42 protein-coding genes and 3 tRNA genes are annotated in these 46,830 nt (G+C 67.5%); 32 read left to right on the top strand and 13 right to left on the bottom strand.

Annotated features, from left to right (window positions below):
- Positions 1-23: 23 nt before the first annotated feature.
- A tRNA-Arg gene (locus J3476_RS18755) sits at positions 24-96 on the bottom strand.
- A gap of 98 nt (positions 97-194) precedes the next feature.
- Here J3476_RS18755 and J3476_RS18750 point away from each other — a divergent pair.
- Genes J3476_RS18750 through J3476_RS18735 form a run of 4 tightly spaced genes read left to right on the top strand, consistent with a single transcriptional unit; the run spans position 195 to position 7,719 of the window.
- A complete protein-coding gene (locus J3476_RS18750) occupies positions 195-1,670 on the top strand; it encodes a wax ester/triacylglycerol synthase family O-acyltransferase (RefSeq protein WP_207067897.1) in 1,476 nt (491 codons plus the stop codon).
- A gap of 29 nt (positions 1,671-1,699) precedes the next feature.
- On the top strand, positions 1,700-3,325 hold the full coding sequence (locus J3476_RS18745) for an HAD-IB family hydrolase (RefSeq protein ID WP_207067901.1): 1,626 nt from the start codon (positions 1,700-1,702) through the stop codon (positions 3,323-3,325).
- Entirely contained in the window at positions 3,322-5,670 is a 2,349-nt protein-coding gene (locus tag J3476_RS18740) for a glycerol-3-phosphate 1-O-acyltransferase (protein ID WP_207067896.1), read from the top strand. The genes J3476_RS18745 and J3476_RS18740 overlap by 4 nt, the downstream gene beginning before the upstream one ends.
- Before the next feature lie 30 nt (positions 5,671-5,700).
- Positions 5,701-7,719 carry a cytochrome c oxidase assembly protein gene (locus J3476_RS18735; RefSeq protein WP_207067895.1) on the top strand — a complete coding sequence of 673 codons (2,019 nt, stop codon included), beginning with the start codon at positions 5,701-5,703 and terminating at the stop codon, positions 7,717-7,719.
- Positions 7,720-7,811: 92 nt separating this feature from the next.
- Here the strand turns inward: J3476_RS18735 and J3476_RS28200 are convergent, their stop codons facing one another.
- The gene (locus J3476_RS28200) at positions 7,812-8,891 is read right to left on the bottom strand and encodes a hypothetical protein (RefSeq protein WP_207067894.1); all 1,080 of its coding nucleotides are present in this window, start codon (positions 8,889-8,891) and stop codon (positions 7,812-7,814) included.
- Between the two features lie 171 nt (positions 8,892-9,062).
- On the opposite strand from J3476_RS28200, the gene J3476_RS18725 reads away from it, so the two are divergent.
- The 5 genes from J3476_RS18725 to J3476_RS18705 all read left to right on the top strand — a co-directional run bounded on the left by J3476_RS18725 (position 9,063) and on the right by J3476_RS18705 (position 17,424).
- Complete coding sequence (locus J3476_RS18725; RefSeq protein ID WP_207067893.1) at positions 9,063-9,575, top strand: single-stranded DNA-binding protein; 513 nt, start codon at positions 9,063-9,065, stop codon at positions 9,573-9,575.
- A 111-nt stretch (positions 9,576-9,686) separates the two neighbouring features.
- Complete coding sequence (ettA, locus tag J3476_RS18720; RefSeq protein WP_152517886.1) at positions 9,687-11,360, top strand: energy-dependent translational throttle protein EttA; 1,674 nt, start codon at positions 9,687-9,689, stop codon at positions 11,358-11,360.
- A 93-nt stretch (positions 11,361-11,453) separates the two neighbouring features.
- A complete protein-coding gene (locus J3476_RS18715; protein ID WP_207067892.1) occupies positions 11,454-16,331 on the top strand; it encodes an NAD-glutamate dehydrogenase in 4,878 nt (1,625 codons plus the stop codon).
- A complete protein-coding gene (locus J3476_RS18710) occupies positions 16,328-16,747 on the top strand; it encodes a thioesterase family protein (protein ID WP_207067891.1) in 420 nt (139 codons plus the stop codon). Before J3476_RS18715 ends, J3476_RS18710 begins: the two co-directional genes overlap by 4 nt.
- Positions 16,744-17,424, top strand: a complete 681-nt coding sequence (locus J3476_RS18705; protein WP_207067900.1) for a hypothetical protein — start codon at positions 16,744-16,746, stop codon at positions 17,422-17,424. The genes J3476_RS18710 and J3476_RS18705 overlap by 4 nt, the downstream gene beginning before the upstream one ends.
- A gap of 10 nt (positions 17,425-17,434) precedes the next feature.
- Here J3476_RS18705 and J3476_RS18700 read toward each other — a convergent pair whose 3' ends face one another.
- Positions 17,435-17,857, bottom strand: coding sequence for a globin (locus tag J3476_RS18700; protein WP_221360138.1), 423 nt, complete (start codon positions 17,855-17,857; stop codon positions 17,435-17,437).
- Between the two features lie 132 nt (positions 17,858-17,989).
- Between J3476_RS18700 and J3476_RS18695 the strand changes: the two genes are divergently transcribed.
- The 6 genes from J3476_RS18695 (at position 17,990) to J3476_RS18670 (ending at position 21,043) form a co-directional block, all read left to right on the top strand.
- Positions 17,990-18,643, top strand: a complete 654-nt coding sequence (locus J3476_RS18695; RefSeq protein ID WP_207067889.1) for an HNH endonuclease — start codon at positions 17,990-17,992, stop codon at positions 18,641-18,643.
- Between the two features lie 40 nt (positions 18,644-18,683).
- Entirely contained in the window at positions 18,684-18,902 is a 219-nt protein-coding gene (locus J3476_RS18690; RefSeq protein WP_152519799.1) for a hypothetical protein, read from the top strand.
- Positions 18,889-19,365 carry a DUF5130 domain-containing protein gene (locus J3476_RS18685; protein ID WP_207067888.1) on the top strand — a complete coding sequence of 159 codons (477 nt, stop codon included), beginning with the start codon at positions 18,889-18,891 and terminating at the stop codon, positions 19,363-19,365. The genes J3476_RS18690 and J3476_RS18685 overlap by 14 nt, the downstream gene beginning before the upstream one ends.
- An 87-nt stretch (positions 19,366-19,452) precedes the next feature.
- A complete protein-coding gene (locus J3476_RS18680) occupies positions 19,453-20,034 on the top strand; it encodes an EspA/EspE family type VII secretion system effector (protein WP_207067887.1) in 582 nt (193 codons plus the stop codon).
- Positions 20,035-20,100: 66 nt separating this feature from the next.
- Positions 20,101-20,466 carry a hypothetical protein gene (locus J3476_RS18675; RefSeq protein ID WP_207067886.1) on the top strand — a complete coding sequence of 122 codons (366 nt, stop codon included), beginning with the start codon at positions 20,101-20,103 and terminating at the stop codon, positions 20,464-20,466.
- A complete protein-coding gene (locus tag J3476_RS18670) occupies positions 20,453-21,043 on the top strand; it encodes a hypothetical protein (RefSeq protein ID WP_207067885.1) in 591 nt (196 codons plus the stop codon). Before J3476_RS18675 ends, J3476_RS18670 begins: the two co-directional genes overlap by 14 nt.
- Positions 21,044-21,160: 117 nt before the next feature.
- Here the strand turns inward: J3476_RS18670 and J3476_RS18665 are convergent, their stop codons facing one another.
- Both J3476_RS18665 and pepN read right to left on the bottom strand, forming a co-directional pair.
- The gene (locus J3476_RS18665; RefSeq protein WP_207067884.1) at positions 21,161-21,517 is read right to left on the bottom strand and encodes an HNH endonuclease; all 357 of its coding nucleotides are present in this window, start codon (positions 21,515-21,517) and stop codon (positions 21,161-21,163) included.
- A gap of 128 nt (positions 21,518-21,645) precedes the next feature.
- Complete coding sequence (gene pepN, locus J3476_RS18660) at positions 21,646-24,231, bottom strand: aminopeptidase N (protein ID WP_207067883.1); 2,586 nt, start codon at positions 24,229-24,231, stop codon at positions 21,646-21,648.
- A 111-nt stretch (positions 24,232-24,342) separates the two neighbouring features.
- On the opposite strand from pepN, the gene J3476_RS18655 reads away from it, so the two are divergent.
- The 6 genes from J3476_RS18655 (at position 24,343) to J3476_RS18630 (ending at position 29,258) form a co-directional block, all read left to right on the top strand.
- Positions 24,343-24,960 (top strand): DsbA family protein, encoded by a 618-nt coding sequence (locus J3476_RS18655; protein WP_207067899.1) that lies wholly within the window; start codon positions 24,343-24,345, stop codon positions 24,958-24,960.
- Between the two features lie 90 nt (positions 24,961-25,050).
- Positions 25,051-26,442 carry a cytosine permease gene (locus J3476_RS18650; protein WP_207067882.1) on the top strand — a complete coding sequence of 464 codons (1,392 nt, stop codon included), beginning with the start codon at positions 25,051-25,053 and terminating at the stop codon, positions 26,440-26,442.
- The gene (locus J3476_RS18645) at positions 26,439-26,882 is read left to right on the top strand and encodes a nucleoside deaminase (protein WP_207067881.1); all 444 of its coding nucleotides are present in this window, start codon (positions 26,439-26,441) and stop codon (positions 26,880-26,882) included. Before J3476_RS18650 ends, J3476_RS18645 begins: the two co-directional genes overlap by 4 nt.
- Positions 26,875-27,834, top strand: coding sequence for an isopenicillin N synthase family oxygenase (locus tag J3476_RS18640; protein ID WP_207067880.1), 960 nt, complete (start codon positions 26,875-26,877; stop codon positions 27,832-27,834). Before J3476_RS18645 ends, J3476_RS18640 begins: the two co-directional genes overlap by 8 nt.
- A gap of 114 nt (positions 27,835-27,948) precedes the next feature.
- Entirely contained in the window at positions 27,949-28,422 is a 474-nt protein-coding gene (locus J3476_RS18635; RefSeq protein ID WP_207067879.1) for a ribose-5-phosphate isomerase, read from the top strand.
- Positions 28,423-28,445: 23 nt separating this feature from the next.
- A complete protein-coding gene (locus J3476_RS18630; RefSeq protein WP_207067878.1) occupies positions 28,446-29,258 on the top strand; it encodes an Fpg/Nei family DNA glycosylase in 813 nt (270 codons plus the stop codon).
- A gap of 10 nt (positions 29,259-29,268) precedes the next feature.
- Here J3476_RS18630 and J3476_RS18625 read toward each other — a convergent pair whose 3' ends face one another.
- Together J3476_RS18625 and J3476_RS18620 are read right to left on the bottom strand one after the other, a co-directional pair.
- Positions 29,269-30,054: a DUF1542 domain-containing protein gene (locus J3476_RS18625; protein ID WP_207067877.1), complete on the bottom strand. Its 786-nt coding sequence runs from the start codon at positions 30,052-30,054 to the stop codon at positions 29,269-29,271.
- Positions 30,055-30,617: 563 nt separating this feature from the next.
- Positions 30,618-31,382: an acyl-[acyl-carrier-protein] thioesterase gene (locus J3476_RS18620; RefSeq protein WP_207067876.1), complete on the bottom strand. Its 765-nt coding sequence runs from the start codon at positions 31,380-31,382 to the stop codon at positions 30,618-30,620.
- A gap of 185 nt (positions 31,383-31,567) precedes the next feature.
- Here J3476_RS18620 and J3476_RS18615 point away from each other — a divergent pair, with 185 nt between their 5' ends.
- Positions 31,568-32,053 carry a DUF4383 domain-containing protein gene (locus J3476_RS18615; protein ID WP_207067875.1) on the top strand — a complete coding sequence of 162 codons (486 nt, stop codon included), beginning with the start codon at positions 31,568-31,570 and terminating at the stop codon, positions 32,051-32,053.
- A gap of 218 nt (positions 32,054-32,271) precedes the next feature.
- Positions 32,272-33,777 (top strand): FAD-dependent oxidoreductase, encoded by a 1,506-nt coding sequence (locus J3476_RS18610; RefSeq protein ID WP_207067874.1) that lies wholly within the window; start codon positions 32,272-32,274, stop codon positions 33,775-33,777.
- Positions 33,778-33,780: 3 nt separating this feature from the next.
- Here the strand turns inward: J3476_RS18610 and ctaD are convergent, their stop codons facing one another.
- Positions 33,781-35,526 (bottom strand): cytochrome c oxidase subunit I, encoded by a 1,746-nt coding sequence (gene ctaD, locus J3476_RS18605; RefSeq protein WP_207067873.1) that lies wholly within the window; start codon positions 35,524-35,526, stop codon positions 33,781-33,783.
- A gap of 199 nt (positions 35,527-35,725) precedes the next feature.
- Positions 35,726-37,054, bottom strand: a complete 1,329-nt coding sequence (locus tag J3476_RS18600) for a hypothetical protein (protein ID WP_207067872.1) — start codon at positions 37,052-37,054, stop codon at positions 35,726-35,728.
- A gap of 528 nt (positions 37,055-37,582) precedes the next feature.
- Here J3476_RS18600 and J3476_RS18595 point away from each other — a divergent pair.
- The 3 genes from J3476_RS18595 (at position 37,583) to J3476_RS18585 (ending at position 38,720) form a co-directional block, all read left to right on the top strand.
- The gene (locus J3476_RS18595) at positions 37,583-37,942 is read left to right on the top strand and encodes a hypothetical protein (protein WP_207067871.1); all 360 of its coding nucleotides are present in this window, start codon (positions 37,583-37,585) and stop codon (positions 37,940-37,942) included.
- Positions 37,939-38,157, top strand: a complete 219-nt coding sequence (locus J3476_RS18590; protein ID WP_207067870.1) for a hypothetical protein — start codon at positions 37,939-37,941, stop codon at positions 38,155-38,157. Before J3476_RS18595 ends, J3476_RS18590 begins: the two co-directional genes overlap by 4 nt.
- A 212-nt stretch (positions 38,158-38,369) precedes the next feature.
- On the top strand, positions 38,370-38,720 hold the full coding sequence (locus J3476_RS18585; protein WP_207067898.1) for a hypothetical protein: 351 nt from the start codon (positions 38,370-38,372) through the stop codon (positions 38,718-38,720).
- Between the two features lie 195 nt (positions 38,721-38,915).
- Here J3476_RS18585 and J3476_RS18580 read toward each other — a convergent pair.
- Positions 38,916-38,989 (bottom strand) — tRNA-Gly (locus tag J3476_RS18580).
- A gap of 160 nt (positions 38,990-39,149) precedes the next feature.
- Between J3476_RS18580 and J3476_RS18575 the strand changes: the two genes are divergently transcribed.
- From J3476_RS18575 to clpP2, 4 genes are all read left to right on the top strand, one after another.
- A tRNA-Pro gene (locus tag J3476_RS18575) sits at positions 39,150-39,226 on the top strand.
- 53 nt (positions 39,227-39,279) lie between these two features.
- On the top strand, positions 39,280-40,731 hold the full coding sequence (tig, locus tag J3476_RS18570) for a trigger factor (RefSeq protein ID WP_207067869.1): 1,452 nt from the start codon (positions 39,280-39,282) through the stop codon (positions 40,729-40,731).
- Between the two features lie 123 nt (positions 40,732-40,854).
- The gene (locus J3476_RS18565; RefSeq protein ID WP_173012233.1) at positions 40,855-41,439 is read left to right on the top strand and encodes an ATP-dependent Clp protease proteolytic subunit; all 585 of its coding nucleotides are present in this window, start codon (positions 40,855-40,857) and stop codon (positions 41,437-41,439) included.
- On the top strand, positions 41,436-42,101 hold the full coding sequence (gene clpP2 / locus J3476_RS18560) for an ATP-dependent CLP protease proteolytic subunit ClpP2 (RefSeq protein ID WP_152517863.1): 666 nt from the start codon (positions 41,436-41,438) through the stop codon (positions 42,099-42,101). Before J3476_RS18565 ends, clpP2 begins: the two co-directional genes overlap by 4 nt.
- Before the next feature lie 5 nt (positions 42,102-42,106).
- Here clpP2 and J3476_RS18555 read toward each other — a convergent pair whose 3' ends face one another.
- Entirely contained in the window at positions 42,107-42,550 is a 444-nt protein-coding gene (locus J3476_RS18555; protein WP_207067868.1) for a TIGR03618 family F420-dependent PPOX class oxidoreductase, read from the bottom strand.
- Between the two features lie 104 nt (positions 42,551-42,654).
- On the opposite strand from J3476_RS18555, the gene J3476_RS18550 reads away from it, so the two are divergent.
- Together J3476_RS18550 and clpX are read left to right on the top strand one after the other, a co-directional pair.
- On the top strand, positions 42,655-42,951 hold the full coding sequence (locus J3476_RS18550; protein ID WP_207067867.1) for a hypothetical protein: 297 nt from the start codon (positions 42,655-42,657) through the stop codon (positions 42,949-42,951).
- A gap of 272 nt (positions 42,952-43,223) precedes the next feature.
- Positions 43,224-44,504, top strand: a complete 1,281-nt coding sequence (gene clpX, locus J3476_RS18545; RefSeq protein ID WP_207067866.1) for an ATP-dependent Clp protease ATP-binding subunit ClpX — start codon at positions 43,224-43,226, stop codon at positions 44,502-44,504.
- A 109-nt stretch (positions 44,505-44,613) separates the two neighbouring features.
- Here the strand turns inward: clpX and fdhD are convergent, their stop codons facing one another.
- Positions 44,614-45,438 carry a formate dehydrogenase accessory sulfurtransferase FdhD gene (fdhD, locus tag J3476_RS18540; protein ID WP_207067865.1) on the bottom strand — a complete coding sequence of 275 codons (825 nt, stop codon included), beginning with the start codon at positions 45,436-45,438 and terminating at the stop codon, positions 44,614-44,616.
- Positions 45,426-46,830: FdhF/YdeP family oxidoreductase (locus J3476_RS18535; protein ID WP_286183326.1), on the bottom strand; the 1,405-nt coding region annotated here is incomplete at its 5' end. The genes J3476_RS18535 and fdhD, both read right to left, overlap by 13 nt.

The raw sequence follows: 46,830 nt of genomic DNA, 5'->3' as shown, positions 1-46,830 counted from the left end.
CGATGTCTTGCGACATCACACGGCGCCCCCGGCAGGGATCGAACCTGCGACCGACCGCTTAGAAGGCGGTTGCTCTGTCCGCTGAGCTACGGGGGCAGCGCGGAAGAGTCTATCCCGTCGTTCCGCCGGCTCCGCCACGCTGACACGGACAAAACGCGCCTCGCGGTCCGAACCGGCCGACTAGCGTGGTCGCCATGAGCAACGCGCCGGAACTGGATGCGGCCGGACTGCCGGAGGAACTCAGCCCGCTCGACCAGATCCTGCACCGCGGCGAAGCCAACCCGCGCACCCGCTCGGGCATCCTGACCGTGGAACTGCTCGACACCACCCCGGACTGGGAGCTGTTCCGCACCCGGTTCGAAAACGCCTCCCGCAAGGTGTTGCGGCTGCGCCAGAAGGTGGTGACGCCGACGCTGCCGACCGCGGCGCCGCGCTGGGTCGTCGACCCGGACTTCAACCTGGATTTCCACCTGCGCCGGGTGCGGGTGCCCGAGCCGGGCACCTTCCGCCAGGTGATGGACCTCGCCGAGGTCGCCGCTCAGTCGCCGCTGGACATCTCCCGACCACTGTGGACGGCCACCCTGATCGAGGGCGTGCAGAACGGTCAGGCCGCGCTGATGGTCCACCTCAGCCACGCGGTCACCGACGGGGTCGGGGGCGTCGAGATGTTCGCCCACCTCTACGACCTCGAGCGCGATCCGCCGCCGCAGGACACCCCGCCGCTGCCCATCCCGACCGACCTGTCGCCCAACGAACTGATGCGTCGCGGCCTCAACCGTCTGCCGGGCACCGTCGTCGGCGGGATGCGCGACGCGGTGTTCGGCGCCGCGCAGGCCGTCGGTCACGTGGTGCGCGACCCGGTCAGCCGACTGGGCAGCGTCATCGACTACGCCATGTCCGGGGCGCGGGTGATCGGCCCGGTGGCCGACCCGTCACCGCTGCTGCGACGACGCAGTCTGTCCTCGCGCAGCGACGCCATCGACATCGAGTTCGGGGACCTGCACCGCGCCGCCAAGGCGGCGGGCGGCTCCATCAACGACGCCTACCTCGCCGGCGTCTGCGGCGCTCTGCGGCTCTACCACCTGGCCAAAGGAGTGCCGATCGACACGCTGCCGATGGCGGTACCGGTCAACCTGCGCTCCGAAGCCGACCCCGCCGGCGGTAACCGCTTCGTCGGTGTCAACCTCGCCGCCCCGATCGGTCTGACCGATCCCGAGGCCCGCATCAAGAACATCCGGATGCAGATGACGCGCAAGCGCGACGAGCGTGCGCTCGACATGGTGGGTGCCGTCGCGCCGCTGATCAGTCTGCTGCCCGACAGTGTCCTGGAATCGATGGCCGGGTCCATCGTCAACTCCGACGTCCAGGCCAGCAATGTGCCGGTCTACGCCGGCGACACGTTCATCGCCGGGGCGCAGGTGCTGCGCCAGTACGGTCTGGGGCCGCTGCCCGGGGTGGCGATGATGGTGGTGCTGGTGTCGCGGTCGGGGTACTGCACGATCACCGCCCGCTACGACCGGGCCTCGATCGCCGACCCGGACCTGTTCGCGCAGTGTCTGCTCGGCGGTTTCGACGAAGTACTTTCACTCGGCGGCGCCGGCCAGGCGGTGCCGGCGACCTTCACCGAGAACACGCAGGTGTTCTCCTACAACGGAAGTGGCCAGCAGTGACATCTGAGCTGACACCCGGCAACCGGCAGATGCGTCTGCCCGGATCCGTCGCCGAGGTCCAGGCATCTCCACAGGGCCCGCAGGTGGGTGCCTTCTTCGACCTAGACGGCACTCTCGTGGCCGGGTTCACCGGTGTGGTGATGACCCAGGATCGCTTCCGGCGCCGGCAGATGTCGGTCGGAGAGTTCATCGGTATGGTGCAGGCGGGGCTCAATCACCAACTGGGCCGGTCGGAGTTCGAGGATCTCATCGGCAAGGGTGCGCGGATGTTGCGCGGCAACTCCGTCGCCGACGTCGACGAGCTCGCCGAACGCCTGTTCGTGCAGAAGATCGTCAGCCGGATCTATCCGGAGATGCGCGAGATCGTGCGGGCCCACATGGCCCGCGGGCACACCGTCGTCCTCAGTTCCTCGGCGCTGACCGTGCAGGTCGAGCCCGTCGCGCGGTTCCTGGGTATCAACAACGTCCTCAGCAACAAATTCGAGACCGACGAGAACGGCCTGATCACCGGCGAGGTCGCCGAGCCCATCATCTGGGGGCCTGGAAAGGCCAGGGCGGTACAGCGATTCGCCAAGGACAACGGAATCGACCTGTCCAAGAGCTACTTCTACGCCGACGGCGACGAAGACGTGGCCCTGATGTATCTGGTCGGCAATCCGCGCCCCACCAACCCGGCCGGCAAGATGGCCGCGGTCGCCGAGAAGCGGGGATGGCCGGTGCTGCGGTTCAGCAGCCGCAGCGGCGCCAGCCCGGTCTCCCAGGTGCGCACCGTCGCCGGCATCGCGAGCATGGTGCCCGTCGCCGCGGGGGCACTGGGCGTGGGCCTGCTGACCCGCAACAAGCGCACCGGGGTGAACTTCTTCACGTCCGTCTTCGGCCGCACCCTGCTCACCACCATCGGGATCAACCTGAACGTGCTGGGCAAGGAGAACCTCACCGCGAAACGCCCTGCGGTGTTCATCTTCAACCACCGCAATCAGGCCGACCCGCTCATCGCAGGCAGCCTGGTCAACGACAACTTCACCTCGGTGGGCAAGAAAGAACTCGAAGGTGATCCGATCGTCGGCACCATCGGCAAGATCCTCGACGCGGCCTTCATCGACCGCGACGATCCCCAGAAGGCGGTCGAGGGGCTCAGGAAAGTCGAAGATCTCGCCCGCAAGGGGTTGTCCATCCTCATCGCGCCGGAGGGGACCCGTCTCGACACGACCGAGGTCGGTCCGTTCAAGAAGGGGCCCTTCCGCATCGCGATGTCGGCGGGAATCCCGATCGTGCCGATCGTGATCCGCAACGCCGAAGTGATCGCCGCGCGCGACTCCAGCACATTCAACCCTGGCACCGTCGATGTGATTGTCTACCCGCCCATTCCGGTGGATGACTGGACCCACGACAACCTCAACGAGCGCATCGCCGAGGTACGTCAGCTCTACCTCGACACGCTCAAGGACTGGCCGCACGAGGAGTTGCCGGTGCCGGAGGTGTACCGGCGCTCCGCTGAGAAGAAACCCGCCGGGAAGACTGCGAAGAAAACGCCGGCCAAGAAGACGGCGGCGAAGAAGCCGGCGGCGAAGAAGACGGCTGACAACGCGAGCGCCAGCAAGGTGCCCGCCAAGAAGGCACCCGCCAAGCGGACCGGGACCAGGGGACGGCCATGAAGATCCGTGCCGACGACATCACCGCTTTCTCCGCAGTCGACGACACCCTGGTGTTGGCATCGGTGTCGTCACCGGCCGAGGAGGGACTGCTCGCCGACTGGCTACGTCACCAACGCCAGCAGCATCCCGACTCGAAGATCGAGGTGCTGAAACTGCCCGCCGACGACGACCCGCCCCCCGCGGTGCTGGCTCAGCTCGTGCAACTGCTCGAGGCCGACGACGACCGTTCGGTCGTGCCGGTGCGGGTCTTCTGGGTGCCCGGCGGTCTGCCCACCCGTTCGAAAGTGGTGGCAGTGCTGTCGGGCCGTGACACCTACTGCCCACCGAAACTGCTGCAGCACAGCATTCTCAAGCGTGACCCGTCCCGCGCGCGGGTGGTGGCAGGTGAGCCCGCCAAAGTCTCCGAACTGCGCCAGCAGTGGAGCGACACGACCGTCGCCGAGAACGAGCGCGAGTTCGCCCGGTTCGTGATCCGGCGCGCCATCCTGGCGATCGAACGGGTGGAGCTGCGACTGCTGGGCCCGGAGTACAAGTCGCCGCGGCTGATCAAGCCCGAGGTGCTCGCGTCCACGCGGTTCCGCGAAGGGCTCGACAAGATTCCCGACGCCACCGTCGAGAAGGCCGGCGAGATGCTCGACGAGCTGGGCACCGGATGGAGCAGGTTCTCCGTCGACCTCATCCCCGCGCTGGGCCGGGCCATCTTCAGCCGCGGGTTCGACCCCAACATCGACTACGACCGCTCCGAGGTCGAGTCGATGCGCGACGCCCTGGAGTCCCATCCGGCGGTACTGCTGTTCTCTCACCGCTCCTATCTCGACGGCGCCATCGTCCCGGTGGCCATGCAGGAGAACCGGTTACCGCCGGTGCACACCTTTGCGGGCATCAACCTGTCGTTCGGTTTCATGGGCCCGCTGATGCGGCGCTCCGGCGTGATCTTCCTGCGCCGCAAACTCGACGACCCGCTCTACAAGTACGTGCTGCGCCAATTCGTCGGGTACATCGTCGAGAAGCGGTTCAACCTGTCCTGGGCGATCGAGGGCACCCGGTCGCGCACCGGAAAGATGTTGCCGCCCAAGCTCGGTCTGCTCGCCTATGTCGCCGACGCCTACCTGGACGGCCGAAGCGACGACATCCTGCTGCAGCCGGTGTCGATCAGCTTCGACCAGCTGCACGAGACCGCCGAATACGCCTCGTATGCGCGCGGCGGCGAGAAGACCCCGGAAGGTTTGTCCTGGTTGGTCAACTACATCAAGGCGCAGGGGGAGCGCAACTACGGCAAGATCTACGTCCGTTTCCCCGAAGCGGTCTCCATGCGGGAGTACCTGGGGGAACCGCACGGCCCGATGACGCAGGACGACGCGGCCAAACGTCTGGCGATGCAGAAGATGGCGTTCGAGGTGGCATGGCGCATCCTGCAGGTCACCCCGATCAACGCGACCGCGTTGGTCTCAGCACTGCTGCTGTCGACCCGGGGGGTCGCGCTGACCCTCGATCAGTTGCACCACACGCTGCAGGACTCCCTCGATTACCTGGAACGCAAACAGGCGCCGATGACCAACAGTGCGCTGCGGCTGCGGACCCAGGAGGGGGTGCGGACGGCGGTCGACGCGTTGTCGAACGGACACCCGGTCACCCGTATCGACGGTGGTCGCGAGCCGGTGTGGTTCATCGCGCCGCAGAACGAACTCGAAGCAGCGTTCTACCGCAACTCGTTGATCGACGCCTTCCTGGAGACCTCACTGGTCGAGCTGGCGCTGGCGCACGCGGCCCGCGCGGAAAGCCATGGCCTGGAAGCATTCTGGGACCAGGTGATGCGGCTGCGCACCCTGCTGAAGTTCGACTTCTACTTCGCCGACTCCGCGGGATTCCGCGAACATGTGGCCGAAGAGATGTCCTGGCAGCCCAACTGGGAAGAGGACGTGACCGCCGGTGGAGACCGCATCGACGCGGTCCTGCGCGCCAAGCGGCCGGCCATCGCAGGCCCGCTGCTGCGACCGTTCTTCGAGGCGTACTGGATCGTGGCCGACGTTCTCGTGGACGCCCCGGCCGACATCTCGGAGAAGGAGCTGACCGCCCAGGCGCTCGCGGTGGGGCAGCAGTACGTCGCGCAGAACGTCGTGCGCTCGGCAGAGTCGGCGTCGGCACTGCTGTTCACCACGGCCTGGCAGGTCGCCGGCGACCAGAATCTGCTGGTGCCGGCCGCCGACCTGGTGGACCGGCGCAAAGCCTTCCGCGACGAGTTGCGGGCCATCCTCAGTGACATGGATCGGGTGGACGCATCGGCGCGGGCGCAGTTCTTCGCCCGGGAGCGCAGCCGGCGCGAACTGCGGGCCGGCGCGGTGTGAGCCGACCCGGCGAGGTCATACGCTGAGCGAATGACCTCCGCGAGTCGCGTGGCCCCTCACCGGGTGCGCCGGTACGCGGGCTGGCCGGTGCTCTACGGGGTCGGCGTGCTGGCCGCGGTGACCGCGGCGGCCCTGTCGGCGCTGTCGGTCGCCGAGTCGCTGACCGCGACGGGGCTGCCCGACCCCGGCCCGGTGACCAACTACGGTCTGCCGGCTGTGCGCGCGGCGGGCGAGATCGCCGCCGTCACCGCGGTGGGCTCGTTCCTGTTCGCTGCCTTCCTGGTGCCGCCGCAGAAGAACCAGGTGCTCGACGCCGACGGCTACCGGGCGCTGCGGGTGGGGACGGTGGCCTCGGGCATCTGGGCGGTGTGCGCGACGCTGATGGTCGCGCTCACCGTCTCCGACGTCAGCGGCCAGCCGGTGGCCGCGCATCTCAACCCGATGGAGATCTGGTCGGTCGCCGGACTCGTCGATGTGGCTGGTGCGTGGCGCTGGACGGCGGTCTTCGCCGTCGTCGTGACGCTGGCCAGCATCCCCGTGCTGCGGTGGTCGTGGACGCCGGTGCTGTGTGCGGGGTCGCTCGCGACGCTGCTGCCCTTGGCGCTGACCGGGCACTCGTCCTCCGGGGGCGCCCATGATCTCGCGACCAACAGTCTGGTCATCCACCTGGTCGCCGGGGCACTGTGGGCGGGCGGTCTGTTCGCGCTGCTGGTCCACGCGCTGCGCGGCGGTGGGCACGCCGACGTCGCCGCACGGCGGTTCTCCGCGGTGGCATTGTGGTGCTTCGTCGCGATGGCGCTCAGCGGGGTGGTCAATGCCCTGACCCGGATCGCCCTGGCGGATCTGGTCACCAGCCGGTACGGCTGGCTGGTGCTGGCCAAGGTGACAGCGCTGGTGGCGCTGGGATTTCTGGGTTGGGCGCAGCGCCGACGCGGGGTGACGGCGTTGCGCAAGGACGCCGGCAACCGGGCCGCACTGGTGCGATTGGCGCTCGTCGAGGCCGTCGTCTTCGGTCTCACGTTCGGTGTCGCCGTCGCGTTGGGTCGCACGCCTCCGCCCCCGCCCCGCGACCTCGACCTGTCCGTCCCCGCGGTGGAGATCGGCTACGACCTGGCCGGTCCGCCCACGCTGGGCCGGGTGCTGTTCGACTGGCGGTTCGATCTGATGTTCGGCACCGCGGCTCTCGTGCTGGCCGTCGGGTACCTGATCGGTGTGCGTCGCCTGCGCGGCCGCGGCGATGCCTGGCCTACCGGCCGGCTGGTGTCCTGGCTGCTCGGTTGCCTGGTCCTGCTGCTGGCGACGTCGTCCGGCATCGGCCGCTACATGCCCGCGATGTTCAGCATGCACATGGTCGGGCACATGCTGCTGTCCATGTTGGCGCCGATCCTGCTGGTGCTCGGCGCGCCGGTGACGCTGGCGCTGCGCGCGCTGCCCGCGGCCGGACGCGACGAGCCCCTCGGCCCGCGTGAGTGGCTCCTGGCCGCGCTGCACTCGCGGGTCTCGCGGGTGCTGACCAACCCGTTCGTGGCGACGGCACTGTTCGTCGTGGGCTTCTACGGCCTGTATTTCAGCGGCCTGTTCGACTCCGTCGTCGACAGCCACGGCGCACACCTGGCGATGAACCTGCACTTCCTGCTCAGCGGCTATCTCTTCTACTGGGTGGTGATCGGGGTCGATCCGACGCCGCGCCCGATCCCGCCGCTGGCCAAGCTCGGCGTGGTGTTCGCCTCACTGCCGTTGCACGCCTTCTTCGGCGTGGTGCTGATGGGCATGTCGACGGTGCTGGGCGCCGATTTCTACCGATCGTTGAAGCTGGACTGGCACACCGACCTGCTCGGCGACCAGAAGCTGGGCGGTGGCATCGCGTGGGCGGCGGGCGAGGTGCCGTTGGTCATCGTCCTGATCGCCCTGTTCGTGCAGTGGCGTCGCAGCGATCAGCGCACGGCCACGCGTCTCGACCGGGCGGCCGAACGCGACGACGACGCGGATCTGGCGGCGTACAACGCGATGCTGGCGGAGATGGCCCGACGCGACCGAGCCGGAAACTGAAGATATTATCTGTCTGACTGTTCAGATATTCATTTGTGGTGATAGCGTTGAGGGCACGGGTCGGCCCTGGCGGCGCCGATGCAGCAGATCGTTTATCGTCCCGACCGCGGGGTGGTAGTTGACGCCACGGCCGACCCGTTTTCCGACACCGCACCCGCCGCCACCGCGGCCGGCCAACTCCCGTGCGCACTGATGTCGCGGCCGGTGGCGGCAGCGCCGTCACATCCGAACGCGGTGCGCCAGCTGCCGTCGTCGAACTCCACCTTGCCCAACTGCATGGGCGGTGGCAGCGCCGCGAGGAACCGTCCCAGTGCGGCTGCCGACATCAGCCAGCGCTGGCCGTGCAACGCCGCCCCCGACTCGCCCTCGGCGACGCGGACCACGGCCGGCTTCGCCGGAACGGTCGGCAACACCGTCATGCGGTAGCGCGGTGCGGTCGTCAGCTCGCCGGCCCACCGGGCGCCGAGATCGGTCAGCTGGTGACTCAGCGCCCCGCCGCGCAGATGCGCGCCGAACACCACCAGCTCCACCACGCCGGCGCCGGCCAGCGGCCATACCGCCTCGATCGCCGGCTGTGACGCGAGCGCAGCGGCGATGTCGCAGGCGATGGCGTCCTCGAACGCGCGAGCCGCCACGGTCAGCGCGGGTCTGCCGGCGGCGGCCGCGAGCGACACCGCGCATCCTCCTGACACCGGCGTCGTGAAGGCCGCAACCATCGCGTCCACCCCGCCTGGGTGATCTTGGATCGCCTCGGACCCGGCGTCGACCGCCACCCACCGCGCACCCGGCGAGCCCAGCGCCGCGACGACCGCCTGGGTCACTGTCGGGGCGGTCCCGAGCCGCGGAACCGGGGGAGCGGCCAACCGCACGTCAGCCGGCCACGACGCACCGCCGGCCGCGCGGGCCAGCGTCGTCAGCACCCGGTTGGCCAGGCCGAGGGTGTCGGCGCCGACCGCCAGCGCTTCGCCCAGTGCTGCGGGTGTCGGCACGATCGTGGCGAGCCGCGAGAGGTCACCCTCGGCCGCCGGTGCCACCACCACATCGGCGGGCGGGGTTGCGCCGACGAGATGGAGATCCTGGTCGTTGCGTAGCGCGCGAAGTGTTTCTGCGCTGACCCGGCTCGCCACCGACACGCGCAGGACCGGCCGCTCATGGCCCGAAGCCGAAGTCATCGGCTCAACCTATTCGGCGGTTGTCCCCAATGCCCGATTGATCCACAGGACACGCTGCTGAGCGGGTTGCCGCGGTGCGCGGTGTCGGAGGTCGGGACGTCAATGGCGGTGTGACCGACGGGCCGGGCGCCGTGCCCGACCCGATGCCAGAGAAATGAAAGAGGGACCGCCATGTTCGAGACACCGATCACCGTCGTGGGCACCATCGTCACCAGGCCGGACCGCCGCTGGGTGGGTGACCAGGAACTCATCAAGTTCCGGGTGGCCAGCAACTCGCGCCGGCGCACCGCCGACGGCGCCTGGGAACCGGGCAACTCGCTGTATGCGACCGTGAACTGCTGGGGCCGACTGGTGACCGGCGTCGGGGCCGCGCTCGGGAAGGGAGACGCGGTCATCGTTGTTGGACACGTCTACACCAGCGAGTACGAGGACCGCGACGGCAACCGGCGGTCCTCGCTGGAGATACGGGCCACCTCGGTGGGGCCGGACGTGGCGCGCTGCATCGTGCGAATCGACAAGCGCCGCCATCCCGAATCCTCCGCCGAGTCGGGCGAGCAGGCGGTGCCGTCGGACACCACCTCGCAGCTCACCGCTGCGGCCGTGACCGATGGCGTCGACCCCGATGAGGTCGACGCCATGGCTGCGGACGGCACCGACGACGACGAGTCGCTGCTGACCGCGTAGCGCCGGTAACGGCGCCGACGGTCACGCCTAGGATGGGGCCCGACTACCGCGGAGGTCCAAGATGATCCCGCAGCACGACCGCGGGATCGAGAAAGGCGACATCACAGGCATATGGCCGAATTCATCTACACGATGCGGAAGGTCCGCAAGGCGCACGGCGACAAGGTCATCCTTGACGACGTCACGCTGAACTTCCTTCCGGGCGCGAAGATCGGCGTCGTCGGTCCCAACGGGGCCGGTAAGTCGAGCGTCTTGCGGATCATGGCCGGACTCGACCAGCCCAACAACGGCGACGCGTTCCTGCAGCCCGGCGCGAGTGTCGGCATCCTGCAGCAGGAGCCCCAGCTCGACGAGACCAAGACGGTGCGCGAGAACGTCGAGGACGGCGTAGCCATCAAAGGCAAGCTCAACCGGTACAACGAGGTCGCCGAACTGATGGCGACCGACTACTCCGACGAGCTCATGGAAGAAATGGGCAAGCTTCAGGAGGAGCTCGACGCCGCCGATGCGTGGGACATCGACTCCCAGCTCGAACAGGCGATGGACGCGTTGCGCTGCCCGCCGCCCGACGAGCCGGTGACCCACCTGTCCGGCGGCGAGAAGCGCCGCGTGGCGCTGTGCAAGCTGTTGCTGTCCAAACCGGATCTGTTGCTGCTCGACGAGCCGACCAACCACCTCGACGCCGAGAGCGTGCTCTGGCTCGAACAGCACCTGGCCGACTACAAGGGTGCGATCCTGGCCGTCACCCACGACCGCTACTTCCTGGACAACGTGGCCGAATGGATCCTCGAGCTGGACCGTGGCCGGGCCTACCCCTACGAGGGCAACTACTCCACCTACCTGGAGAAGAAGGCCGAGCGCATCGCCGTGGCGGGGCGCAAGGACGCCAAGCTGCAGAAGCGGCTCAAAGACGAGCTGGAATGGGTCCGGTCCGGCGCCAAAGCGCGTCAGGCCAAGAACAAGGCCCGCCTGCAGCGCTACGAGGAGATGGCAGCCGAGGCGGAGAAGACCCGCAAGCTCGACTTCGAGGAGATCCAGATCCCGACCGGCCCGCGGCTGGGCAACGTCGTGGTCGAGGTCGAACACCTCGACAAGGGCTTCGAGGGTCGACAGCTCATCAAGGACCTGTCCTTCACGCTGCCGCGCAACGGCATCGTCGGCGTCATCGGGCCCAACGGCGTCGGCAAGACCACGCTGTTCAAGACGATCGTCGGTCTCGAACAGCCCGACAGCGGCACGGTCAAAGTCGGCGAAACCGTCAAACTGAGCTACGTCGACCAGACCCGCGGCGGAATCGACCCGAACAAGACCGTGTGGGAAGTGGTCTCCGACGGGCTGGACTACATCGAGGTCGGTCAGAACGAGGTCCCCTCGCGGGCCTACGTGTCGGCGTTCGGGTTCAAAGGCCCCGACCAGCAGAAGCCTGCCGGTGTGCTCTCCGGTGGTGAGCGCAACCGGCTCAATCTCGCGCTGACCCTCAAGGAGGGCGGCAACCTGATCCTGCTCGACGAGCCGACCAACGACCTCGACGTCGAAACCCTGAGCTCGCTGGAGAACGCGCTGACGAACTTTCCCGGCTGCGCGGTGGTGATCAGCCACGACCGGTGGTTCCTGGACCGCACCTGCACCCACATTCTGGCGTGGGAGGGTGACGCCGACAACGAGGCGAAGTGGTTCTGGTTCGAGGGCAACTTCGGTGGATACGAGGAGAACAAGATCGAACGGCTCGGCGCTGACGCGGCTCGTCCGCACCGGGTGACCCACCGCAAGCTCACACGGGACTAGTCTCGTCGGAGCGCACCACGTAACCGTCATCCTCGGCGACGGCCGGTTACAGCCAACGGGGGCCGGTGCGCACGTGCGAGTCAGGAGCGGCGAATGTCGTTGAATCCAGGCGCGATCGGCGGCCAGGTTGATGACGACGCGACCTCACAGGTCGTCGAACGGCTGGCGCCCGCGTACCTCGAGACCTACCGGGGGCCGCATGGCGGCGCACCGGGGTCCGAGGCCGCGGTCACCGGCCCGATGAGTCGGCCGGCGGCCGGGGCGGTGCCCGACCCGGCCTTGGTCGAAGCCCAGTACCGGCTCGGCCGGCAAAGGCCGGCCGGCACCACCCGGGTCGCGGTGTACGGGCCCGACGATCCCGGCGGCTTCGGCCCGGCGCTGCAGATCGTCACCGACAACGCCACGCTGCTGATGGATTCGGTGACGGTGCTGCTGCACCGCCTCGGCGTGGCCTACAGCGCGATCATGAATCCGCTGTTCCGGGTACGTCGCGGGTCGGACGGTGAACTGCTCGACATCGCCCCCGCGTCCAAGGCCGAGTTCAGCGACGGCATCGACGAGACCTGGGTGCACGTCGAGCTGTCCGCGTCGGCCGACCGGCGCGCCATCGAGGAGGCCGAGCGGCTGCTGCCGGGCGCGCTCGCCGACGCGCGCCAGATCGCCGTCGACTCCGCGGACATGGCCGCGACACTGCGTGGCCTGGCCGCCGAACTCGACAGCGACACCGGGCGACGGTTCCCGAGCGCGGACCGCAAGGACGTCGCCGCACTGCTGCGGTGGCTGGCCGACGGGCACTTCGTGCTTCTCGGCTATCAGCGCTGCACCGTGCGCGGCGGCGAGGCGACGATCGACGCGGGAAGCCGCCTGGGCGTGCTGCGGCTGCGCGACGATGTGCTGCCGCAGCTGACCGCCGGCGGGGAGATCCTGGCGTTGGCGCAGGCCACCATCCCCAGCTTCCTGCGCTACGGGGCCTATCCGCAGATCGTCGTCGTCCGGGAACAGCCCTGGCCGGCCGGTGAGGACGGTGCCGAAGCGGTCGAGCACCGGTTCGTCGGACTGTTCACCGTCGCGGCGATGAACGCCAACGTGCTCGACATCCCGCTGGTGTCGCGCCGGGTGAACGACGCGTTGGCGCTGGCGCACCGCGACCCGAGCCACCCCGGCCAGCTGCTGCTCGACATCATCCAGACGATTCCGCGCGCCGAGCTGTTCGCGCTCGACGCCCGCGGTCTGCTCGACATGGCCATGGCGGTGGTCGACCTCGGCTCGCGCCGCCGCACCCTGCTGTTCATGCGGGCCGACCCGCTCGCGCACTTCGTGTCCTGCCTGGTGTATCTGCCGCGTGACCGTTACACCACCGTGGTGCGACTGGAGATGCAGGACATCCTGGTCCGCGAGCTCGGCGGCGTCAGCATCGACTACGCCGCGCGGGTCAGCGAATCGCCTTGGGCGGTGGTGCATTTCACCGTCCGCCTGCCCGAAGGTTCGCGGCTGCAGGACATCGACGTGTCCGAGACCGCGCAGAACCGCATCCAGGACCTGCTGACCGAGGCCGCGCGCACCTGGGGAGACCGGTTGCTGGGTGCGGTCAAAGCCGGCTCGATCGACCAGGTCACCGCCGAGCACTACGCCGGTGCGTTCTCCGAGGTGTACAAGCAGGCCATCTCCCCGCTGAGCGCACTGTCGGATATCGCGATCATCGAGGAACTCGAGGACGACGCGGTCAAGCTGGTGCTCTCCGACAGCGACGAGAGCGGCGTCTCGCACCTGATGTGGTACCTGGCCGGGCAGTCGGCCTCACTGAGCCAGCTGCTGCCCATGCTGCAGTCCATGGGGGTCGTGGTGCTCGAGGAGCGCCCCTTCACCGTGACCCGGCCCGACGGCATGCAGGTGTGGATCTACCAGTTCAAGGTCTCGCCGCACCCCGACATCCCGCAGGCCCCGCCCGGCCCCGAGCGGGAGGCAACCGCCGAGCGCTTCGCCGACGCGGTCACCGCGATCTGGCACGGCAACGCCGAGATCGACCGCTTCAACGAGTTGGTGTTGCGCGCCGAACTGAACTGGCAGCAGGTGGCCGTGTTGCGGGCCTACGCCAAGTACCTCAAGCAGGCCGGCTTCCCGTACAGCCAGACGCGTATCGCCGAGGTGCTCAACGACAACGCCGCCACCGCGCGGTCCCTGATGGTGTTGTTCGAAGCGCTGTTCTGCCCGACCGAGCACGCCGAGGACGGCGGTCACCGGCGCGACGCGCAGGCCGCCGTGGCCGCGGTGTCGGCCGACATCGACGCGCTGGTCAGCCTCGACACCGACCGGGTGCTGCGCGCCTTCGCGTCGATGATCCAGGCCACGTTGCGCACCAACTACTTCGTCGAGCGCGCAGACTCCGCGCGCGGGAGCAACGTCCTGTCGTTCAAGCTCAGTCCGGAGGTCATCGACGAACTACCGCTCCCGCGGCCGAAGTTCGAGATCTTCGTCTACTCGCCGCGGGTGGAAGGTGTGCATCTGCGGTTCGGCTACGTCGCCCGCGGCGGCCTGCGGTGGTCGGACCGCCGGGAGGACTTCCGGACCGAGATCCTGGGCCTGGTCAAGGCCCAGGCCGTCAAGAACGCCGTCATCGTCCCCGTCGGCGCCAAGGGCGGGTTCGTCGTCAAGCGGCCGCCGGTGCGCACCGGCGACCCCGCCGTCGACCGCGAGGCGACCCGGGACGAGGGAGTGGCCTGCTACCGGCTGTTCATCGCCGGGCTGCTCGACGTGACCGACAACGTCGACAAAGCCACCGGCGCGATCATCACGCCCCCGGACGTGGTGCGTCGCGACGGCGACGACGCCTATCTGGTGGTCGCCGCGGACAAGGGCACCGCGACGTTCTCCGACATCGCCAACGAGGTCGCGATCTCCTACGGCTTCTGGCTGGGTGACGCATTCGCCTCCGGTGGTTCGGTGGGCTACGACCACAAGGCCATGGGCATCACCGCCAAGGGCGCCTGGGAGTCGGTCAAACGGCACTTCCGCGAGATGGGCATCGACACCCAGTCCGAGGACTTCACCGTGGTCGGCATCGGTGACATGAGCGGTGACGTGTTCGGCAACGGCATGCTGCTCTCCGAGCACATCAGGCTGCTGGCCGCCTTCGACCACCGCCACATCTTCATCGACCCGAACCCCGACGCGGCCTCGTCCTGGCGGGAACGCAAGCGTCTCTTCGACCTGCCCCGCTCCAGCTGGGAGGACTACGACACGTCGCTGATCAGCGAAGGCGGCGGGGTCTACACCCGCCAGCAGAAGTCCATCACCGTCAGCGCCGAAGCGCGCGCCGCGCTGGGCATCGACGACAGCGTCTCGGAGCTGACGCCGCCCGCACTGATCAAAGCCATCCTCAAGGCCCCCGCCGACCTGTTGTTCAACGGCGGCATCGGCACCTACATCAAGGCCGAATCCGAGGCCGACTCCGACGTCGGCGACCGCGCCAACGACGCGGTCCGGGTCAATGCCAACCAGGTGCGGGCGAAGGTGATCGGCGAGGGCGGCAACCTCGGGGTCACGTCGCTGGGCCGGGTCGAGTTCGACCTGATCGGCGGCCGGATCAACACCGACGCCCTGGACAACTCCGCGGGAGTGGACTGCTCCGACCACGAGGTCAACATCAAGATCCTGATCGATTCGCTGGTCACCGCGGGCAAGGTCGCCCCCGAGGACCGCACCGAGCTGCTGTTGTCGATGACCGACGAGGTCGGTCGCCTGGTGCTGCTGGACAACGAGGACCAGAACGACCTGATGGGCACCAGCCGCGCCAACGCCGCCAGCCTGCTGTCGGTGCACGCCCGGATGATCCGCCAGCTGGTGGCCGAGCGCGGTCTCAACCGCGAGCTCGAGGCCCTGCCGTCGGACAAGGAGATCACCCGCCGCGCCGAGGCCGGCATCGGGCTCACCTCTCCCGAGCTGTCCACGCTGATGGCGCACGTGAAGCTCGCCCTCAAAGACGACCTGCTCGCCGGCGACCTGCCTGACCAGGAGGTCTTCGCCGCGCGGCTGCCGTCCTACTTCCCGACGACACTGCGCGACCGGTTCGCCTCGGACATCCGCTCCCATCAGCTGCGGCGCGAGATCGTCGCCACCATGCTCGTCAACGACGTGGTCGACACGTCGGGCATCTCGTTCGCCTACCGGGTCTCCGAGGATGTCGGGGTGGCCCCGGTCGACGCCGTCCGCAGCTTCGCGGCCGCCGACGCGATCTTCGGCCTGAACCGGGTGTGGCGGGAGATCATGGCCGCCGGGACCGCGGGGGCGTCAGTGGCGGTGACCGACCGGATGACGCTGGATCTGCGCCGGCTCATCGACCGGTCGGCCCGCTGGCTGCTGAACTACCGCCCCCAGCCGTTGGCCGTGGGCGCGGAGATCAACCGGTTCGCCGACAAGGTCGCCGCGCTGACCCCGAGGATGCCGGAATGGTTGCGCGGCGACGACAAGGCGATCGTCGAGCGGGAATCGGGCGAGTTCGCCGCTGACGGCGCACCGCAGGAGCTGGCCTATACCGTCGCCACGGCGCTGTACCAGTTCAGCCTGCTCGACGTCATCGACATCGCCGACATCGTCGACCGCGACCCTGCCGAGGTCGCCGACACGTACTTCGCGCTGATGGACCATCTCAACACCGACAGCCTGCTCACCGCGGTGTCACGGCTGTCCCGTGAGGACCGCTGGCATTCCCTGGCGCGGCTGGCGATCCGCGACGACATCTACGGCTCGTTGCGCGCCCTGTGCTTCGACGTGCTGGCCGTCGGTGAGCCCGACGAGACCGGCGAGGAGAAGATCGCCGAATGGGAGATGAGCAACAGCTCGCGCATCAGCCGCGCCACCCGCACGCTGTCGGAGCTCTACGACAGCGGTGAGCACGACCTGGCCACGCTGTCGGTGGCGGCGCGGCAGATCCGCAGCATGACCCGCACCAGCGGAGCGGGGTCGACCGCGTGACGGCGCCCGTCGGCTTCGTCGCACCGGTGCATGTGCGGTGGTCGGACATCGACATGTACCAGCACATCAACCACGCGACGATGGTGACCATCCTCGAGGAGGCCCGGATCCCGTTCCTGCGGGAACCGTTCGGCGAGCAGATCACCACGATCGGGTTGCTGATCGCCGAGGTGAACATCGTCTACAAGGGCCAGCTTCGCCTGATGGATTCGCCGCTGCAGGTCACGATGTGGTCGAAGCGGGTGCGGGCCGTCGACTTCACCGTCGGCTACGAGGTCCGCTCGGTCGGTGCGGCGCCGGACTCCCGGCCCGCGGTGATCGCCGCGACGCAACTGGCGGCGGTGCACATTCAGGAGCAGCGGCTGCAACGGTTGTCGGACACCCAGCGGGAGTACCTGCAGCAGTGGATGCGGTGACCGGGGCCGAGCGGGGTATCTGGCTCGACGACCCCGCCGACCGCGAAGATCTGTCGACGTTCGCCGACCGCGCGCAGCGGCTCGACGACGCCGCGGTGGTGAGGCTGCGCGCGCGTCCCGCCGGCGGGGTGGTCGCGTGGTTCGCCACCGGTTTCGACGTCCTGGCCAGCCGGGTGGTCGACGGCCGGATCCGGCCCGCCGACCTGTGCGCCGGCGCCGACCAGCTCCAGAGCGGGCTCGGCGCCGTCGGGAGCGACGGCTACGTCGACCCCGGCTTCCCGATGGATTCGGCGTGGCGCGGTGCGCTGCCGCCCGACTCCGGGTTCGTCCACCTCGACGACGTGCCCGCCCGAGCGGTGCTGGACCTCGCCCACCGCGGCTCCGAGCTGGTCAAAGAGCACTCGAGCGCACACGGCCCGCCGGCATCGTTGCTCGATCAGGAAGTCGTCGGCGTGTCGGCGGGGGAGGACAGCGTCGGGATCCCGATGCGGTGTGTCTTCGCGCTGACGTCGATGGGGTTCCTGCCCCAGACCGGCGGAGGGCCGGAGTTCGCGCCCGAATCCGTCGCCGCCGATGAGGTGGTCCGGGTGCGGGCCACTCCGGCCTGGCTGCGGGTCGACGCGCGGTTCGGCACCATCTACCGCCGGCGCGGGGATCCGGCGGTGGTGCTGAGATGACCGGCGCTTCTCAGAACGGCGAGTTCACCATGGACTGCGCCGCCATCTCCAGGTAGGCGATCAGCTCCCGTCGGTGCTCCTCATCGAGGGTCTGCGCGTCGATCTCGGCGACCGCGGTGTGCATGCATCGCAGCCAGGCGTCGCGCTCCAGGAAGCCGATCCGAAAGGGTGCGTGGCGCATCCGCAGCCGTGGGTGGCCGCGCTGGTCGGAATAGGTACGGGGACCGCCCCAGTACTGCTCGAGGAACATCCGCAGCCGTTCCTCCGCGCCGTCCAGGTCGTCCTCGGGGTAGAGCGGGCGCAGGATTTCGTCCTCGCGCACCTGCTCGTAGAACCGCCTCACGATCGTGCGGAACGTCTCGTGCCCGCCGACCGCTTCGTAGAACGACTGCTGCTGCCCGGCGGGAGGTGTCTGCGCACTCATCCCCTCCATTGTGGGCCATCGCCGCCTCAGCCCTGTCCAGCGCGTCCGGTCACGAGATGTTCATTCGACTGACCAGCGAACACAGGCGGAATTGCCGTGCGCTGAGGGGGGAATCGTGGTGGACTGTCGGTCGGAGGACGTATGGCGCAGCGCAAGAACGGTCGCGGCCACCGGCACCACCGGGCCGCGACGGGCTCTCCAGGGCCGACAACCGGTACCGCTCCGCGCGCGCTGCACAGCGTCGAGGTCACTGTCAGCGCCAGCCCGGAGCCCTCGATCTGGGGCCGCCGACGGGTCCTGTTGCTCAACTCGACCTACGAACCGCTGACGGCGCTGCCGATGCGCCGCGCGATCATCATGGTGATGTGCGGCAAGGCCGACGTGGTGCACGACGACCCCCTCGGCCCGGTGATCCACTCGGCGACACGCACCATCGTGGTGCCCTCGGTGATCCGCCTGCGGACCTTCGTGCGGGTGCCTTACCGTGCCCGCATCCCGATGACCCGGGCCGCGCTGATGCACCGCGACCGGTTCCGGTGTGCCTACTGCGGAGGCAAGGCCGACACCGTCGACCACGTCGTCCCGCGCAGCCGCGGTGGCGCACATTCCTGGGAGAACTGCGTGGCCGCCTGTTCGGGGTGCAACCACCGCAAGGCCGACAAGCTGTTGACCGAACTGGGCTGGACGCTGCACGTCACCCCGTTGCCGCCCAAGGGGCAGCACTGGCGGCTGCTGTCGAGCATCAAGGAACTCGACCCGGCCTGGGTGAGATACCTGGGTGAGGGCGCGGCCTGACCGGCCGGTGGGTTAACGTTTCCGCGTGAGCACTACTGCGATGTTGCACGCGAGCTTCGTGCTGATTCCGTTGGCGCTCGCGGCGGTGTTGTCCCTGTTCATCTTCACCAAAAAAGGGCCGCACCCCGCGACGTACGACATGTCCGAACAGTGGACGCACGATCCGATCCTGTGGGCGGCCGACGAGCCGGCCGACCACGGACACGGCGGCCACGGTTCGCATCTGACGGTGGGAGGTGGCGCAAGTGGCAAGTGGTGAGGTTTCCCGGGTGACGTCCACGGAGCTCGCGGAGCTGCCCTACGGCTCGGCGATCACGTCCAGCGGCCGGATCTCCGGGGTCACCGAGCCCGGTGAGCTGTCCGTCCATTACCCGTTCCCGACCAAGGACCTGGTGATCCTGGACAACGCGCTGAAGTTCGGGTCGCGCAACGCCAAGGCCCGTTTCGCCGTCTACATCGGTGACCTGGGCGAGGACACCGCCGCGACCGCGCGAGAGCTGCTGGCCCGGGTGCCCACCCCCGACAACGCGGTGTTGTTGGCCGTCTCGCCGAACCAGAAGGCCATCGAGGTGGTCTACGGCGCGGAGGTCAAAGGTCGCGGCATCGAGGAGTCCGCACCGCTGGGAGTGTCGGCGGCCGCAGCGTCGTTCCAGGAAGGCAACCTCATCGACGGGTTGATCAGCGGTATCCGGGTGCTGTCGGCGGGCGTCTCGCCACGCTGAACTGTCGGGCATCTCACCTCGCTGCGCGAAGTGGCGCCTCACCCCTCCTCTCGGCGGCCCTAGACTCGTTTGTCGAGGGGAGGGAGCGTGACGGTGGGGGTGCTGGACGCTTTCTTGGCGACGTGGTCCAGGGCCCGGGCCGCCTTCGGCGACGGCGCCCCACAGGACGGATCTGCCTACGACCAGAGCCCGGCGCTGCTCGAGCTGCGGGACGAGGTCGCGGGGGCCGGGCCGGGTCAGCACTGGCGCGGCCCCGGTTCGGATGCCTACGGGCACGCCAACGACAAGCAGGCCGGGGTGTTGGGCGAAGCGGCCCGGCTGGACCGGCGGTTGCGCGCCGAGGTCGACAAGTCCGCCGAGGTCGTGGCCGCCGGCCGGCGTGAGTTGGACGGCGTGCGGCAGTGGGTGCTCGACGCGGCGTCCGAGGTCCCGCAGACAGCCGAGGGTGAGCGGATGCTCTATCCGGTGGTGAGCCGAGGCTTCGCAGAGATCGTGGAGATTCTCGAGCGATCTGCCGCCGACATGCGCTCGATCTCCACCCGGATCGGTGGGATCGGTGCGCAGTACCAAGCCCTGGGCGGCGACGTGAAACTCGGAACCGGTGACGGCGTGGGGCAGCCCCAGATCCCGTCGTCATCCGCCGACAAGCCCACGAACACGCGAGGTTGAGGCGTGCCGAGTGGCTGGACTTTGATCCGCCTTCTGCGATTGGGCGCAGGATGCGGTGTTGCCGCGATGATCATCAGTTCATGCGGTGGCGAACCGGGATCTGCGACCGCCACGGACTGCGAGATCGTTGCAGAACTCAGCGAAGAGTTCCGCGCCATGGACGGACGTGATCAGACCGGCGGTGACATCAACGCACGGTTTGCGGAGAAGGTTCGGGCGGCCGCCCACAGCGTGTCCGGAGCGCAGGTTCGAGACGAGTTGACCACGTGGGCAGAAGGATTCAGCACACTTTCTCAGATCCAGCGCACCCACTCTTCGTCGCCGGTCGCCGACGAGCGGGCCCAGCTGATGGAGGCGGGCGAGGCCATCTATGGCACTGCCGATCAGCTCCGCAGCACCTGCCCCAATGCATGGCCGAGTGCGTCCGGATGACCTCTCCGCGCGCGTGCCACCACGCATCGCCCTCTCCAGCCAGGACCCGTCGGGCAGCTTCTTCGAGCTCGGCCCGCCCGTCGTACCTCGGTTCGCGATGAATCCGGTTGATCCGCAGGGGCGCACACGCAGTCGCTGGAAATGGTTTGTGATTGCGGCCGCCGCCATCGTGCCGGTCGTGGTGGCGGCGGTGTGGTTGATCGCCGAACCGGCCTCACCTGACAGAACGCCAGACTGCGTGGTCGTCGCGGAGACAACCCGTCAGTGGCAGGCGACAGTAGCAAGCTTGACTCCGGCGCAAGGGGCTATCGGGCCGACTGACGAGTTCGTCGACCAGCAGTACCTAAAGATGGCCGCGATGATGCAGGCCGCGGCCGACTCTGTGAAGACACCCGAAATCAAGCAGCATCTGAGCGAGTGGGCCACCGCGGCGGATCGGCTCGCGATTACTCAACAAAACGCGGCGGGCGAGTCTCCGGGAATGCCGGACGAGATGCTCGAGGTGTTCACGCACATCAACGACGCCGCCGGCGCCCTGGGTGAGCTCTGTCCGAACATGCCCTCGGTCCAACGGTGAGAACCTCTCACGGGTGTCCGCGCGTTCGGCGGCCAGGGTAAAGGCGCCTCACGACCTGTGCGCGGCACGGACTGTCGGCAAGTCGTTCTGCACACGACCCCGCTCCGGCGCGCAGCGCTACTCCACAGACACCCGGGCCACCAGTTCCGCCCTGATCCGGACGTAGCGCTCCAGGAACAGCCGCTCGTCGAGGCGCTTGCGGCGTAGCCAGCCGGTCACCTCGTCGTTGCACTTGCTGGCGTTGCAGGCCGCGCAGGCGGGGACGACGTTGTCGACGGTGTAGCGCCCGCCGCGCGAAATCGCCATCACGCAGTCGCGCTGCAGGGCTGAGCCGGCCTTGCCGCAGTACGCGCAGCCGTTCCAGGCGGCCTTGATGGCGGCCCACTGGTCGTCGGTGAGGTCGTTGACGACGGCGGCCACCCGGCGCTTGCGCCGTCGTGCGGCTCGCGCCCGGCGGGTGTTGTTGGCCGGCATGGCGGGAGCATAAGCGCAGTCGTCACTGCCGAGAGCGCGTTGACGCACCGCCGCGCCCGGCGTGTCGCCGGGCAGACGCGGGCGCTCGCGGTGCCTTCCTCGCGGTGCCTTGCGGTCGCTCGCGGTGCCTATGTGACGTCGAACCCGCGGGCCCGCAGGGAGCGCTCGACGCCGGCCCGGCCTTCCAGGACCAGCCGGCGCAGCGCCGGCGGCACCTCGGGATCGGAGAGGAACGCATCGGCGGCGTCCAACGCCTCCTGGCTGATGTCCCACGACGGGTAGAGCCCGACCACCACGGTCTGGGCGACCTCGCTGGAGCGTCGCTCCCACACGCTGGAGATCGTGCCGAAATACCGGTCCCGGAACGGAGCGAGCAGGTCGGCCTGGCCAGGCTGCACGAGTCCGCCGATGATCGCGCGCGCGGTGATGTTGGCCAGCGTGTCGTCCTCGACCACCTGCTCCCACGCCGCTTGCTTGACCGCTTCCTGCGGCCGCGCCGCCGACGCCGCCGCCGCATGCCGGCGGCCCGCAGCGGTGCGGTCGGTCTCGGCCTCGGCGTCGATCATCGGGGTCTCGCTGCCGTCGGCGTCGATCTCCCCGGCGCGGGCCAGCGCGGTCACGATGCGCCAGCGCAGGTCGGTGTCGATGACCAAGCCGGCAAGGTTGACCGCGGCGGGCTCGTTGTCCAGCAGCGTCGCCAGCACCGCCACGTGGTTCGGTGAGAGCACCGAGGTGCACAGCGCATTGACGAAAGCCAGCTGATGGTCTGAGCCCGGCGCCGACTCGCGGGCCAGATCCAGCAGCGCGTCACCGAACGCGGGCCAGCCGTTCTCGGCCGCCCAGCCGGGGTCGGCGTAGGAGCCCAGCGCCGTCTGCGCCTGCAGAATGAGTCGTTGCGCGACACCGACTTCGGACTCGGCGTGCAGCCCGCTCATCACCAGCGTGACGAAATCACGGGCGCGCAGCTCGGCGTCGCGCGTCATCTCCCAGGCGGCCGACCACGCCAGTGTGCGCGGCAGCGGCTCGGCGATGTCGGCGATGCGCGTCAGCACCGTCTGCATCGACTCCGGGTCCAGGCGCAGCGAGCAATACGTCAGGTCGTCATCGTTGACCAGGATCATCTTGCCCCGCGAAATGCCCTGGAGGGCAGGCACATCGGTGGACGGTCCGTCGACGTCGAGCTCCTCGCGATGCACCCGGACCAACTTGCCCGACGCGTCCTCGTCGTAGATGCCGACGGCCAGCCGGTGCACCCGGGTCTCCCCGGCGCCCGGCTTGGCGCCGCCCTGAGCAACCGTGAAGCGGGTGAAGTTGCCGTCGCCGTCGACGTCGAAATCCGGTCGGATGGTGTTCAATCCGGTGGTCTTGAGCCACTGTCGGCCCCACCCCGACAGGTCGCGCCCCGACGACTTCTCCAACGCCCCCAACAGATCACCGAAGGTGGCGTTGCCGAACGCGTGGTCGCGGAAGTAGTCGCGCAATCCGGCCAGGAATGCCTCCAGGCCGACGTAGGCCACCAGCTGTTTGAGCACGCTGGCGCCCTTGGCGTAGGTGATGCCGTCGAAGTTGACCTCGACGGCGTGCAGGTCGGGGATGTCCGCCGCGACGGGGTGCGTCGAGGGCAGCTGGTCCTGGCGGTATGCCCACGACTTCTCGACGTTGGCGAACGTCGTCCACGCCTGGGTGTATTCGGTGGCCTCGGCCTGGCACAGCACCGAGGCGAAGGTCGCGAAAGACTCGTTGAGCCACAGATCGTCCCACCACGCCATCGTGACCAGGTCGCCGAACCACATGTGCGCCATCTCGTGCAGCACCGTCTCGGCGCGCCGCTCATAGGATGCGCGGGTCACCTTCGAGCGGAAGACGTAGTCCTCCAGGAACGTCACGGCGCCGGCATTCTCCATCGCGCCGGCGTTGAACTCGGGCACGAACAGCTGGTCGTACTTGCCGAACGCATAGGGCGTGCCGAAGTTGGCGTGGTAGAAGCCGAAGCCCTGCTTGGTCTCGGTGAAGAGCCGCTCGGCATCCATGTAGCCGGCCAACGACTTGCGGCAGAAGAGCCCCAGCGGGATGTCGCTGTGGTCATCGGAGTACACGTCGTCCCAGCGGGCGTAGGGCCCGGCGATCAGCGCCACCAGGTAGGTGCTCATGCGGGGAGTGGCCTTGAAGGTGTGCTTCTTGGCCGCCCCGTCGTCGGCGACCTCGAATGTCGCGCCATTGGAGATCACCTCCCAGTGCGCCGGCGCGGTGACCGTGACATCGAAGGCCGCTTTGAGGTCGGGCTGGTCGAAGCACGCGAACATCCGCTTCGCGTCGGCGGTTTCGAACTGTGAGTAGAGGTACACCTCGTCGTCGACCGGGTCGACGAAACGGTGCAGACCTTCGCCGGTGTTCGAGTAGCGGCAGTCCGCGTCGACGACCAGGACGTTGTGGGCGGCCAGCCCGGTCAGCGGGATGCCGGTGGATTCGTCATAACCCGAGACGTCGATGTCTGCGCCGTTGAGCGTCGCGCTGTGGATGGTCTCGGCGGCGAGGTCGATGTAGGTGTCGGCGCCGGCGAGCGCCTCGAACTCCACGGTGGTTGTCGAGCGGAAGGTCTTCTCGCCCGGCTTTCCGGCACCGTCGGTCAGGTCCAGGGAGATGCGGTAGCTGTCCACGGTGATGAGAGCGGCGCGCTCGGCTGCCTGGTCGCGGGTCAGATTGGGAAGGGCCACGCCCGTCAACACTAGCCTCAACCCGGGAAGAGCGGACGGCCCTCCTCGGTTATGCCGTACGGAAGTCTGTTCTGAAGCGTCACCACCGACGAGAGGACCGCAATGACCGATATGTCCGGGACGTCCGGCAAGTCCCGCGCCGATTTCTGGTTCGACCCGCTGTGCCCCTGGTGCTGGATCACCTCACGGTGGATCCTCGAGGTGGAGAAGGTTCGCGACATCGACGTGAACTTCCACGTCATGAGCCTGGCGGTGCTCAACGAAGGCCGCGACCTGCCCGAGGAATACCAGGAGATGATGAAGAAGGCCTGGGGCCCGGTTCGCGTCGCGATCGCCGCGGAGCAGGCCAAAGGGGCCGACGTGCTCGGACCGCTGTACACCGCCATGGGCACCCGCATCCACAATCAGGACAACAAGGACTTCGAGCAGGTCATCAAGGAGTCGCTGGACGAGGTCGGCCTGCCCGCCGAGCTCGCTGAAGCGGCGACCTCGGAGTTCTACGACAAGGACCTGCGCGACAGCCACCACGCCGGCATGGATGCCGTCGGGGAGGACGTGGGCACCCCGACGATCCACGTCAACGGGGTGGCGTTCTTCGGTCCTGTCCTCTCGCGCATCCCGCGCGGCGAAGAGGCAGGCAAGCTGTGGGACGCGTCGGTCACGTTCGCCGCCTACCCCCACTTCTGGGAGCTCAAGCGCACCCGCACCGAGCCCCCCACCTTCGACTGAGGGCCGGCCGTCGGGCGCGGCCGCTGCCCGATTGTTTCCGACAGGTTGACTCGACTTGCGCGGTGGCGGTTTCGGACTGACCGTTGTCCGGTGAGCTTGGCTGAGCCGACGACAGAAGGTACCTACGGCGACCGCGTTGTCGCGGTGGAGCCAGGCGGCAACGAACACATCGCCGAGGCGGACCGGCACGGCCGGCCGAGCCAGTTGTTCTGGACGTGGACGTCGCCGAACCTGGAGTTCGCGACCATCTTCGTCGGCATGCTGGCGGTGCTGGCCTTCGGTATGACGTTCTGGCAGGCGGTCGCCGGCATCGTGGTCGGGACCGGCCTGGGCGCCGTCGCGCATTTCCTGCTCTCCGCCCGCGGGCCGCTGCACGGGGTGCCCCAGATGGTCATGGCGCGTTTGGCTTTCGGGTTCAGAGGCAACGCGGTGCCCGCGGTGTTGATGTCGATCACCGCCGGGGTCGGGTGGTTCGCCACCAACAGCGTCAGCGGCGCTTTCGCTTTGTCGACGCTGTTCGGTTTCGCTCCGCTGGTCGGACTGGTCATCATCGTGGCTGCGCAGACGGTGTTGGCGTTCTTCGGGCACAACCTGGTTCAGGCGTTCGAGCGGTTCTCGTTCCCGGTGCTGGCGGTGATCTTCCTCGCAGCGTCGGTCGCCATCTTCGCGCATGCCGACCTCGGCAACGCTGCGCCCGCCGCCGACGGAGTGGGCGGGCTGGGCGGCTTCCTGCTCACCGTCGGCACCTCCTTCGGCTATGCGGCGGGGTGGACGCCGTACGCCGCTGATTTCACGCGTTACCTACCGGCGTCGGTGTCACCGCGCCGCACCGGGTTCTTCGCCGCGGCAGGGCTGTTCACGGCGTGTGTCGTGCTGGAGGTGGTCGGCGCGGCCTCGGTGACCACCGGTGCGGCATCGCTGGCAGACCCCACCGGGTCGTTCACCGCCGAGCTGGCCTCGCCGTTGGCCAAGGCGACGCTGTTGGCGATCGCCGTCGGCGCGATCGCGGCCAACGCGATCAACGTGTACTCCGGGGCCATGGCGTTCGTGACCATCGGCATCCGGCTGCCCGCGCATGTAGCCCGCGCGCTGGTGACTGTGTTCTTCGGGGTGGCGGGGTTCCTGGTGGCGTGGTGGGCGCTACCCGACGCCGCGCACAGCTATGAGGCGTTTCTGCTGATCATCGCGTACTGGGTCGGACCGTGGCTCGGGGTGGTGTTCGCCGACCAGTACCTGCGACGGGGCCAGCCGGTCGCTCACCTGCTCTATGACCGGTCCTACACCAACTGGGGAGGCCTGGCCGCGTTCGCCTTCGGGTTGGTGGCTTCCGTCGCGTTGTTCGCCAATCAGGAGAAGCTCGTCGGAGTGATCGCGGCCGCCGTGCCCCAACTCGGTGACATCACGTTCTTCGTCGGCTTCGTCTTGGCTGCGGCGGGCTACATTGTGCTGTGTCGCAAAAAGCTGGCAGTGCAGACGGAATGACCTCGCACACCCAGATGCTCGACGTCGCGGTCGAGGAGGCCCGGAAAGGATTGTCGGAGGGCGGCATCCCGATCGGTGCCGCGCTGTTCGCAGTCGACGGGACGCTGCTGGGCAGCGGCCACAACCGGCGGGTGCAGCTCGATGACCCGTCGCTGCACGCCGAGACCGACGCTTTCCGCAACGCGGGTCGCCAGCGCGGCTACCGCTCCACCATCATGGTGACCACCTTGTCGCCCTGCTGGTATTGCAGCGGGCTGGTGCGCCAGTTCAACATCGGGGCGGTGGTCATCGGTGAGAGCCGCACATTCACCGGTGGCCACGACTGGTTGGCCGAGCACGGCGTGGCGGTGACCGTGCTCGACGATGAGCGCTGCGCGACCATGATGCGGGAGTTCATCGCTGCAAACCCGGACCTGTGGGCGGAGGATATCGGTGAGTGATATTGCCACGGTGGACCTTTCCCGCTGGCGTAGCGGCGGGAGCAGTGCCGACGCGGTCGCCGCCGACGTCGACGCCGGCCTGCAGCGTGCGGGCTTCATCCTCGTCACCGGGCACGGCGTGGACCCGTCGCTGACCTCCGGGGTCCGAGAGGCCGCGCGGGAGTTCTTCGCTCTCGCCGAGGAGGTCAAGGCGGCGTATGCGGTGCGCGTCGGCGGGCACGGCTGGCTGGCGCCCGGCGCCGAGGCCAACGCCTACTCGGAGGGGACCGAGACACCTCCGGATTTGAAGGAGAGTTTCAGTCTGGGCGCCGAAACCGCGACCGGCGACGTGGACGTCGACCGGGTCTGGTTCGCGCCGAACGTGTGGCCGGCCGAGGTACCGCGCCTGCAGTCCCTGGTGACGAGGTACACCGCGGTGATGCGCGCGGTGTCCGACGACCTGCTGGCGCTGTTCTGCCATGCGCTGCAGCTTCCGGGCAACGTGTTCCGCGACCTGGCGAGCATGCCGACGTGGACGATGAACATCAATCACTACCCGCCGGTGAGTGTGGTGGGGGAGCCGCAACCGGGACAGTTCCGAATCGGTCCGCACACCGACTTCGGCACGGTGACGATCCTCGACCGTGAACCCGGCGCGGGCGGGCTCCAGGTGTATTCCGACACCGGTGGCTGGCAGGACGCGCCCTACGACCCGGCTGCGTTGACCGTCAACATCGGTGACCTGCTGGAGTACTGGAGTGGGCGGCGCTGGCCGTCAGGCCGGCATCGGGTGTTGCCGCCGCAACCGGATGCCCCCGAGGAGGATCTGGTTTCGTTGATCTACTTCTACGAGGCCAACCACGATGCGCTGATCACTCCGTTGGAGCCGCCGATCGGTCGCATCGCAGGCCTGCCGCCGGTCACGTCGGCCGACTTCATCAAAGAGCGTCTCGACGCCATCACGGTCGCCTAGCTCCGCGACCGCCGGCTGGGCGGCGCGCCGCCGTGCCGACACGTGCTCGCGGAGAAAGGTCGCTGTGCCGGTACGCGCGGTTGCGGAGCAGGGTGGGGCAGTAGGGTAAGCGCCATGCGCGTCTACCTCGGGGCGGACCACGCCGGATACGAGCTCAAGCAGGCCATCATCGAGCACTTGAGGGCGACGGGTCACGAGCCCGTCGACTGCGGAGCGTTCAGCTACGACGCCGACGACGACTACCCGGCCTTCTGCATCGCGGCCGCGGAGAAGACCGTCGCCGATCCAGGCAGTCTGGGCATCGTGCTCGGCGGTTCGGGCAATGGTGAGCAGATCGCCGCGAACAAGGTGCCGGGCGCCCGCTGCGCACTGGCGTGGAGCACCGAGACCGCGTCGCTGGCGCGGGAGCACAACAACGCCCAACTCATCGGCATCGGCGGGCGCATGCACACCACCGAGGAAGCGCTCGCGATCGTCGACGCGTTTCTGGGCGCCGAGTGGTCGGAGGCGCCCCGCCATCAGCGCCGCATCGACATTCTCGCCGACTATGAGAAGACACACCTCGCGCCACCGGTCCCCGGCGCGTGATTTCCTAACACTGTTTCGGCTTCATGCCCGAAGGTCATACGCTGCATCGGCTGGCTCGCCAGCACCAACGCCGGTATGGGCGCAAGCCGGTCACGGTGACGAGCCCGCAGGGCCGCTTCGTCGAGGGCGCAGCGTCGGTCAGCGGCCGCTCGTTCGCCAAGGCCAGCGCCTGGGGTAAGCACCTGTTCCATCATTACGACGGCGGCCGCATCGTGCATGTGCACCTCGGTCTCTACGGCGCGTTCACCGAATGGCCGGTGCCCGCCAACGGGATCGAGCCCGAGGCGGTCGGGCAGGTGCGGATGCGGATCATCGGCGCCGACTACGGCACCGATCTGCGCGGACCGACGGTCTGCGAGGTGATCGAGGAGCCGGATATCGCGGACGTGGTCGCCAAGTTGGGCCCCGATCCATTGCGCAGTGATGCCGACCCGGAATTGGCGTGGCGACGGATCAGCAAGTCCCGCAGGAGCATCGGTGCTCTGCTGATGGACCAGACGGTCATCGCGGGCGTCGGCAATGTGTATCGCAGCGAGCTGCTGTTTCGCCATCGCATAGACCCGATGAGGCCCGGCACCACCATCAGCGCGACCGAATTCGACGCCATGTGGACCGATCTGGTCGCTCTGATGAAGATCGGCGTGCGCCGCGGGAAGATCGTCGTCGTGCGCGCCGAGCACGACCTCGGTGCACCGTCCTACCGCAAGGGACGCCCACGGACCTACGTCTACCGGCGGGCCGGTGATCCGTGTCGGGTGTGCGGTGATGCCATTCGGACCACCGAGCTCGAGGGCCGAAACCTGTTCTGGTGTCCCACCTGCCAGGGCACTGGATGAGCGAGCTCGCTCAGAACTCGAACCCGCCGAAATCGCCACCGCCGAAGTCTCCGCCGCCGCCCCAGTCGCCGCCGCCGAAGTCCCCGCCGTCGCCACCGTCGAAACCGCCGTCCTGACCGGCCGCCATGCCGTCCTGGAAGCCTTCGCCGTAGCCGTTCTCGAACCCCTGCGCGCCGTAGCCCACGCCGGCCATGCCGGAGAACAAGCTGCTGAACAGAAGTGCAGATCCCACGCCCCAGGCTCCGGCGACCAGCGCCGGCTTCCACCACGGCTCCGAATACCAACCCGCGGGCACGGGACGTCCGGCCACCCGACCGCCGGGGTAGTAGTTCGGTGTGCGCTCCGAGGGTGCGGGTGAGGCCTCGATCTCACGGCCCTCGAAGGCGATGCGGCGATCCTCGGTGACGGTGCCGGCCGTGCGCTGGCCCGACAGCGACTCGAGCTCCGGTCCGGGATCCATCCCCATCGCAGTTCGCGCGGCCCGCACGTAGTAGAGGCCCTCCATCGCGCTTTCTTTCGCCAGTTGGGCCTGGCGGGGCGTGGTGGCCTGCTCCATCTGTGACGACGCCGCGGTGTACCGCTCGGATGCGTCGGCAAGTGCCTGCTTGGCGGCGCCATCGGTGGCGGAGAGGGCGAACACCTGACCGCCGAGCCGTTCGATGACGCGGCGGGCGTCGGCCTGGGCGTCAGCCAGCGAGGTGGCGGTGCGCCGGCTCGACGCCTTCGACGACGCATAGACCGCAACACCGATCGCAGCCACGACCAACAAGATCAAGATGAGCAGGGCGCCTTCCATGGCACTCAGCGTACCGACAGAAACCGGTCCGCTCTGGTGCGTGAGCTGCGATTTCAGTGATGTGCGCGCAGAGCTGAACCGACGCCACGGCGGTAGCGCACAGTTTAATAGTGCACAAGATAACTGTATTCACACTTTTCGGTGCATTTTGGGTTGCGACACAACCGAGTCATCGACTTTCCAATGCTCTGAACTGCAGCTTCGGGGCGCATGTGTCATCAGGGAGAGTTTGCCACCAGCTGATGGTACTTTGCCAAATCTGTAAGAAGTCACACATTTCGCGGCTGCGGTTATTGCCATCGGCGTCAACCGTCGTTATGGTGGAGTTCGCTGTTCACGCCTAGAGCACAATGAAGCCGGAGACGTTCATGACTTACATCATTCTGATTGGCGCGCTGTTGGCCGTGGCAGTGCTGTTCATGGCCATGGATGAGAAGTCGTACTGAGCGCTACGAAGCAGTTTCAGTTATGTATCTGTGATTTGCTCGATGTTGACGTGCGTGACTGACCCGCCCAGGTCTGCATGCCGGTCGAGCGCGGTCGGCGCTACGCGAATCGGGTAGTCACAACTTTCGGAGCAGCGCCGCCGCTCGGACCTCGTCCTCGACAGTCAATGCGATCTCCATGTCGGCCGTGGCCGCGGAGCCCCGCCGGGTCCAGCGGAGGGTCACATCCTCGCCGTACTTGATCGGACGGCGGTACTCGATCACTGCCCGGTATGGGGGATCGACGACATCAGGCGCCAGCGGCGCCAACTCGTGAATTGCGTGCCAGTACGCGGTATTGGTGACGTGTTCGAACAGGTCGATATCGGTGCGCCGCAGAGGAAACGGCATCGTGTCGTCGGTCTGGGCCGGGTTCTGCAGCCACGGTCGCCACTTGAGCCGGTGCTCGTCGGTGGTGGATCCGAACCGTTCCAACAGAGTATCGGTAGCCCGCTGCGGGGTCAGGGTCTTCGCGTTCATCGCTATCCAGAAACCCTCGGTCTCGATGTGACCGCCGTCGCTGCCGTCCAGGTCGACGCGCATCGTGCACCACCGTGTCGACAACGCCGAACACCACCGGCTGAACGACACCTCGTTGGGGAACTTCACCGGTTCGATCACATCGATCACCGTGCGCTGCACAAGCCAGTGGGGATGCTGCTCGGCCTCGCCGGCGTCCACCAGGTTCTCCGCACCCACTTCTTGCAGGTATCTGGCCACCGAATCGAGCCTGAGCTCGAGATCGGCGCCGATGTCACCGGTGGCCACCCGCCACGCCGTCCGGTAGACGTAGCCGTCCGTGGGCGGCGGGCTCAGCCGATGGTCGACGTCGTTCATGGGCATGAGGCGAAAGCCTACGGTCTGGCGCGTCCAGCGCCGCTCTGAGGTCCGGACGCGATTGCCACAACATATCCATGCTGCGAAAACCTGTGCAGGAGGCGTTTTTGTGGACTCAGCCCGGGTAGCACTGTGCGGGCCGGATACGACCGGCCCACAGACATTGGCCCACCTTGAGGAGGTACCTGATCATGGTCAATTCTTCGACCACCGGGCGTCGCGGTCTGGCGATCAACACGCCTGTGCAGATGACCGCATTCATTTTCGGCGTGGTTTTCCTGCTCGTCGGAATCGCCGGCTTCATTCCCGGTATCACCACCAACTACGGCGACATGTCCTTCGCCGGGCACCACCCGCCCAGCGCGCTGCTGCTCGGAATTTTCGCCGTCTCGGTACTGCACAACATCGTGCATCTGCTGTTCGGCATCGCCGGACTCGCGCTGGCGCGCAGCTTCAACACCGCCCGGATATACCTGGTGGGCGGCGGTGTGGTGTACGCCGTGCTGTGGCTGTACGGGCTCATCATCAACTTGAACAGCGACGCGAACTTCGTGCCGCTGAACACCGCCGACAACTGGCTGCACCTGGTCCTGGCGGTTCTGATGATCGGTCTCGGTGTCGTCTTCGGCCGAAAGGCTGCGACGACCACTGAGACCGGGACGCCGCCGAGCGCGTGACGCTCACATGATTCCGGCGCCGGCCGGCCGCGGAACACGGTTCCTCGGCCGGCCGGCAGCTTTCGTGCGCGGGTCAGAGCGAGACGGTGTTCGGTCGCGCTCGAGTCACCCGTCGACGCGTCGTTACTCCCGGGACGCAGCCGGACGTTCGTGTATCGGCCCACCCGCTGTGAAAGCCCGGCTCGTTTGGTGTTTGTACCCGGGGGTACTGCGAGGCCATGACTTCTTTGTGGTTGGCCGATCGTCTTGACGAGTCGTCGCCGACACGATTGGCCGAAGACCAGCGCTCGGCGGACGTCGTCGTGGTCGGCGCCGGATTGACCGGTCTGATCACGGCAGTGCTGTTGGCCCGCGCAGGCAAGGATGTCCTGGTGCTCGAGGCGCTGACGGTCGGTGCGGGCGCCACCGGCAACACCACCGCGAAGATCAGTCTGCTACAGCACACCAAGCTGTCCAAGATCGTCGGCAAGCACGGCCCGAAGGTCGGGCGCCAGTACGTCGAAGGCAACCGCGAGGGCATGGAATGGCTGGTGCAGCGCTGCGCCGAGCACGGATTGTCCGTGCAGCGCGAAGACGCGCTCACCTACGCGCAGTCCGCGCAGGGTGTTTCGTCGGCGCGCGAGGAACTCGAGGCGTGCCGGGCGGCCGGACTCGACGTGGACTGGGTCGACGACGCCGACGTGCCGTTCCCCTTTCATGGCGGCGTCCGCTTGCGCGACCAGGCGCAATTCGATCCGATGCCGTTGCTGGACAGCCTGATCGTCGAGCTCGAGGAACACGGCGGTCGGCTGGCGCAGGGTGTGCGGGTGCAGAAGGTGACCGGTCGCGGACAGGGACTGGCGATGCACGTGCGCACCGCCGCCGCAGACGAGTTCGAGGTCTCCGCCGATCAGTGCGTGCTGGCCACCGGCATCCCGATCCTCGACCGAGGCGGCTTCTTCGCCCGGCTCAAACCGCAGCGCTCGTACTGTCTGGCCTACCAGGTGCCCGGGGACATCACCCGAGGCATGTACATCTCCGCCGACTCGCCGACCCGCTCGCTGCGATACGCACCCACCGCCGCCGGTGACCGGTTGATCGTCGGCGGCGCGGGTCATCTGGTGGGACAGCAGAAGGGCCCGGCGTCGTCGGTGCAGGAACTCGACTCGTGGGCCAAGCTGCACTTTCCGGGGGCGGTTCAGACGCACTTCTGGTCGGCGCAGGACTACAGCCCGATCGACGAATTGCCCTACGTCGGCCCCATCCTGCCCGGTAACGACGAGATCTTCGTGGCAACGGGATTCGACAAGTGGGGCATGACGAACGGCACCGCCGCCGCCTTGGCGTTGACCAGCCGTATCCTCGGCGGGCGGATGGACTGGGCGCAGGCGTTTGCGAGCTGGAGCCCGCACGAACTGTCCGGCATCCCGAAGGCCATGCAGATCAACGCCGAGGTCGGGCTGTACATGGCTCGAGGATGGGTCACGCCGGTGACCAGAATCGGCAACCGAACCCCCGACAATGGGGGCGTGGTCAGTGGGCCGCCGTGGAACATGGAGGCGCGCAGCGTCGTCGACGGCGTCGAGCACCGGGTATCACCGGTGTGCCCACACCTCGGCGGCATCGTCAACTGGAACGACGCCGACCAGGCCTGGGAGTGCCCGCTGCACGGATCCCGGTTCGCGCCCGACGGAACGTTGCTCGAAGGCCCGGCGACCCGGGACCTCAGCGGCGCCCCTGACTGAGCCTCAGCTGCGGACGTTCTCGCTCTCGACCCGGGTGACGTCGCCCCCGCCGGGGCCGTGGGAGCGGCCGATGTAGGCCTCGCGGCGCATGCGCTCGACCATGTGCGGATAGTGCAACTCGAACGCGGGACGCTCCGAACGGATGCGCGGGAGCTCGGTGAAGTTGTGCCGCGGTGGTGGGCAGCTGGTGGCCCACTCCAGCGAGTTGCCGTAACCCCATGGGTCGTCGACGGTCACCGGCTCGCCGTAACGCCAGCTCTTGAAGACGTTCCAGACGAACGGCAGCATCGAGGCGCCCAGGATGAACGCGCCGATGGTCGACACGATGTTCAGCGCGGTGAACCCGTCGCTGGGCAGGTAGTCGGCGTAGCGGCGCGGCATGCCCTCATTACCCAACCAGTGTTGCACCAGGAACGTGGTGTGGAAGCCGATGAAGGTCAGCCAGAAGTGCAGCTTGCCCAGCCGCTCGTCGAGCAGCCGGCCGGTCATCTTCGGGAACCAGAAGTAGATGCCCGCGTAGGTGGCGAACACGATCGTGCCGAACAACACGTAGTGGAAATGGGCCACCACGAAATAGGTGTCATGGACGTGGAAGTCCAGCGGCGGGCTGGCCAGCAGCACACCCGACAGGCCACCGAGCAGGAACGTGGCGATGAAGCCGATCGCGAACAACATCGGGGTCTCGAACGTCAACTGGCCCTTCCACATCGTGCCGATCCAGTTGAAGAACTTGATGCCGGTGGGCACCGCGATCAGGAACGTCATGAACGAGAAGAACGGCAGCAGCACCGCACCGGTCGCGAACATGTGATGCGCCCACACCGCCATGGACAACGCAGCGATGCTGACCGTGGCATACACCAGTGTGGTGTAGCCGAAGATCGGCTTACGGCTGAACACCGGGAAGATCTCGCTGACGATGCCGAAGAAGGGCAACGCGATGACGTACACCTCGGGGTGGCCGAAGAACCAGAACAGGTGCTGCCACAACAACACTCCGCCGTTGGCCGGGTCGTAGACGTGGGCGCCCAGCACCCGGTCGGCGGCCAGGCCGAACAACGCCGCAGTCAGCAGCGGAAAGATCAGCAGCACCAGGATCGAGGTCACCAGGATGTTCCAGGTGAAGATCGGCATCCGGAACATCGTCATACCCGGCGCGCGCATGCACACCACCGTGGTGATCATGTTGACCGCACCCAGGATCGTTCCCAACCCGCCCACGCCGAGGCCCAGAATCCACAGGTTCGCCCCCGCGCCGGGGGAATGGATCGAGTCCGTCAGCGGCGAGTACGCCGTCCAGCCGAAGTCCGCTGCCCCGCCGGGGGTGATGAACCCGCTCAGCGCGATCAACGCACCGAACAGGAACAGCCAGAACGAGAACGCGTTGAGCCGCGGGAACGCCACGTCCGGCGCGCCGATCTGCAGCGGCAGCACCAGATTCGCGAAGCCGAACACGATCGGGGTGGCGTAGAACAGCAGCATCGCGGTGCCGTGCATGGTGAACAGCTGGTTGTACTGCTCGTTGGACAGGAACTGCAGACCAGGGGAGACCAACTCGGTGCGGATGAACAGCGCCATCAATCCGCCGATGAGAAAGAACGCGAAGCACGCGACCACGTACATGATGCCGATCAGCTTGTGATCGGTCGTGGTGATCAGCTTGTAGATCAGATTGCCCTTGGGGCCGAGACGGGGTGGAAAGGGGCGGCGGGCTTTCAGCTCCAGTAGCGCGGGCGCCTCGGCGGTCATCGACATCCCCCAGCAATCGAAATCGAGATCGGTGCGATGGTTCAGTTCACGGCGCAGCCGGTCGGCAAGGCTAGGGGCGAAAGTCCCTAGATCGCGCCGCTCGCGTCCGTCCGCGATGCCACGCCTGTGCCATCGCGAAAAGGCGGCGGCCCTCCCGACGGAGAGCCGCCGCCGGCGGACACGATTGACGGATCAGCAGCTACTCGCTGTCACCGCTGTCGGACGTATCGGAACCCGTATCGCGGGAGGCTTTGTCGCTCTTCTCGGATTCGTGTGGCCGTTCACGGTCGTCGTTGTCGTCCGAATCGTGGTCGGGTGACGCTTCCGCCTCGTCGTCCGAAGCCTCGTCGTCTGCCGCCTCGTCGTCTGCCGCCTCGTCGTCCACCGACTCTGCGTCCGAACTGTCAGGATCGGCCTCTTCGCCGTCCGGCTGTGCGCCTTCTCCGACACCTCCGACACCTTCGACGGAGTCGGGCGCCTCTGCCTCTTCCGAAGTCGCGTCGTCAGTGCTGTTGCTCGAACCGTCGTCGCTGATCGCGTCGATGTCCGCGATGTGTACCTCTGGAGCTTGGGCGTCGGACGATTCATCGTCGACGGTGGCCTCGCCGGGACTCGCCTGCTCGAAGGTCACGCGATCGGGATTCGGGCCCTCCAGAGCAGGCGTGTCGGCTGCATCAGCGACAGGCGTCTCCTCGTCGCCCATTTCCTCGCCTGCCGTGGTGTCGCTCTGGTCATCGGGCTCGGCGTCGGCGGGGCTCTCGCTGTTTTCCTGGAGCGCCACGATTGTGTCGATGACGTAGTGCACGACCCCCGCATAAGCGCCTTGGGCGTCATCGTCGTCGAACGGATACCCGTAGAACCAGGCTGTCACCAGACCGGAGGCGAACGAGTCCTCTCCGAAGACGGCGTCACTGAGCGCCAGCGTCGTGTAGGCGACGACGGCCTGCGGGCCGCCGTCGAAGTATTCGCCCAGGATCTGGGAGGGAATCGAGTCTTCACCGAAGATGGCGTCGCTGAGGGCAAGTGACACGTAGGCCACGACGGCGCTCGGCCCACCCGTGACATAGAGCTCGAGCAGTTCCCGCGGCAGCGATCCGTCGCCGAGGAGGTCGTCAGCGGCCGCGAACCCATCCGGCGCGTCGACAGCCGACATGGCAGCGGCCCGTTGGTCGGCTGAGGATGCGGATACCGCAGCGATGAGGTGCAGGCCCTCGCTGAGTTGCGCAGGGTCGGCCGGCGGCGTTGCGGCCGAGGGGAACTGGGTGTATGCGGCGGACAGCTGTACCGCGGTTTCGGATACGACACCCTTGTCGCGTTCGGAGAGGGGCGGCGGTGTCACGGTCGTCGCCAGCAGGGTGGTGGTTGTTACGGCGGCAATGCCTGCCCACAGCGGTTGACGAATGCCCATCGGTTTGTACTCCTCAGAGTGTTCCGGTTCGATGCGGGCAGCGTATAGCAAATATGATCTTGGTGCGCGACGAGATCGCTGCAGAAGTCTGCCGGCGGCAAACTGCGACGAAAGGTTCATCGCGAGTTTACGAAAAATGCTTTTTAACAGCATGATTCGTGCGGATTGATTCGCCTTGTGGTGCCTTCACGTCGGAACGAACATCTGCTCGACCATGCCAAACAGCGGCTGCAGCGCATTAATAGCAAATTGAAATATCGGGTCAGCGCGGCCAGGCGGGGCCAGTGCGACGCGCGCTTGTACGTGTCCGTGATGGTGCGGCAATCCGGATCGGCACCGTTGCGCGGGGAACCTCGTCGAGGCGTGAGTTGCACTGTCGGAGTCGCAACTCGTATGTCGGCGAAGTGGGTCAAAGGTATGTCGAGCAGTCGGTGCAGTCCACGATTTGTCGTGCATCACACCGAACGACTCGTCCATGTCGTGGATCACACGCCTATGGCCTGCTCGATGTCGATTCACTGACCTTCGGCTGCCGATACCGGAGAGGCCAGTCGGCCACCTCGCCCATCGACGCGTGGTCGATAGCGTAGAGGCATGGCGCCGGGGAAGCCCCGAATGTGTGCGGGACGCGCGTGGACTCTGCTTGCCGTGGCGCTCGGATATTCCGCAGTCGCCGTGGCCGGCTCGCCCTGGACGCTCTACAGTGCCGTGTTCACCGCGATCCCCGGGATCGCATTTCTTGGGTACGCGCTGCGCCGAGGATGGCACCGACGCCGCGCCGACCGGACACCCGTGCGGCTTGGCCGGATCGGCAGACGGGGTCTGGCGGTGTGGGCGGTGTTGTTCGCCGCGCTCGCGGTGTGGATCTTGTCCGTCCATTTCAGTTCGCCTCGGCCGTCCTATCCCACGTTGAGCTATCTGATGAACGGGTGGTTCGAGAACTACGCCGTTCGTGTGGGCGGGTTCACGGCCTGGCTCGGGCTCGGCTGGTGGCTGGTGCGGCGATGAACCTGGCTCCGGATTCGCCCACCCTGATCCTGGCGATCTGGGCGGTGGCCTTCGTCGTGCTGGCGTTGTGGCAGATGATCTGTCTGCTGCATCCGCGGTTGCCGTCGTTGACCGTGGTCGTCGATGTGCTGTTCCAATGGCGGATCCTGCGCTGGCTGCTGCTGGCCGGGTGGTTCTGGTGGGGCTGGCACGTCTGGGTTCGCGGGGGCTGGTGAAGTCCGCAACTGGCCCCGCATCTGCGGAGCCGACTGTTGCTGTCAATTTGCTGGGAGTCACCTTCAGCGTTGCTGGCACCCGGCTTGAGCAGGGCTTTTGATGATATGACCCTCGCTGGTTCAGTGTGCAGAATCTGAGGCCCGGCGCTAGCATTTAGTTCCCTGCACAACTTCATGAGGATCGACGTCCTCCCTACAAAAGGGGAATGCTGATGGCTGGTCACGCCAGAGCTACCACTCGCAGTTCCACCAAACTGGGTCTGCTCGCCGTGGGCTCATTCGCCGCCGTGGCGGCGGCCATCGGATTCGGCAGCGGCACCGCCAACGCCGACGTCGACGAGGTCGGCCCCAGCCCCAACATCACGGCGTCGCAGACGCAGAACTCCGTCATCCGCATCAATGACTTCGGTGTGGCGCGCGGCATCTCCGAGACGCGTCTTGCCGACGCCGGCGTCGTCAACGCGCAGGGCGAGGTTCGCGACACCGTCCGCGCCGTGGTCGGCAGCACCGCATCCGCGTACGAGGGCGAGTATCCGGTCGGCCCGCCCATCGGCGATTGGTGATCTGACCCGAGACTTTCACTGCCGCCCCTGCTTTCCCCGGGGGCGGCAGTGTTTTTTGCACGTGCGGCCGGGGGCCGGTGTTGCGACGTGAGCGCGCACTGATCGCCGTCGACCGTCCCGCGCCGGTACGGCGCGGCCGGGTGGCGCTGGTAATTCGGCGCCGACACGGTCAGCCGAGTAACGCCGTGGCGCTCGTGGAGCGGGCGACGGGAATCGAACCCGCGTAGCTAGTTTGGAAGACTAGGGCTCTACCATTGAGCTACGCCCGCATGTGCTGCCTGTGCAGGCAGTACCGGCCAAATGTACCGGTCCGGCCCGGCGCAAATCCAATCGGCTCGGCCGGTGGTCGGTCCGTTGTCGTCGAGCAGCGGTGACCACGTAGTATCGCCGGTGGTCTGACGCTGCGCGCATGCGCGATGCCGCGACGACCGGGGTGTAGCGCAGCTTGGTAGCGCATCCGCTTTGGGAGCGGAAGGCCGCAGGTTCAAATCCTGTCACCCCGACCAGCACGTCACCCCCGCGAACGAACGATCACGAACATCAATAGAGGAGTACGAACGTGAAGAGCACCGTCGAGAAGTTGAGCCCGACCAGGGTTCGCATCAACGTGGAGGTGCCCTTCACAGAGCTCGAGCCCGAGATCGACAAGGCCTTCAAGCAGCTTGCCAAGCAGATCCGGCTGCCCGGCTTCCGTCCCGGCAAGGCCCCCCGCAAGCTGCTGGAAGCCCGCGTCGGGCGCGGCGCGGTGCTCGAGCAGGTCGTCAACGATGCGCTACCCGGCCGCTACAGCGAGGCCATCACCGCCGAGTCGCTGCAGCCCCTGGGCCAGCCTGAGATCGAGATCACCAAGCTCGAGGACAACGAGGAGCTGGTGTTCACCGCCGAGGTCGACATCCGCCCCGAGATCGACCTGCCGGACTTCTCCGCGCTGACCCTGACCGTCGACGCCATCGAGATCAACGACGAGGACGTCAACGCCGAGCTGGAGTCGCTGCAGAAGCGTTTCGGCACCCTGACCGGCGTCGAGCGGGCCGCCGAGACCGGCGACTTCGTCTCGATCGACCTGTCGGCCACCGTCAACGGCGAGGACGTCCCCGAGGCCAACACCGAGGGGTTGTCCCACGAGGTCGGTTCGGGTCAGCTGATCGACGGTCTGGACGAGGCGATCGTCGGACTCAAGGAGGGCGAGAGCCGGGTCTTCACCACCACGCTGGTCGCGGGCGCGCATGCCGGCCAGGAGGCGCAGGTGACCGTCACCGTGAAGTCGGTCAAGACCCGCGAGCTGCCCGAACTCGACGACGACTTCGCCCAGCTGGCCAGCGAGTTCGACACCATCGACGAGCTGCGCGAGGACCTGCGCGAGAAGGTCGCCCAGGTCAAGCGGGTGCAGCAGGCCGAGCAGATCCGGGACAAGGCCATCGAGCAGCTGCTCGAACAGGTCGAGGTGCCGCTGCCGGAGAAAGTGGTCCAGGCCCAGGTCGACGACACGCTGCACAACGCCATCCACGGCGTGGACCACGACGAGGAGAAGTTCGCCGAGCAGCTCGCCGAGCAGGGCAGCAGCCGCGAGGAATTCGACGCCGACAACCGCAGCAATGCCGAGAAGGCGATCAAGACCCAGCTGTTGATGGATGCCATCGCCGACAAGCTGGAGATCCAGGTCGGACAGAACGATCTGACCGAGCGGCTGGTGCTGATGTCGCGTCAGTACGGCATCGAGCCCCAGCAGCTGTTGCAGATGTTGCAGCAGAACAACCAGCTGCCCGCGATGTTCGCCGATGTGCGTCGCGGACTGACTGTTGCCGCGGTGGTGCACGGCGCGACCGTCACCGACACCGAGGGCAACACGATCGACACCACCGAGTTCTTCGGCCCGTCCGATGAGCAGGCCGCGGCCGCCGGTGGCGAGGACGAGGCCTCTGGTGACGACGCCGAGGAAGCAGTCGAGCAAGCAGCGGAGACCCCGCAGGAATCAGCCGAGGCTGCTGCGGAGGACGACGACAGCAAGTGATGCTCTGAGCGAACGCGCGCAGTCTGGGGACTCCCCGGCGGCGCGCGTTGGTTAGTGTCGTCCGTAAGACCGGTCACCGCGTCGGAAGTACATATAGAAAGCAGGTATCCAGTCGTGACTGATATGCGTGGCGCGCCGCAGGGACTCACGCTCCAGGACTCGGTCTACGAGCGGTTGCTCGCCGAGCGCATCATTTTCCTGGGCTCGCAGGTGGACGACGACATCGCCAACCGGCTGTGCGCACAGATCCTCTTGTTGGCCGCCGAAGACCCCACCAAGGACATCCACCTCTACATCAACTCGCCGGGCGGCTCGATCAGCGCCGGCATGGCGATCTACGACACCATGGTGCTGGCGCCGTGCGACGTTGCGACGTACGCGATGGGAATGGCCGCCTCGATGGGTGAGTTCCTGTTGGCGGCGGGCACCAAGGGCAAGCGCTATGCGCTGCCGCACGCGCGGATCCTGATGCACCAGCCCCTGGGCGGCATCACCGGTGGCGCGGCGGACATCGCGATCCAGGCCGAGCAGTTCGCCTCGATCAAGAAGGAGATGTTCCGGCTGAACGCGGAGTTCACCGGGCAGACCATCGAGCGCATCGAGGCAGACTCCGACCGCGACCGCTGGTTCACCGCGCAGGAAGCCCTCGAATACGGCTTCGTCGACCACATCATCACCAGCGTCAACTTCAACGGAGCGAACTCATGACCGATCCTCGACTGAGCACTCCTCACGGCACCGCAGGCCAGCAGCCGCAGGCCCGCTACATCCTGCCGTCGTTCATCGAGCACTCGAGCTTCGGCGTCAAGGAGTCCAACCCGTACAACAAGCTGTTCGAGGAACGCATCATCTTCCTCGGTGTGCAGGTGGACGACGCCTCGGCCAACGACATCATGGCCCAGTTGCTGGTGCTCGAGTCGCTGGATCCCGACCGCGACATCACGATGTACATCAACTCCCCGGGCGGGTCGTTCACCAGCCTGATGGCGATCTACGACACCATGCAGTACGTGCGCGCCGACATCCAGACGGTGTGCCTGGGCCAGGCCGCTTCGGCCGCGGCGGTGCTGCTGGCCGCCGGAACACCGGGCAAGCGCCTGGCGCTGCCCAACGCCCGCGTGCTGATCCACCAGCCCGCGCTCGGCGGCGTCATCCAGGGGCAGTTCTCGGACCTGGAGATCCAGGCCGCCGAGATCGAGCGGATGCGCACCCTGATGGAGACCACGCTCGCGCGGCACACCGGCAAGGATCCGGAGACGATCCGCAAGGACACCGACCGCGACAAGATCCTGACCGCTGAGGCGGCCAAGGAGTACGGCATCATCGACACGGTCCTGGAGTACCGGAAGCTGTCGGCGCAGACCGCCTGACCGCCTCAGCCGTTGCTGTAGATCCGGGCCGGTGTGATCAGCACGGCCGCGCGCCGCTGCTCGCGCATCGTGCGGTCGTAGGCGTCCCAGTCGTCGTGGGTGCCGCCCGCGGCGGTGAACACGTCGCGCAGCAACTGGGCCAGCGCGTCGGGCCGGTCCACCCAGGGCTGCTCGTCGTCCGGTCCGGCCACGTCGGCCCGGCCCTCCACGGTGGCCCACTGCCAGCCCCGCCGGAACGTCACGGTGATCTGGGGACGAGCCCGCAGATTGGCCAGTTTGACCCGCCCGTAGGTGACGAAGCCGAGCACCTGGGCGCCGGTGCCGGGGTGAAGCAGGGGACCGGCGTTGACGAGCGTCGACTGGATCGTGTGGTCGGCCCGCAGAGTCGACACCACGGCCAGCCCGTTGTCGTCGCGCGCCAAGGCAAATGCGTCGTCGAGGGTGGTCATGGTCGCAGGCTACGTCAGCCCAATGCCGCCGAAAACGGGCCGGCACGGTCCGCGCGTGGCAGGCTGTCAACCGCTGATATTGACGGCGGCGAAGGGTGGATGCGGTGGGGATTCGGCGGAGGACGATCGGAGTCGCCGCGGCGGCGGTCGCAGGTTCGTTGCTGCAGCTGGGTGCACCGGCGCCGGGGTATGCGCAGGAGCCGGTCTGCCCGGCGGGGATGTACTGGGACGTGATCACCAACCAGTGCCTGTACTACGACGTCAACGTCTACCTCGATCCCAACCCCGTGGTGGGGCCGTTGGGCCCGGTCGGGGTCGGGGGAGTCGTGGGTCCGGTCGGTCCCGGCCCGGTGGGTCCCGGCCCGGTGGGCCCAGGTCCGGTCGGCCCGGGCCGGCGGTAGAACACCCCGCCGTGCACGGCAGGTACGTTGGAATCGGTGACTACGGCGGGTTACAGCAGCGACACGCCAGAGACACGGTGGTGTGTTCCGTAGCCATCCGGAGCGCATCAGGGGATATGTTGGCGCAACCACATACGAATACCACCGGCGCGATTCGGCTTTATCGGTCGCACAGCCGGTGAACAAGCGGGTAGCGTCGGGTTCATTCCCGGTGTGACCACCGAAGCAACTGATCACGACTGCCGAATAGTAGGAAGTGGGACCCCAACACCATGGCACGCATTGGAGACGGCGGTGACCTGCTGAAGTGCTCGTTCTGTGGCAAGAGCCAGAAGCAGGTGAAGAAACTCATCGCCGGACCAGGCGTGTACATCTGTGACGAGTGCATCGATCTGTGCAACGAGATCATCGAAGAGGAGCTCGCCGACGCCGACGACGTCAAGCTCGACGAGCTGCCCAAGCCCGCGGAGATCCGCGAGTTCCTCGAGGGCTACGTCATCGGTCAGGACACCGCCAAGCGCACCCTCGCCGTCGCGGTCTACAACCACTACAAGCGCATCCAGGCCGGGGAGAAGACCCGCGACTCGCGCGCCGAGACCGTCGAGCTGGCCAAGTCCAACATCCTCATGCTCGGTCCGACCGGATGCGGCAAGACCTACCTGGCCCAGACGCTGGCCAAGATGCTCAACGTCCCGTTCGCCATCGCCGACGCCACCGCGCTGACCGAAGCCGGCTATGTCGGCGAGGACGTCGAGAACATCCTGCTCAAGCTCATCCAGGCAGCCGACTACGACGTCAAGCGCGCCGAGACGGGCATCATCTACATCGACGAGGTCGACAAGATCGCCCGCAAGAGCGAGAACCCGTCGATCACCCGCGACGTCTCGGGCGAGGGCGTGCAGCAGGCGCTGCTGAAGATCCTGGAAGGCACCCAGGCCTCGGTGCCCCCGCAGGGCGGCCGCAAGCACCCCCACCAGGAGTTCATCCAGATCGACACCACCAACGTGCTGTTCATCGTGGCCGGTGCGTTCGCAGGCCTGGAGAAGATCGTCTCCGACCGCGTCGGCAAACGCGGACTGGGTTTCGGCGCCGAGGTGCACTCCAAGGCCGAGATCGACACCCAGGACCACTTCGCCGAGGTCATGCCGGAAGACCTGATCAAGTTCGGTCTGATCCCCGAGTTCATCGGCCGCCTGCCCGTCGTCGCGTCGGTCACCAACCTGGACAAGGACTCGCTCGTGCAGATCCTGTCCCAGCCGAAGAACGCACTGGTGAAGCAGTACACCAGGCTCTTCGACATGGACGGCGTGGAGCTCGAGTTCACCGCCGACGCCCTGGAGGCCATCGCCGATCAGGCCATCCACCGCGGCACCGGGGCGCGTGGTCTGCGCGCCATCATGGAAGAAGTGCTGCTGCCGGTGATGTACGACATCCCCAGCCGTGACGACGTGGCCAAGGTCGTCGTCACCAAGGAGACCGTCGAGGACAACGTCCTGCCGACGATCGTGCCGCGCAAGCCGTCGCGCAACGAGCGCCGCGACAAGAGCGCCTAGTCCTGCCGCGCGAAAGCGCGCCCAGTCCTGTCACACACGAAAATGCGCTGAGGGTCGTGCAGTGCGCCGACTGACGACCGTCAGCGCATTTTCGCGGTAAGCGACTAAGTCAGCCGGTCACCCGGTCGGGCCGCGTGTAGATGTTCATCGACGTTCCGCGCAGGAACGCCACCAGCGTGATGCCGGACTGGCTGGCCAGATCCACCGCCAGCGACGACGGCGCCGACACCGCCGCCAGGATCGGGATACCGGCCATCACCGCCTTCTGTGTCAGCTCGAACGACGCTCGACCACTGACCAGCAGCACCGTGCCGCCCAGCGGGATGCGACGCTGCTCGAGGGCCCACCCGATGACCTTGTCCACTGCGTTGTGTCTGCCGATGTCCTCACGCACCACCAGCAGAGCACCGTCGGCGGCGAACAGTGCGGCGCCGTGCAGCCCGCCGGTGGCGGCGAACACCTTCTGCTGTTCACGCAGTTTGCCCGGTAGCCGCGACAAGGTGTCGGCAGTGACGGTGCTCGGGTCGTCGCCGGGGCCGTGCTTGCTGACCAACCGCACCGCCTCCAGGGACGCCTTGCCGCACACGCCGCACGACGATGTCGTGTAGAAGTTGCGGGTGGGGTCCACATCCGGGGCGGGAACCTCCGGCGCCAAGGTGACATCGAGGACGTTGTAGCTGTTGACCCCGTCCACATCGGCACCGCGGCAGTAGCGCACGGCCACGATGTCGTCGCGCTCGGCCACGATGCCCTCGGTGAGCAGAAAGCCTTGCGCCAGTTCGATGTCGGCGCCCGGGGTGCGCATCGTGACGGTCACCGGCGCACCGTTGACCCGGATCTCGAGGGGCTCCTCGACCACCAGCGTCTCCGGCCGTGCGACCGCGTCGCCGGCCGTCACGTGCTGAACGCGACGCCGCGCGGTCACCCTGCCCATGGTCGACGCTCCAGTCGGATGACGACCGCCTTGGACACCGGGGTGTTCGACTTGGCCGCCGTGTGATCAAGGGGCACCAGGGGATTGGTTTCGGGGTAGTAGGCCGCCGCGTTGCCGACCGGCGTCGAGTAGGACACCACTGCGAAGTCGTCGGCGCGGCGCTCCTGGGTGCGTCCGTCGGCGTCGGTGAACTCGGAGATCAGGTCGACGCGGTCACCGTCGGCCAGGCCCAACGCCTCGAGGTCGGCGGGGTTGACGAACACCACCCGTCGACCGCCCTTGACGCCGCGGTAGCGGTCGTCAAGCCCGTAGATGGTGGTGTTGTACTGATCGTGGCTGCGCAGCGTCTGAAGCACCAGCCGCCCGGGTGGCACCGGAACCCATTCGATCGGATAGGTGCTGAAGTTCGCCTTGCCCGTGGTGGTGGGGAAGTCGCGCGAGTCGCGCGGCGGGTGAGGAAGCTGAAATCCGTCGGGTGCGCGCACTTTGCGGTTGTAGTCCGCGCAGCCGGGGACCACCGCGGCGATGGCGTCGCGGATGGTGTCGTAGTCGGCGTTGAACCGCTCCCACGGCACCGGGTGCCCGGGCCCGAGCAGGGTCCGGGCAAGCTGGCAGACGATGGACACCTCGCTGCGCACCTGATCGCTCGGCGGGTGCAGGCTGCCGCGGGACAGATGCACCATCGACATCGAGTCCTCGACCGACACCTGCTGTTTGCCGCCCGCCTGGACGTCACGGTCGGTGCGGCCCAGGGACGGCAGGATCACGGCGGTGCGGCCGTGCACCAGATGGCTACGGTTCAGCTTGGTCGACACCTGCACCGTCAGTGCGCACTTGCGTAGGGCGGCTTCGGTCACCGGGGTGTCCGGGGTCGCCGAGGCGAAGTTGCCGCCCATCGCCATGAAGACCTTGGCCTTGCCGTCGCGCATGGCCCGGATCGCATCCACGGTGTCGAGCCCGTGGTCGCGCGGACTGCTGATGCCGAACCGGTCGTCCAGCGCGGTGAGAAAGGTCTCGGGCATCTTCTCCCAGATACCCATGGTGCGGTCACCCTGAACGTTGGAGTGTCCGCGTACCGGGCACAGGCCCGCGCCCGGTTTGCCGATCATGCCGCGCATCAACAGCACGTTGGAGATCTCGGAGATGGTGGGCACCGCGTGCTTGTGTTGGGTCAGCCCCATCGCCCAGCACACCACGATGCGTTGGGCGCCGGCCATCATGGCCGCGACACGGTCCAGCTGCACCCGGTCGATGCCGGTTGCCTCCGCCACCTCGGTCAGGTCCACCGCCCGGGTGCGGCGCTCGTAGTCGGTGAAGCCCGCCGAGTGCGCGGCGACGAAATCGCGGTCGACCACCGTGCCGGGGGCGCGATCGTCGGCTTCGAGCAGCAGC

The sequence above is a fragment of the Mycobacterium sp. PO1 genome, assembly GCF_017312405.1.
Lineage (GTDB): Bacteria > Actinomycetota > Actinomycetes > Mycobacteriales > Mycobacteriaceae > Mycobacterium.
Note: the sequence above shows the minus strand (reverse complement) of the source record. Positions and strands in the feature narration are given on the sequence as shown.

Excerpts from the sequence above, each read along its gene's own strand:
- J3476_RS18750 (WP_207067897.1), top strand. The coding sequence starts at position 195 with ATGAGCAACGCGCCGGAACTGGATGCGGCCGGACTGCCGGAGGAACTC.
- J3476_RS18745 (WP_207067901.1), top strand. The coding sequence starts at position 1,700 with ATGCGTCTGCCCGGATCCGTCGCCGAGGTCCAGGCATCTCCACAGGGC.
- J3476_RS18740 (WP_207067896.1), top strand. The coding sequence starts at position 3,322 with ATGAAGATCCGTGCCGACGACATCACCGCTTTCTCCGCAGTCGACGAC.
- J3476_RS18735 (WP_207067895.1), top strand. The coding sequence starts at position 5,701 with ATGACCTCCGCGAGTCGCGTGGCCCCTCACCGGGTGCGCCGGTACGCG.
- J3476_RS28200 (WP_207067894.1), bottom strand. The coding sequence starts at position 8,891 with ATGACTTCGGCTTCGGGCCATGAGCGGCCGGTCCTGCGCGTGTCGGTG.
- J3476_RS18725 (WP_207067893.1), top strand. The coding sequence starts at position 9,063 with ATGTTCGAGACACCGATCACCGTCGTGGGCACCATCGTCACCAGGCCG.
- ettA (WP_152517886.1), top strand. The coding sequence starts at position 9,687 with ATGGCCGAATTCATCTACACGATGCGGAAGGTCCGCAAGGCGCACGGC.
- J3476_RS18715 (WP_207067892.1), top strand. The coding sequence starts at position 11,454 with ATGTCGTTGAATCCAGGCGCGATCGGCGGCCAGGTTGATGACGACGCG.
- J3476_RS18700 (WP_221360138.1), bottom strand. The coding sequence starts at position 17,857 with ATGGAGGGGATGAGTGCGCAGACACCTCCCGCCGGGCAGCAGCAGTCG.
- J3476_RS18695 (WP_207067889.1), top strand. The coding sequence starts at position 17,990 with ATGGCGCAGCGCAAGAACGGTCGCGGCCACCGGCACCACCGGGCCGCG.
- J3476_RS18690 (WP_152519799.1), top strand. The coding sequence starts at position 18,684 with ATGTTGCACGCGAGCTTCGTGCTGATTCCGTTGGCGCTCGCGGCGGTG.
- J3476_RS18675 (WP_207067886.1), top strand. The coding sequence starts at position 20,101 with ATGATCATCAGTTCATGCGGTGGCGAACCGGGATCTGCGACCGCCACG.
- J3476_RS18665 (WP_207067884.1), bottom strand. The coding sequence starts at position 21,517 with ATGCCGGCCAACAACACCCGCCGGGCGCGAGCCGCACGACGGCGCAAG.
- J3476_RS18655 (WP_207067899.1), top strand. The coding sequence starts at position 24,343 with ATGTCCGGGACGTCCGGCAAGTCCCGCGCCGATTTCTGGTTCGACCCG.
- J3476_RS18645 (WP_207067881.1), top strand. The coding sequence starts at position 26,439 with ATGACCTCGCACACCCAGATGCTCGACGTCGCGGTCGAGGAGGCCCGG.
- J3476_RS18635 (WP_207067879.1), top strand. The coding sequence starts at position 27,949 with ATGCGCGTCTACCTCGGGGCGGACCACGCCGGATACGAGCTCAAGCAG.
- J3476_RS18630 (WP_207067878.1), top strand. The coding sequence starts at position 28,446 with ATGCCCGAAGGTCATACGCTGCATCGGCTGGCTCGCCAGCACCAACGC.
- J3476_RS18625 (WP_207067877.1), bottom strand. The coding sequence starts at position 30,054 with ATGGAAGGCGCCCTGCTCATCTTGATCTTGTTGGTCGTGGCTGCGATC.
- J3476_RS18620 (WP_207067876.1), bottom strand. The coding sequence starts at position 31,382 with ATGCCCATGAACGACGTCGACCATCGGCTGAGCCCGCCGCCCACGGAC.
- J3476_RS18615 (WP_207067875.1), top strand. The coding sequence starts at position 31,568 with ATGGTCAATTCTTCGACCACCGGGCGTCGCGGTCTGGCGATCAACACG.
- J3476_RS18610 (WP_207067874.1), top strand. The coding sequence starts at position 32,272 with ATGACTTCTTTGTGGTTGGCCGATCGTCTTGACGAGTCGTCGCCGACA.
- ctaD (WP_207067873.1), bottom strand. The coding sequence starts at position 35,526 with ATGACCGCCGAGGCGCCCGCGCTACTGGAGCTGAAAGCCCGCCGCCCC.
- J3476_RS18600 (WP_207067872.1), bottom strand. The coding sequence starts at position 37,054 with ATGAACCTTTCGTCGCAGTTTGCCGCCGGCAGACTTCTGCAGCGATCT.
- J3476_RS18590 (WP_207067870.1), top strand. The coding sequence starts at position 37,939 with ATGAACCTGGCTCCGGATTCGCCCACCCTGATCCTGGCGATCTGGGCG.
- J3476_RS18585 (WP_207067898.1), top strand. The coding sequence starts at position 38,370 with ATGGCTGGTCACGCCAGAGCTACCACTCGCAGTTCCACCAAACTGGGT.
- J3476_RS18565 (WP_173012233.1), top strand. The coding sequence starts at position 40,855 with ATGCGTGGCGCGCCGCAGGGACTCACGCTCCAGGACTCGGTCTACGAG.
- clpP2 (WP_152517863.1), top strand. The coding sequence starts at position 41,436 with ATGACCGATCCTCGACTGAGCACTCCTCACGGCACCGCAGGCCAGCAG.
- J3476_RS18555 (WP_207067868.1), bottom strand. The coding sequence starts at position 42,550 with ATGACCACCCTCGACGACGCATTTGCCTTGGCGCGCGACGACAACGGG.
- clpX (WP_207067866.1), top strand. The coding sequence starts at position 43,224 with ATGGCACGCATTGGAGACGGCGGTGACCTGCTGAAGTGCTCGTTCTGT.
- fdhD (WP_207067865.1), bottom strand. The coding sequence starts at position 45,438 with ATGGGCAGGGTGACCGCGCGGCGTCGCGTTCAGCACGTGACGGCCGGC.